Origin of the sequence: Kitasatospora sp. NPDC097691, from assembly GCF_040302665.1 — a bacterium.
GTDB lineage: Bacteria > Actinomycetota > Actinomycetes > Streptomycetales > Streptomycetaceae > Kitasatospora.
This window is the reverse complement of record NZ_JBEORY010000022.1, coordinates 57,672-113,128: the sequence shown is the minus strand read 5'-3', so window position 1 is coordinate 113,128 and position 55,457 is coordinate 57,672. Positions and strand designations below refer to the sequence as shown.

Sequence of the window (55,457 nt, the reverse complement as noted above, 5' to 3'; positions counted from 1 at the left end):
GAGGGAAGCTGTTCCAGGTAGTCGGTCGGACTGATGACCCCTGTCAGCCCGCCCATCGTCGCGTTGACGTCGACGTACCGCATCCATCGCTCCTTCATCCCCCCACTCACCTCGGTGGGCCGCGGTCATCGTCACACGGCATGACAGCGCACCGCCGCTCGATTTCGCCGGGAGGCAGCCGGGGTGATCGCAGGCCGCGCCGGCTGCCGCTGCCGGGCGGGGCCGTCTACGGCGGGCGGATCCTGCGGCGGGTCAGCCGATGGGGGTGCCGACCTGGTCGCGTTCGAGGACGGTCCGCAGGGTGGAGAAGGCCTGTGCGACGGCGGACAGCGCGGGGCCGTCCAGGGCGCCTCCGAGCAGTTCGGCCAGGCCGTCCGTGAAGGTCCGCTCCGCCTCCTCGACGAGCCGTGCGCCGTCGTCGGTCAGGGCCAGCAGTGAGGAGCGGCGGTCGGCCGGGTTGGGCCGGCGGGCCGCCCAACCCTGCTTCTCCAGGCGGTCGACGCCCTTGCTGGTCGCGCCGACGCCGATGGCGAACTCGGCGGCGAGGTCCGCCACCCGGCACCCGGGGTGGTCCCGCAGGTAGCTCAGGAACTCGTACTGCGAGGTGACGATCCCGTGCCGCGCGCGGAGGCGGTCGCTGAGGGCGTTGTAGAGGCGCGTCTCGCACCGGACCAGGTCGGCGAACAGCTCGGAGAAGTCCGCTGCCGCGGGCCCTCCACTCGATGTATATTCCACGGCATATAGTGTACAGGAAGCTACTTTCTGGCAGGAGTGTGCCCATGAGCAGGGAACAGCGCATCCGGGTCGACGAGATCCTGAGGCAGCCGGACCCCGACGGCCCCCGGTCGGTCGAGGAGATCCGGGCCGGATTCCGGGAGCTGATGGCCCGGATGATCGTGCCCCACGACCGCATCCGCACCTCGCCGACGACGCTCGGCGGTCGGCCCGCACTGCGCGTCGAGCCGACGGCGGGAACGGGCCCCCGACCGGACGGCGACTCGGGCTCGGGCTCCGGCTCCGGCTCCGGCTCCGGGACGATCCTGTACTTCCACGGGGGCGCCTGGGTCTTCGGCTCGCCCGAGACCGCGCTCACGCTGACCGGCAACCTCGTGGCCAGGACGGGCCTCGGCGCGTACTCGCTGGACTACCGGCTCGCCCCCGAACACCCCTTCCCCGCCGCGATCGAGGACACCCTGAGCGCCTACCGCGCCCTCCTCGAACGCGGTGAGGACCCCTCCGACATCGTCCTCGCGGGAGACTCCGCCGGCGGCGGCCTCGCCGTCACCACCTGCCTCGCCGCCCGGGACGCGGGACTCCCCCAACCCGCCGGCATCCTGGCCTTCTCCCCCGGCACGGACGCGACCCGGACCGGCGAGAGCATGGACACCAAGGAGGGCATCGACCCGATCTTCAGCCGCGCGGCCCTCGAACACACCGGGGCCCTGTACCTCGCCGGCGCCGACCCGCGCCATCCCCTGCTGAGTCCGGCCGTCCACGCCGACCTCACCGGCCTTCCCCCGATGCTGATCCAGGTCGGTGCCAACGAGATGCTGCTGGACGACTCCACCCGCCTGGCCGCGCGGGCGAGTGCGGCGGGCGTGGACGTCATCCTCGACGTCACCGCCGACGTGCCGCACGTGTTCCAGGCCTTCGCCGGCGTCCTCGACGAGGCGGACGAGGCACTGGACCGGGCCGCACTGTTCCTTCGTCAGCGGATCCGGGCCGGCAGTGCCACGCACCGGACCGCGCCCGCCACCGCCGGCTCGACGGGCTGACCCCGAGGGCCCGTTCCGGAGCCGCGCCGAACGCGGACCTCCTCGACTGTCCGTACCGTGTACGGGCGGGCTCTCGTGCGGCGATCCGGGCACCCCGGCGCGGGGCCGGCAGCGGCATCCGGAACCCGGCCCGTCGACGGGTGTCGAGAGCGGGCCGCCGGCTCCGTCCCCGGTATACCGGTGGCTCGGAGGGCCGCCCAACGCAGAGGAGAACCGTCATGACGCTTCAGCGGATGGACAACATCGGCATCGTCGTCGAAGACCTGGACGCCGCCGTCGCCTTCTTCACCGAACTGGGCATGGAGGTCGACGGCAAGGCGCGGATCGAGGGCCACTTCGCGGATCAGGCCATCGGACTCGACGGAGTCCGCAGCGACATCGCGATGATGCGGACCCCGGACGGCCACGGCAAGTTGGAGCTCGCGCAGTACCACCACCCCGCGGCGATCGGCGACGGACCGCACGACCCGCCGCCGAACACGCTGGGCCTGCACCGGGTCATGTTCGCCGTCGACGACATCGACGACACCATCGCCCGCCTGCGCCGCCACGGCGCCGAACTGATCGGCGAGGTGGCGCAGTACAAGGACGTCTACCGCCTCTGCTACCTCCGCGGCCCCTCGGGCATCATCCTCGCCCTGGCCGAACAGATCGGCTGACGGCCCTCCGCTGCCGGCCGGCGACCCCCGACGGTCGTTCGGCAGTTTCGCCAGGCGGCGTGCGGTCCGTAGGGTCGGGCGGGTGCGCACGCGTGAGCGACGGGTGGACCTTGGACTGCCGCCGGGCTGCGGTTCGGTGACGGTCTGGTGGGTGCTGGTCCGACGGCAGTCGCAGGAACCGGTGCGGGTGCAGGGAGTTCGCCGATCGGTGGAAGGGCGTGGGTGGCGTGGGACCTGACGGTCAGGCGCGTTGGACTCGGTCGGGGGTGCGGTTGCGCCGTGTCCCGGGAACCGAAGGGCGGTGGAACTGGCTGTTCGTCCCGGGTGGTCCCGGTCTGGGCTCGGAGTCCGTGCTGGGGCTGGCCCGCGCGGTCGAGGTGCCGGGCACCGTGTGGCTCGTCGACCTGCCGGGGGACGGTTCCAACCGCGGTGTGCCGCAGGTTCCTGAAAGCCCGTACGAGCTCTGGCCCCACGTGCTGGCCGAGGCGGCGGACGAACTGGACGACGTGGTCATGGTCGGCCATTCCACCGGCGGGATGTTCATGCTGGCCACGCCCGAACTGGAAGGCCGGCTGGCCGGCATGGCCCTCGTCAGCAGCGCGCCGCACGCGGGCTGGCGCGAGGCCTTCGCGCGGTGGGCGCAGGCCCACCCGCTGCCCGGGTTCGAGGAGGCGGCCGCGGCGTACGGGCAGGACCCGAACGACCGGACGCTGCGCGCACTCACCCTGACCGCCGCGGAATGGAACTTCACCACCGCGGCCCTGGCCGCCGGCCGCGCCGTTCTGGCGGACCTGCCCTACTGCAACGCCGCGGTGGCCTGGGCCGACGCCCACTTCGACGACGCCTACCGGGCGCGCTGGACACCGGCGGCCGGCGGGCTTCCGACCTTGATCGTCAGTGGCGGCGAGGACCACGTGGTGGACCAGGTCCTCTGGCAGCGGGAGGCGGCCTTCGACCGGCCCCACGTCCTGCGGCGCACCATCGGGGGCGCGGGTCACTTCCCCTGGCTGGAGGCCCCCCACGCCCTCCGCACGGCCTTCGCCGACCTGACCGCCCTGCTGGAGCACTCCGCCGGACAGCCCGGCCGCCGCTCCGGCACCGCGGAGCAGCCGGGACGGGAAGGGGCCGGACGAGAGAGCGGCCGCGCCGGGTAGGAGCACACACCCGACGACCACACCGGGACCAACCCCGGTACGCCGTGCCCCTGCCCTGACCGAACCGGCAACCCGGGGGTCAGTGGCCCGGGTCTCCCGCTTCGGCGCGGAGTCGCAGCAGGTGGCGGATGAGGTCGAGGTGTCCCGGTCGAGGCGGCGGCTCCGGCTTGTGGGGAGCCGACCGCTTGTGGGGGCTGACGGCCTGTGAGGGGCCGCCGATTCCGGCGGTCACCTCCGTGAGACCTCGTACGCCTCGCGGATGCTCGAAGGGATCCGCCCGCGATCATTCACGGACAAGCCGTTGGTGCGGGCCCAGCGGCGTATCGGCTCGTCCTCCGGGCGGGGCTCGTCGGGCTCACGGGGCCTCACAGGGGTGCCGGGGCCCCTCCAGTCCCCGGTGGAGACTCCTTCCAGCAGATCCGCCGCCGCCTGGAAGAAAGCGGACAACGAGGCGTACACGCCTTCCTCGGGAACGGACGCCTCGGCCCATCGTCCGACCGTCCCCTCGACCGTGTCCAGAAACGTCCCGTGGAGGCCGTCACGATCCGCGGCGATCGGCACCCACTCCGGGCGCCAGGACGGGCAGTCGGGGACTTCGGACGGTTCCATCCGCTCCACGTCCAGCCGGTGGAGGTAGACGCGCTGGATGTCCCCCAGGCCGAGCAGGAGACAGCCGCCGGGAACGGGCACGGCGCACCCCTGCTCCACCAGACAGTTCGGGGCATCGGGTCGCCCGGTGGCGTCCACGTCGTTCGCCAGAAGCCACTGCCGCACCTGCTCCGGCAGTTCCAGGCCCATGCACAGTTCGGCCCGGCCGATGGCCTCCTGGCTCCCGGGACCGCCGAGGGAGGCGAAGACCCGGGGGTCGTTCCGTTCGAGCCACGCGGTCACCCGGGCCCACGCCTGCCGTACGTCTCCTGTCTCGTTCATCGGACTTCCGTTCGTGTGTGACGACCGCTGATCACGTATGGGAGCACGGTAGGCGTCACCACTGACAAGGACTCACCCACCCGGCACGGGTTGCCCTCCGGTCCCTCGTCCCGTTGCTGCCGCCGCCGGGGTGGCATGGGCGCCTTCGGGCGGCGTGGGCCCTGCCGGGCAGCAGGGCCCACGCCGTGACCGGCGAAGCAGCGCCGGGCCGTGCTCTCGACGAGCAGCGTCCCGGCCGACACTGCTCACGGTCCCATGGCGGCCTGACGGCCCGGCCTCACGTCAGGTGCCGGACGAAGAACTGGGCCGCGGCGTCCCCCGCGAACTGCGGGACGCCGGTGTGCCCGCCGAGGTTGGCGTGCAGCGTCTTCTCCTTGGAGCCGAAGGCGTCGAACAGGTCCAGGGCCGCCTGCCGGTCGTTCCCCTCGTCGTCCCACTGCAGCAGGACGTGCAGCGGAATGGTGACCCGGCGGGCCTCCTCGAACATGACGGCGGGCACGAAGCTCCCGGCGAACAGGACGGCGGCCTTGATGCGCGGTTCGACCACCGCCAGCCGGGTCCCGATGGCGATCACTCCGCCCGAGTAGCCGACCGGGCCGCCGATCCCGGGCAGCGGGAGGAGGGCGTCCAAGGCGGCCTGCCATTCCGGGACGGCCTGGTCGACCAGCGGGAGGACGAGCCGGTCCACGATGTCGCCGCCGACCGGCTCGCCGGCCGCCAGTGCCCGGCGCAGGTCGGCGCGGGCCTGTTCGGCAACGGCGGAACGGGGCCGGTCACCGCTTCCGGGGAGCTCGATGGTGGCCGTGGCGAAGCCGTCCGCCGCGGCGTGCCGGGCCCGGGCCACCAGTCGGGGGTACATCTTCTGCAGTCCGCCGGGGTGGCCGAGCAGGATCAGCGGCGCCGGTGCGGATGCGGCCGCGGACGGGGACGGGGACGGGGGCGTCCACAGGATGCCGGGGATCTCGCCGAGGGTGAATTCGCGTTCGAGGACGCCGTCGTCGAGGCGCTGCTCGGAGGTGAAGTGCATGGTCATGCCTTTCGGGAGTGCTCGTGAACGGCGCTCCCGGGACGACCTATCGCCCGACCGTGACCCCGGAGGGGAGCACCCATGTCGATACTGCGTTCACGGGTACCACCTCCTCGTTCTCTCGCACGGCCACCGGAAACGTAGCAGGGGTCGCGGTGGCCCGCCAACAGGTTTTCACGGGGGATCCACGGCCGGGCGGCTCGGCTCGGCTCGGCTCGGCTCGGCTACGACAGCAACTGCGCGGGGACGTCGGTGGCCCGGGTGAACACCGAGACCGGGTACTGGGTGTCGCAGTACTTGTTGCCGGTGGAGACCACACCGATCAGGACACCGCCGGCCACCAGCGGCCCGCCCGAGTCCCCCTTGCAGACACTGTCCGTCGTACCGGTCCGCGGCAGACCACAGACCTTGAGCAGCGGCGAGTCGTCAGGCGAGGTGTACGGGTCGCACGAGGCCGGCGGAGCCAGCGTCAGCACCGCCTGCTTGAGGTGCGTACCGGGGCCGTCCGCGCCGGTGCGCCCGAAGCCCAGCAGCGTGGCCGGGCTTCCGTACCGGTACAGCGCCTCGTCGCCCTGGCGCGCCACCCGGACCGGCTTGTACGGCAGCGGACGGTCCAGGACGAGGACGGCGGAGTCGTGGTCCAGACCGGAGGTGTGGCGCGGGTCCACCCGGTAGCCCTTCACCCGGCGGACCTGGCCACCGGAGCGGGTCAGGTCGCTGCGTCCGGCGATCACCTGCAGCGAGCCAGGGTCGCCCGCCTCGGTGACGCAGTGGCCCGCGGTCAGCACCTTGTCCGGCGCGATCAGCGCGCCGGTGCACCACTGCTCGCCCGAGGCGGTCTCCAGCGCCACGACGAAGGGGTGGGAGGCGGTCGTGGTGGTCGATCCGCCGTGGACGGCGGCGGCCGGCGCGGCCGCAGCGGCCACCAGAGCGGCGGCGGCCAGCAGGACGGTGACCGGGCGTCGGTTCGAGGTGCGCATGGACAGGGCTTCCTTCCGAGAGCGAGTGGCGAGGGACGGGATCGTTCGGCGGGCCGGGCAGTGCCCCGCAGCGGACGGGGCACTGCCCGGCCGCCGTACCGATCGCCGTCGCACCACAGGCTGCTCCCCAGTCCGTCCCACCCGCCAGCCCTGCCCGGCGATCCGGGACGCCGGAACACCGGCACCCGCCCTGAACTGCGGATTCGCCGCCGCCTGGAACGCCGCAACGGAACGACGGGGAGCCTGGAACGGCTACTCGGCGCTGCCCTTGGTGCCGTTCCCGTCCGGTCCGGGGGTGTGCTGTCCCAGGCCCCGGCGGATCGCCAGCTCCACGGGCGAGTACGCGCCGTCGGCCCGCTCCAGTTCGTACGGCGCGGCCGGCATCAGCGGCGGCTGGGCCATGAAGCGGGGCCGCACCCCGTGATGCGGTTGTGCCGCGTGCACCAGGAACGGATGACAGAGGAAGACGTCGCCCGGGGACCCGGTGGCGAGGGCGAGCGGCCGGTGGGCGGAGGCCGCGACCAGGTCGGGCGCGATGGTGAGCCCGCTCGCCCCGTCCTCGCCGTACTCCTCCAGCACCTTCGGCACGTCGAGGTGTGAACCGACCCGGATCCGGGTCGGGGCGTCCTCCTCGCCGACCTCGCTGAACAGGAACAGCATCAACAGTGCCCGCCCCCGGGAGCGCAGATTCGTGAAGTACCAGCTCTCACCCTCCGGCAGGTAGCTCCCCTCGATGTGCCAGCCCGCGTCGTCCGGCTCCTCCTCGTGCGGGAAGCGCAGCGGGAACGTGCCCAGCGAGTAGCGCGGCTCCCACCGTCCCGCGCCGACGAGCAGGTCGTACGCGCGGTGCAGGGACGGGGAGTTGGGGGCGGCGGCGAACGGCCCCTGCGCCATGCCGGCAACCCGGTGCACGGGCTGCGTCCACGTCGACGGGTCGTCCGGGTCGCAGCCCGTCTCCCGCCACAGCAGCCGCGCGCAGTCCTCGGCCACCCGCGGCGCGACGGCGCCCTCCAACTTCACGAAGCCGTCACGGAGGAATCGGGATACCAACGTCGTGTCATCCATGCCCCCATCGTGCGGCACCACCGGTCCCGGCCACCCGACATTCCCCGCACCGCCTTCGTCGGGTGATCGCCCGACCCCGTGGGCGGTCGCCGACCACGGACGCTCCGGCGGCCTTGACCTCAACTGCACTTGAGCTTCTAGGGTCGGCCGCATGATCTTCACCGACAGGGAACGCGCGTACCTCGCCGCCCAGCCGCTGGCCCGCCTGGCGACCACCGGTCCCGACGGCGGTCCGCAGGTCCGCCCGGTGGGCTTCCGGCTCAACGACGACGGCACCGTCGACATCGGCGGGCCGGCCATGGCCCGCAGCCGGAAGTACCGCAACGCCCAGGCCCGTCCCGACGTGTCCGTACTGGTCGACGACCTGGCCCCGGCCGACGACCCGGTCGCCGGCGGCTGGGGGCGCGGCATCGAGATCAGGGGCCGGGCCCAGGTGCTGACCGTCGACGTGCCGCCCGTGTCACCCGACCACTTCAGCACGGACATCATCCGCATCCACCCCCGGCGGGTCATCACCTGGAACCTGGAGACCCGGGGGACCACCGCCCGCGACATCGGATGACAGGGCAGACGCCAGGCGGCCGCGACAGCCTCGGCGGCCGCACCGGAAACGACAACGAGAAGACGGTGGAAGGAGGCTCGCGCATGGTTCTCGCCGGCAAGGCCGTGGTGGTCACCGGGGCCGGGCGTGGGTTCGGAAGGGCGTTCGCGGTGCAGGCGGGCCGGATGGGGGCGCGCGTGTTCGTCTCCGCTCGCACGCCGGCCGCCGCCCGGACGGTGGCCGAGGAGGTGGCGGCCGACAGCGGTGCGCAAGTGGGCGCGTTCGCCTGCGATCTGGCCGACCCGGCCACGGTACGAGGCTTCGCCGAGGGGGTCGCGACGCACACCGCCCGGGTGGACGTGCTGGTCAACAACGGCGCCCGGTACCTGTCCGGCCCCGACCTGTGGGACGCCGACGACGAAGCGATCACCGACACCGTCGCTTCCGGAGCCACCGGCACCCTGCTGACGGTCAAGCACTTCCTGCCCCTGCTGCGCGCTTCCGAGGGCGCCGATGTGGTCAACCTGGTCTCCTCGGCCGCCGAGGCCCGGAACCACCGGTCCCGGGCACACCCCGCGTTCTACGCGGCCAAGGCCGCCCAGGCCGGCTTCGCCGACGTCCTCTCCCACCGGCTCCGCCCCGAAGGCATCCGGGTCATCTCGCTCTACCCGCCGGACTTCACGGACGGCGACCCGCTCCACGCCACCTGGGACCGCGCCTCCCGGACCGCGGACGACCCGCTGACCGCCCGGTCCGTCCTCGACTGCGTCCTCTTCGCGATCGGCCAGCCGCGGGACTGCTTCATCCGTTCCTTCCACTTCGAGCAGCTGTAGATCCCGACGCACCGTCAGTGGGAGACCCTCCGAGCACAATCGGCCGTGACCCGGCAGTTCCCGTCCACCCGGGGGGCGATGCCGCCCTGGGTATAGTGCGGGCTCGGGGGAACAGCGGCGGCCCGAACCAGGCCGACCTCGCCTTCGTCGTTCTCCGGTACCCCGGACCCTGGCGACCCCCCGATGACCACATCACCGAGGAGGCCGTCCCATGGAACCCGTCACCCTCATCACCGGCGGCTCGACCGGGATCGGCGCCGCCACCGCCCGCGCTCTGCTGAAGCACGGCCACCGCGTGGCCGTCACCGGACGGGACGCGGCGAAGCTGGCCGCCTTCGCCGCCTCCGCCGCGGCGGGCGAGCGGCTGCTGACGATCACCGGCGACACCAGCGACGAGCGGGACGTCGCCGCCGCCGTGCGCCGGGTGGTGGACACCTGGGGCCGGCTGGACAACGTCATCGCCAACGCCGGCTTCTCGCTGCCCGGCAACCTGGAGACCCACGCCCCCGCCGACATGCGCACCATGGTGCTCACCAACGTCCTGGGCCCGGCCCTGCTGGTGCGGGAGACCCTGGCGCACCTGCGGGAGTCCAAGGGACGGATCGTCATCATCGGTTCGGTCGCCGGGGTGCGCAACACTCCCGGCAACCTCTACTCGGTCACCAAGTGGGCCGTCCACGCGCTGGCCGAGAACACCCGCCTGCTGGTCGGTCAGGACGGCGTCGGCGTGACCGTCGTCGCCCCCGGCGTGGTGGACACCCCGTTCTGGGACCAGCGCGGCGGCACCCCCGACGCCCAGCCGGTGCTGACCCCCGAGCACATCGCGGACACCATCGCCTTCGCCCTCAACCAGCCCGCGGGCGTGGACATCAACCACATCACCCTGCGCCCGACCGGCCAGCTCGGCTGACGATCGACATCGCGGGCACGGACCCGGCCGCCACGGGATCCTGGAACCGGGTCCGCGCCGCACGATCCGGAGTCAGACGGTGTCGACTCACGGCTGCGTGAGCAGGTCCCTCGTCCACTCCCGCTGCTCGGCCGTGTCCGGGACGGCGAGCCCACGCGCTCGTTCGATCCGGCTCCAGGCGGTGTCGGGATCGGCGCCGTCGAGGATGAGGAGTGCGGCCGCGAGGAGGGACGAGCGTCCGATGCCGGCGCGGCAGTGGGTGACGACGTGGGCACCGTCGCGGAGCCTTTCGGCCAGTCCGCGCAGGGTGGGCAGGATCGCGGCGCGGTCGGGGACGGCGCGGTCGGGGATGGGTATCGCGACGAACTGCAGGCCGGCTGCTGCGGCTGTCCGGGGTTCGTCCGCGAGGCCGAGGTCGTCGAGTTCGGGTCCGGTGAGCGCGCAGACGAGGACGTCGACGCCGCAGTTCCTCAGTGCGGCCATCTCGTCTTCGAGCCAGTCATGGCCACGGGGTCTGGCCATGGTGCTCAGTCGTCCCGGGCCGGGGAGGTCGATGGTGAAGAGGGCGGGTCGCATGTCAGCTGCGCTTTCGGTCGGTGGAGTCAGATGGTGATCGGACGGTCAGGGGGCCGTGGGCCGACCGGGTCCGGCGAGGCGTGCGTCGAGCAGACGGGGGCACTCCCGGCCGTCGTCGACGGCGGCGCCGTTCCGCTTCGGTGAGCGGAACGCTCACGGCATGCGCGGCAATTCGGCTGCGGGTTGGGAGAGTTGGACTTTCGTCGATCCGCCTGGGGCGGGTGGAAACCGCAGCGGGCGCAGGCCCATCCGGTGCCGGCACCGTTCGACGAACGGGTAGGAGCACAGCCCGGTGGCCGCGATCGTAGTACTGCCGTGGCGCGACCGGTAGCCCGCGACCCCGGAAGTGACGGCGTCTCGGTCGACCAGGGCCTCGATCGCGCGGTCGGTGCGGGAGAAGTGGTGCGAACGCATGCGGTCGCAGCGCCGGCTGCCGAGCCGGCGGTGCCCGACGGCCCGGCCCCATGACCGACACACCGCACTGACGAGTCGTCCGCATCATGCAGTCAGATGACTGATGTGCGCCCGGGTGCGGGTCGACGAGAGTCGAGGACGCCGGGTTCCCCGGTGGCGGGCGCGGAAGCGTGCCCGCGTGCTTGCCGACACACGGGATCGAGGAGTACCAGGATGGTCATCAGTCAGCGGCTCGCCGGGAAGTGGAAGACGGCCCTGGTCGCCGGGGCCGCGGCCCTTGCCGTCACCGGCGGCGTCGCCGCGCCGGCCGACGCGGCGCCCCGGTCGGGTTCGGCGGTGGACGGCCTGAGCATCGAGAACGTGGCCCTGTCCGGCGACGTGCAGCTCGGAGAGCCGGCGCACCCCCGGGACCACCCGGGCGGCCGCCCGCTGATCAAGCACTACTGGATCGCCAAGCTGGGGTACAGCGCCGTGTCCGCGCTGAACCAGCGGACCAACTACGCCTGGCAGCGCAACTACAAGGACTGGACGGTTGCCATCGTCGGCAACAACATCCAGGGGAAGGAAGTCACCGTCTACACCAAGATCACCAACCTGATCTACGGTGAAGGCGGCGTCATAGGTGCCCAGACGGCTCCGACGGCACAGGTGGCGATCGCCCACAACACCATCGTGGCCCAGGGGAACGTCAACATCGTCACCGAGATCGTGAACGTCCACCTCATCAGCCCCAAGTGGGAGGACGTGTTCAACGCCGACTGCCGCGCCCAGGAGGATCTCCGCAACACGCTGAAGGCGCAGCTCGCCTGCACGATGGGCTGAGCCCCATCTGATCACCGGCCGGCTACGGCTTCCCGCGGTGAATGCCGACTGTGCTTGGGTGGTGGGGTGACATCTGCAGAACGCCTGACCTCCCGAGCACGGCATGGCGGACACCGTGAGGTGCTCCCCGAACTGCTGGCGCTGGCCACCGATCCCGCCGCACGGCCCGACCCGGCGTGGGAGGCCGGAGCCGCGGCCGTCCAGATCCTCTGCTGGGACGACCGCTTCGCGGAGGCGGCCGAGCTGGCCGAGCTGTTGATCGAGCGTCAGGGGCCGGCCGGCGGGGCCCTGTGCGACCAGGACATGCCGTTCGACGAGGCGTTCCTGGTCGCCCAGCTCTATGCGGGCGTGCCCGCCCAGCCCCGGCTGCGCGCCGCGGCCGACCACATCCCGGAGGGCCGGATACTGCGGGACCAGCTGCTCTGGCTGGCCGAGCAGCTCGACCTCCGGCCGGTGGAGTGGCTGCTGCCGTGCCACTACGACTGGGGCGGGCCGCTCGTACCTCGGGAGGATGTGATCGGCGAGTGGCTGCTGGACCGCGAGTTCGCGGCGCTGGAGCCACGCGAGAAGCGGGTCGCCTGGGAGGCGATCGCCAAGACCAACGACTTCGTCCGCGGACGTGAGCTGGTCGAGTCGCACGGTGAGCTCCCGGAGCAGTACTACCTCCGCCTGTGGCTCGCCGGCTGGTACGCCGTCGAGGGCGACATCGCGGGCGGCGAGCGAATGCTGCTGGCCGCGCACGAGCGGTGGTGGCCGTACATGAGGTGGGACGTGATCCCGACCTCCGAGGTGGTGCAGCCGACCTTGCGGCGGGTCGTCACCGACAAGGTGCGGCAGCACTTCCTCACCAGCCCGACCGGCCCCGAAGCGGCCGGCCGGCCTTCGTAGCGGGAGCCGGCACGTCCGACCCGGTCATCCCGGCGGGCGGCGTCGGAGTCGGCCGGGCGACGTAGGAACCGGGCGGCCGTCCGTTCCGCAACCCGGATGGAGTAGGCCGGGCCCCGGCGGCTCCCCCGCCGCGGCGCCGCTCACGTGCGGGAACCCCGAACCCCGGCAGAATCGATGTGTGGGGGCGGCCCCGGCTGCGCTGCAGGCGCCTACGTGAGAGGACCATGTCATGCCCGACTTCCACCCGAAGCACGACCACCTGATCGTCAAGCCGATCGGCGGGGCGGCCCCGCAGGACCCGGACCGGTGGAAGGGCGAGGTGGTGGCGGTGGGGCCCGGCCGAACCCTCGGGAGCGGCAAGCCGCACCCGGTGGACGTCAAGGTCGGCGAGCGGATCCTCTTCAGCCTGAGCGCCGGGTCGCAGTTCGAGGCGGACGGGGAGCAGTACGTCGAGCTCCCCGAGGACGACGTCCTCGCACTCTCCGCGGAGTAGGAGCACGAGCACACCCGCCGGACGAGCACCAGCGCCGAACGAGCGAGCGGCGGGCGTGGCGTCCCCGCCGTCCTCGGCCCCACCGTCCTCGACCCCGACGGCCCGGGCCCCGAGTACCACCCCGAGATCCGCCCCGAGATCCGCCCCGAGACCCCCTTGGAGATTCCCGCCATGACCGAACAGGCCACGACCGAACAGGCACCGGCCCGGATCGGCGTCACCGGCCTGGCCGTGATGGGCCGCAACCTGGCCAGGAACTTCGCCCGCCACGGGCACCGCGTGGCCGTGCACAACCGCACGTGGGCACGGACCGCGGCGCTGCTGGAGGAGTTCGGGCACGAGGGCGACTTCGTGGCCGCCGAGACCACGGAGGCGTTCGTCGCGGCCCTGGAACGCCCCCGGCTGATCGTGATCATGGTCAAGGCCGGGGCGCCGACCGACGCGGTCATCGACGAACTGGTGCCGCTGCTCGACGAGGGCGACGTGGTGGTGGACGGCGGAAACGCGCACTTCCCCGACACCAGGAGGCGCGAGGCAGCCCTGCGGGAACGCGGGCTGCACTTCGTGGGCAGCGGGATCTCCGGCGGCGAGCAGGGTGCGCTGGAGGGGCCGAGCATCATGCCCGGCGGCACGCCGGAGGCCTACCGGCTCCTGGGGCCGCTGCTGGAGGACATCGCCGCCAAGGTCGACGGCAAGCCCTGCTGCACCCACGTCGGGCCGGATGGCGCCGGCCACTTCGTCAAGATGGTCCACAACGGCATCGAGTACGCCGACATGCAGCTCATCGCCGAGGCGTACGACCTGCTGCGGCACGGAGCCGGGCTGCAGCCCGCCGCGATCGCCGAGGTCTTCCGGGCCTGGAACGGCGGGCGCCTGGAGTCCTACCTGATCGAGATCACCGCCGAGATCCTCGCCCACACCGACGCGGCGACCGGAAAGCCCTTCGTCGACGTGGTGCTGGACCGGGCCGAGCAGAAGGGCACCGGCCGCTGGACGGTCCAGAGCGCGCTGGACCTCGGCGTGCCCGTGAGCGGGATCGCCGAGGCGGTCTTCGCCCGCGCGCTGTCCGGCAGCGTGCCGCTGCGGCAGGCCGGCCGGGGCCTGCCCGGCCCCACCGAGACCTGGCTCGACAGCGCGGCGGCGGACCGGTTCGCGGAGGACGTCGAACAGGCCCTGTACGCCTCCAAGATGGTGGCCTACGCCCAGGGCTTCAACCAGATCCAGGCCGGCAGCGCGGAGTACTCCTGGGACATCGACCCCGGGGCGATGGCCACGATCTGGCGCGGCGGCTGCATCATCAGAGCCCGCTTCCTGGACCGGATCAGGGCCGCGTACGAGGCCGACCGGGAGCGCCCCACGCTGCTGACCGACGCGCACTTCCAGGAGGCACTCGGCTCCGCGCAGTCGGCCTGGCGGCGGGTCGTCTCGGCGGCGGTCCAACTGGGAGTGCCCGCCCCCGGTTTCGCCACCGCGCTCGCCTACTACGACGGCCTGCGGGCAGGACGCCTGCCGGCCGCGCTGGTGCAGGGCCAGCGGGACTTCTTCGGCGCGCACACCTACCAGCGCGTCGACCGGGACGGGACCTTCCACACCCGCTGGGAGGTCCCGGGCCGCCCGGAGGAACAGCGCTGACGTACCCTCGACCATCGGCACCGTCCGGACGTCCGGGAGTCCGGGGCCCGCCGGCCGTCCCGGCCGTGGACATCGGAGGGTGCGGTCGGGGAGGCGCCTGCTCCCCCGCGCGCCGATGCTCGCCGCTGCCCGACCAGCCGCCAAGCAAGGAGACTGAACACCGTGACCGATGTGCGAGAGACCCTGGACTACCAGACGTTCGGCCGGGCGGTGCGCGAACTCGCGCAGACGATCGCCGACAGCGGGTACGAGCCCGATCTCATCCTGAGCATCGCCCGCGGTGGCGTGTTCGTGGCGGGCGGTCTGGCGTACGCGCTGGACTGCAAGAACGTCCACCTGGTGAACGTCGAGTTCTACACGGGCGTGGGCACCACCCTCGACATGCCCGTCATGCTGGCACCCGTCCCCCAGGCGGTCGACTTCACCAGCAAGAAGGTCCTGATCGCCGACGACGTCGCCGACACGGGCAAGACACTGAAGCTGGTGCACGACTTCTGCCTCGACCACGTCGCCGAGGTGCGGTCCGCCGTCATCTACGAGAAGTCGCACTCCCTCGTGCAGTGCGAGTACGTGTGGAAGAGGACCGACGACTGGATCGAGTTCCCGTGGTCGACGGAAGGTCCGGTCGTCAGGCGCCCCGGCCAGGTGCTCGACGCCTGATCGCAGCAGGACTCGGCAGTACTCCCGGCTACGGTTCGCCCGGGAGCGGGTGATCGTGGTGCCGGTTCGGCCCGTCGGCCGCGGGCGGGCGCCGACGGGCGGCGCGCGGGATCAGGGCCGGATCCGCGTCCTCGTCATCCGCCCGCGACGTCCTCCGCCTCCGCCTCCCAGCGCAGCAGGTCGCCCGGCTGGCATTCGAGCACCTCGCAGAGCGCGGCGAGCGTCGCGAAGCGCACCGCCTTGGCGCGGCCGTTCTTGAGTACCGCCAGGTTGGCTGGAGTGATCCCCACGCGGTCCGCGAGCTCCCCCACGGACATCTTCCGCCGGGCCAGCATCACGTCGATGTCGACGGCGATCGGCATCAGATCACCCCGTCCAACTCCACCTTCATCCGCGCGGCTTCCACGTCGCGCGCGACGGCCTGGGTGAGCAGCATCCGCAGCACCAGCACGATGAGCGCGACCCCCAGGATGGCCACACCGACCCCGCCCATGATGATGGTGACGCCCGGGTCCTCCCGCTGGCCGGGCGCGTTGACGGCCGTGACCGCGAACCACACGAGGGCAGCCGCGGTGATCGCACCGATCACGCCGTCCACGTACCGGAAAGCGGCGTGGGAGAACACGGTCCCCCGCCGCACCATCGCCACCAGACGCCACACGCAGACCAGGGCGACCTGGGCCGACACCATGCCCAGGATCGTGATCACGCGCAGCGGGGTCAGCGGCCACGGCGCGTCCTTGGTGGCCATCGCCCACACCATCGATGCCTGCACGAACACGGTGCCGGCGAGCACCACCACGAGCACGGCGCGCAGCGCAGCCACTGTCAGCTTTCCCATGGCCATCCTTCCATCGAATTGCGATGGGAATCTATCGAATATCGATAGGCACGGCAAGGGCGGTCAGCGCCCGCCAGCGGGAGGGCGCCGTCACGGCGTCACGAGGAACCGGGCGGGGGCGGGATGCGGACCAGGAGTTCACCGGCGGCCCGGGTCAGGCGCGCGGTGATGTCGTCCGGGGCCGGCTGCGATCCGTCAGGGCTCGTGTACACCGCCACCGCCTCGACCATGGGCGCCAGCTCCTCGCCCTCCCCGTAAGCCTCGGCGACGTTCTCGATGATGAGTCCGGCCCCCTCGAAGGGGTCGAGCCATCCGCCGACGATCTCGGCGGCCCACCAGCGGGCGAGCGCCAACCGGCCCTGCCAGTAGTCCCCGTGGTCCCCGAGCGGGTGGAGGCCGAACCCGAGCTCGTCCATGACCCGGTCGAACAGCCCCGGAGCCTGGTCCTGCTCACCGCCGAGCAGCCAGGCGAGGTGCCACAGCGACGGGGTGTCCACGCCGGCGGCCAGGGCACGGAGTGCCGCCTGCATCAGGAACTCCGGCTCGGCGTGCCGGCCGTCGACCCACCAGTGGGCGATCTCCCGCAGCTCCCGCACCGCCTCGGCCGCCGTTCCGGGGGCTTCGTTCGTCGTCATGGCGGCATCCTGCCGGGCACCGCCGACCGCAGGCCAGCGGATGTCCCGCGGCCGGCCTCGACCGCGGCCACCGCTGTCGTGCCGGGCGCGGCTACGGTCGGCGAACCGGTGCGCAACGAGAGCCGCGACGGCCGCCCTGCCGGACCCGTGCGATCCGGCAGGGCGGCCGTCAGCGGGGACCGCAGCGCCGGGAGCTCAGCGGCACCGCTTCCAGGCCAGGTGGTACACGGTTCGGATACTGCCGTCCGTCGAATCCATCGACATGAAGCTGGTGGCGCTCGGGCTCGAAGTGCCTTGGTCGACCTGCAGTTCGGTGTTGATGTCGAGGTTGCGTTCGGCTCCGCAAGGGGCGAAGACGCGGGCGGCGACGTCCACGGTGTCGGTCACCTGCCAGTCGTTCTGGAACGCGCCCTCGAAACGATGGGTCGTGTTGCTGGTGCGGGGGCTGCCCTGGACGTGGTAGCCGGCCCGCAGCGTCCCGGACGCCCCCTGCGCCAGGGACGCGAAGCCTTGGTAGCCGGCGGACACGACCGCGTAGGTATAGCCACCCGGGACGTGCACGACCAGGTTGAGCTGGCAGTTCTTCCGGTAGTCCGTCGGCGCCGACCCGGGCCCCACCTTGGCCATGTAGTTGCTGTAGGTGACGGTGAAGGCGGTGTTGTCGGGGGCCACGCTCACGGCGGCCGTCCCGAGCGGGCAGCCGGAACCGTTGGCCGCCACGCTGTCGATGACGATCGGGGTCGACGGCGGGAGCGGGTTGCCGCCGAAGCCGGGCGAACCGAACAGCGATGCGGCGACACCAGTCGCGGCCAGCGCGCGGAGCAGCATGGGGGTTCCCTTCCCTCGTCCACGGCCCCGGGGCGGGCATCACATCCCGAGCCCGGCCCCCGGATCTCACGTGGGCATCGCACCACAGCTCGCGTCCCCCCGCTCAGCAGGTGACGCTCCGGTCACTCCAACAGCCTTCAGGACGTGGGCCGACCGAACGGCACGCCCCGCGCCGTCCGCTCCCGGGATCGTCGGCCCCGGGCGACGGCGGCTCCCGGGCCACGTCACCGGTCACCAGGTGACGGGCAGGGCATGGAGACCGTAGACCTCGTTGTTGACGCGGTAGGGCACGTCGTCGGCGGGGCACGCGAGCGCGAGAGCGGGCAGCCGCCGCAGGAGCGCGGGCAGCGCGATCCGCAGTTCGGCGCGGGCCAGGGGCGCGCCGAGGCAGTGGTGGGGGCCGTGCCCGAAGGCCACGTGCGAGACGGGTTTGCGGGCGATGTCGAGGCGGTCCATCCCGGCACCGAGCACCGGGTCGCGGTTGGCCACCGGCAGCTGGCAGACCACCTGGTCACCGGCCTTGATCGGCACGCCGCCGACCTCGGTGTCGCGGCGCGCGGTCCGGGCCAGCGCGGTGCTGGAGACGGACAGGTACCGGAGCAACTCCTCGACCGCGGTGTCGATCACGGGATCGGCCTCGACTGCGTCGCGCAACCGCTCGGCCTGTTCCGGGTGCGACAGCAGGGCGAGCACGCCCAGGCCGATCGTGTTGGACACCGTGACGTGGCCGGCGAGCAGCAACAGCTCGCAGACGCCGACCAGTTCGGAGTCCGACACCGTGGTGCCGTGCTCCCGGACGAGCATGCCGATCATCCCGTCGTCCGGGGTGCGCCGCTTCTCCGCCACCAGGGAGGCCATGTAGTCGTGCGACTCCCGGCCGGCCGCGAGCCGTTCCTCCATGGGGAGTCCGAGGTCCAGCGTGGCGCGGGACCAGCGGTGGAACTGCCCCTGATCGGGGTCGGGAACGCCGAGCAGCCCGCAGATCACCCCGAGCGGCAACGGCAGGGCGAAGTCGGCCATCAGGTCTGCCGTGGACCCCCGCGATTCCATGGCGTCGATCAGCTCGCCGACCAGGGTGCGGATCATCGGCTCCAGTGCGCGGATCCGCTTTCCGGTGAACTCCGGTGTCAGGACGTGGCGCAGCCGCGTGTGCTCCGGAGGGTCCATGTTGAGGAGTTCGTTCGGCAGGACGGGAGCGCGATGCGGGTCGTACATCGCGAACGTCTCCTGGTCGGCCAGTACGCGCCGCACGTCGGCGTGCCGGGTGACGAGCCAGTACTCGCCGACCCGGTGCAGCCAGAAGTCCTGGACGCGCCGGACCGGGTCCCTTCGCTGGGCCTCGCCCAGTGCCGGGCCCGGGTCGAGCCCGTCGCGACGGTAGAAGATCGAGATCGGCGACGTGTCCTGCCCGCTCATGGAACCTCCCGTGACCACCGGATACCGACCTTCCCGATACCCAGGTGCCCGTGCCGTTGCGCACCTCGGCCTCGGTCCGAGGCAGCGTGCGGGGGCGTGCATACCTCGAACGCACCCCCTCCCCCGAGCCGGAGCCGCCCCCTCCCGACCGCACTCCTTCGAGGGCGGCTCCGGGCCGTGGGACCGGGGGAACCGGCAGCCGCGGACGCGACCTTCGCCGGCAGGGCGCAGCGCAGGGCGCAGGACCCGTCGGCGGTGGGCCGCGGCCGGTGGGGCCGGAACGCCGGCGCTACCCGGCGAAGATGCCGAGGGCGTTGGGGACCGGTCGTTCCCGGCCCTGGTCGAGGCGGTTGCGCACCGTGAGGTCGCCGGTCACCCGGTCGCGGGCGACGAGTGTGGCGGAGGCGCCGCCGTCCAGGTAGACACCGTCCGGGCAGCCGAGATCGCCCACCGTGCGGGCGAGTTCCGTCAGGGTCAGGCCGTTGGAGGTGCCCTCGCGTCCGTCCGTGGACAACAGCGTCAGCACCCGTCCGCCCGCCGCGAGACCGACCGCGCTGCGCGGCTCCACGTCGGTCGCGTCCAGTCCCGCCGGCGCCTCCCCGCCCCGCAGGAGGGAATGGGCGCCGAGGGCGAAGGCGAAGGGCACCGGCGCGCTCGACACGAGGCGGTAGTCCAGGGCGACCGGCGTGCCGACGGGCAGGCCCGCCAGCGCGCGGGCGCCGGCCTCGCGGCCGAGCAGCACGGTGCTTCCCGCGGGGATCGGACCGGTGCCGGGGGCGTCGGAGACCCCCACCACTCGCCCGTGACGGATCGTCACCTCCCGGGTGTCCGCCGTGCAGGGAGCCTTCCGCGCCTCGTCGGTCCCGCACGCGGCGCGGGCCCGGGAGACCTCGCCCCAGTCGGAGGTGAACACGCCGATCGAACCGACCGGGAGCGCATACTGGTTCAGCCCGCCCAGCGGCCAGGCGCCGCCCGCGGCCCGCAGGCGGCCCCGCAGCACCAGGTGTCCGGTGCGCGCCACCCCGTCCACGCCGACCCCGAGCACGTCCTCGGCCGTGTCGCCCGGAGGCGGCCGCCAACCGAACCGCTGCGCCTCCGGGACCGCCGCCTTCAACGCCCGGCCGCGGTACACGGCCGGCCCGGAGGCCGCCCCGGTGGCCTCGACGCCAGGGTGCTGCTCCTCGCTGATGTCGAAGAAGTCCCCGTTCACCGCCGCCACCGCCCCGCGTGCGCCGGCCAGCCGGGTCAGCGGCGCCCGGGCGGCCACCGCGCCGGGGAAGAGCAGGTCCGCCCGCACGCCCGGCCTGCGCAGGTCGGCGCGGACGGCGTACACCCGCGCGCTGCCGTGCGGCGTCCGCACCGTAAGCTCCCGGTACGCCACGCCGGGCGCGAGCACCTCCCAACCCCCGGCGGCCTCGGCCCCCGCGGGCGCGACGACCGGACCGGCCGGCGCCACGGCCAGCACCAGGGCAACCACACAGCGCAGGGCACTCCTCACACCCGCCATGCTGACGGCCGGTCGGACCGTCCCGCCGCACCGCCGTCGGCGCGTCGTACATCGGCCGTCTCGTGCACCGGCCGCCTCGTCCGCGGCGCACGTCCGCCCTGATGGTGGAGTCGGTGTCGGGGCTGTCCGGATGCCCGTCTGATCACGCGTTGCGTTCCGCAGGTACCCCGAAGCGTGCCAGACAGTGCCACACCTTCTTGAGCGCCTGCTGGTCATGGAGTCCTGTGCGTGCGGCGTCACCGATGATCCGGGGATCGAGGCAGCCGTCAACGGCGATCTCGGTTCCCAGGTCGACGTACTCCTGCCCGCGGTAGTCCGCGTGGCGCTCGAGCTCTTCGACGGTGAGCCGGAGTCCCGGGTGCCATTCGAGCGGGCACGGCAGGTCGCGGGCTGCTGCCTCCACCGCCGTTCCTCGATGGCTCGGGTCCAGGACCAGTGCTTCGACATCGCGGGCCAGGACGAGGGGCCCGTGCACCTGTGCCTCGATGTAGTCGTCGAGCGCGTCCTGGCTGTCGGCCTCGGCCAGCTCGATGAGGGACATGGCGGCCGCGACGCCGAAGGCCGACGGCTCGAAGACGCTGTCCGGGTAGCAGAACGTGGCTCGCGGGAGGGTCTCGGCAGTCAGCCGGAAGTGCGCGGAGCCGAACCGGGGCGCCCCGCCGAACGGTTTGCGCCGGAAGTCCAGCGCGCCGTAGACGGGCCGCTCGTGGGCGGGCGCGTGGTCGTACGCGGCCCCGAAGATCCGGCTCTCCCAGCGCCACCGGTCACCGCCGGGGTGGGCCGTCAAGCCGCCGTTGCTCGCGCCCGTGACGAACTGGGAGTGATAGACGCCGTCTTCGGCCAGCGCGAGCAGGATCGGCCGACCGCGCACGGTGCGATCCGGGTGGAAGTTCAGCGTCACGCGCAGTGCGGGGTCGAGCGGGGCCCCGGATGACAGCGACGCCACATGGCGGATTGCCTGTTCCTGAGGAGACTTGGCTGCATCAACGTTCATCGGCGCAGTGTGCCCGAACCCGATCGGCTGGTGCACCCGGATTGGCTGTGCGGCCCCGCGACCGGTGAGGCGCCGAACTCGACGGCGGCGGCGCCCCTGCCGACGGGCAGACGGTGTCACACTCCTGAGTACGCGTACTCAGGCGCGGGGATCGTCGGTTCGGTGAGCATGGGCGGATGAGCGAGGGGCGCCGCGGGCCGGCGAAGGTGAAGCAGTTCCTGGGCGGCACCGCCGTCATCGCGATCGTCCTCCTGCAGGCGGCGTTCGGCTCCGGTGTGCCCGCCGGGTGGCGGCTGCGGCGGCTGGCCCGCTCGAAACCCGTCCGGCAGGCCTGCGAGGACGCCGAGGCGCAGCTGCGGGCGCGGCTGACGGCGATCGCGCGGACGTACGAGCTGCGGCCGGTGTTCAGCCGGACGATCGACACCTGCCGGCGGGGCTCACGGATCGACCTCTTCCCCAACTCCTCCGCCGGGAACGGGTACGCGATGACGGGGCACCTGCGGATCACCGCCTACTTCGCGCCGTCGGCACCCCTGGAGCAGGCGCTTCCCGAGCTGATCGAACGCCTGCCGCCCCGGCTGCTGTACCGGGACCACTTCGCTCCCAAACCGGAGCCCTACAGCCCAGGCCCGCACACCGCCCTCGACGGAAGCGACCACGTCACGGTGGACTGGGACATCCCGGGCAGGCACCTGATGACCGCCTGGCCGCTGTCCGGGAGGGACCGGCACCGGCTGCGCCGGCACGTCTCGACCGACCCGGCCGGCCTGACCCTGGACCAGGCACGGGAGGCCCACGGCCCGCTCATCGCCTGGACCCTCACCGCCACGTACTACACGCAGGCGAAGGCCCGGTAGCGCCTGCACCACTGCCCCGCCCGGGGGCTGCGCGGTGGTGGGTCCGTGACCGGGCACGGCCTGCGGGGGTTGCACCGGCATGACGAACCCTCCGCTGTCCTGGCTGCCGATCCCCGCCCCGCTCGACACCGGCTCCGCGCCCACGCCCGCGGCGCACCGGGAGCCGGTCGCGGCACGTGGGCAAGTGCCCTCGCCATCGTCGAGGACGCGAGCCGTCCGGCTTGTCGCGGCGGTCGCGTCCGCCGTGTTGCTGGGTGCCGGGCTTGCCCCGACCGCCTCCGCGGCAGCGCCGTCCGCGGGCAACCCGGACGCCGCGCAGCTCGGCACGTACTGGACCCCGGCCCGCATGGCGGCCGCGCGGCCCGTCGGCACCGGATCCACCGGATCCACCGGACCGGCCGCAGCCACCGCCGACGGGCCCCGGCCCGGCGAGTTCATCCCCGCGAGCAGGAGCTTCGACGGCATGCCGCAGGCCGGTACGTTCTTCTGGACCGACGCCGCCGGGACGCACCGCACGTGCAGCGGCTCCGTGGTCCGCAGCCCCGGCCGCGACCTCGTGCTGAGCGCGGGGCACTGCCTCACCGGAGCCTCCGGCACCTCCCCCAAGCGGCACCTGGGGTTCGTTCCGCAGTACCACGACGGACTCACGCCGTTCGGCGTCTTCCCGGTCAGGACCAACGGCGTCTACGTCCCGCAGGAGTACTACGACCGGGGCCCGCACGCCGGGGCCGCGTACGACTTCGCCTTCGCGGTGACCGAGCCCGGCCAGGACGGCCGGCGGATCCAGGACGCGGTCGGCGCGCTCGATCTGCTCACCGGCTCCGGCCACTCCCACGCTCCGGTACGGATGATCGGGTACCCGGCCGGCGCGCAGAAGCCGCTGGAGTGCCTGAGCCGCACCACGCGGTGGGTCAGCGACGATCCCGCGGACCCGGGCACCTTCGAACGCATCGCGTGCGACGGATTCGTGGGCGGGACGTCGGGCGGGCCGATGCTGGTGCCCCGGTCCGGCGGGTGGGCGGTGACCGGGATCATCGGCGGCTACCACACCGGCGGCAAGACCCCCAAGATCTCGTACAGCGCCCACTTCGGCCCCGCCACCCGCGCCCTGTACCAGGCCGCGACCACCGGCGCTCCGCCGGCGGGCCCGGCCTCCTGAGCCCGGGCCCGGGAATCCCACGGCCGTGTCGGTGGTGGGCCTGCCGGCCGGGGTCTCGCGGACGATGGGGGTGATCCGCGGGGCCCCGGCCGTGTGGGAGGCCAGCCGCGTTGACGGGGAGACGCGGCTGCTCGGCGGCCCGACTGCGGTGGGGTCGCCGTGCCGGGAATGCTAGACCTGCGAACCGGCAGTGAACAAGGCTTTGACCTGGGATTTTCCGGCCGCGGACATGCCATCCGGAAGGCGGTGCTCCGCTCCCTGCTCCTGTCCCGCCGCCCGCCCCGTCGACGGCAGGACGCGGTTGCGGACGGTCCTCCGAGCCTCGCCGGCCGACCCGCCGTCAACTCTCGGGCCCGCCGGGCGGCCCACGCGATGTCGGCCGGCTGTCAGCGGGGACAGCGACCTGTCGGCGGGATGTGAGCGGCCCCCGGGACGGTAGGAGCAGGGCGTGGCCAGCCGTACGTGTACGGGCCCGCCCCCTCCAGACCACTCCGAGCCTCCGGGAGCCCGCCATGCCCGCCGTACCCACCATGCCCTCCACGCCCCGGGACCCACGGTGGAACGTCCACCGGCTGCCTCGCGCCGGAGGAAAGAACGTCCTGGTCACCGGCGGCAACGCGGGCATCGGGTACTTCGTCGCCGAGCAGCTCGCCGGCACCGGGGCCACGGTCGTCCTCGGAAGCCGCAACCGGGCGAAGGCCGAAGACGCGATCGCTTCCATCGGCGCGCGCGTCCCCGGCGCCAAGGTGCGGCACGTGCCCCTGGACCTGGCCGACCACGCTTCGCTCAAGGCCTCCGTGGACGCGCTCGGACTGGACCGCCTCGACGCGGTCGTCCACAACGCCGGTGTGGCGCTCGACCACCCGCCGCGCCGCGAAACCACGGACGGCCACGAGCTGATGTTCGCCACCAACCACCTCGGCCACTTCGCGCTGACCCACCACCTGGCCCCGCTGCTCACGGCAACCCCGGGCAGCCGGATCGTCACCACCGGCAGCTTCGCCGCCAAGACCGAACGCCTGGACCTCGACGATCTCCAGAGCATGCGCGACTACCAGCCCAAACGCGCCTACGCGCGGTCCAAGCTGGCCCAGATGCTCTTCGCCCTCGAACTCGACCGCCGCCTGCGCGCCGCCGGCAGCGCGACGCTGAGCGTGCTCGTCCATCCCGGCGGCGCACTCGACTCCCTCACCCCTTCGCGCCCGCCCGTCCACGTCCGGACCACCGGCGAGCGGCTGCGCGGCCTACCGCTCGGCCTCGTCGTCCAGGGCAAGGACGCTGCCGCGTGGTCCGCTGTCCGGGCCGTCCTGGACCCGGGCGTCCGCGGCGGCCAGATGTGGAGCCCCCGGGCGTTCGGGCTGCGTGGTGCGCCCAGGATCGAACCGCTCTGGAACCACCTCGCCGACACCACGACCGCGGCACGTCTCTGGGCCGCCGGCTGCGAACTGACCGGCATCGAGCTGTCGTTCACCGACCGCACCGACACGGTCCGGTGAGACGACGACCACGTCATCGCGGACCACGTCATCGCGGACCACGTCATCGCGGACCACGCCGGGCGGAGCAGGTACGGGCGGCGGTCCCGCGCGTCGTCAACTGTCGCTCTGCGGGCCGGTGAGGTTCTTGACGTCGGCCTTGCCGGTGGCGATCAGCCTGTCGGGGCCGTTGGCGGCCTGCTCGGTTTCGTGGCCCTTCCAGAGGAGGGAGTCCGCCTTGAAGTCGCCGTCGTCCATGACGATGCTTCAGCCCTCGCGCGTTGCCTGGCCTCGCCGGACTCCTCGGGAAGCTGCCCGTCCGGCTCGGCCGCGGCGAGACGGTGCCGCCGCCGGAGCCGATGGCGGTGGGTGCCTCACGCCTGCGCGGTTGCCGTCAGGGGGCCGAGCGCGGCCGCGCGACGGGCCGGGAGCGCGGCTGCGAGGGCGCCGATCACGAGCGAGGCGGCGCACACGAGAAGCAGCGTCCCCCAGGGCAGTACCAGGGTGTAGTGCTCGACCGCGCCGGTGGCCAGCGGGCCGACGGCCCAGGCGCCGGCCAGTCCGGCGGCCAGACCGAGCAGGGTGCCGAACGCGGCGATGGTCACCGCTTCCAGGCAGATCATCCGCCGCACGCCCCCGCGGTCCAGGCCGACGGCTCGCAGGAGGCCGATCTCGCGGGTGCGCTCCGCGACCGACACGGCCAGGGTGTTGACGATGCCGAGCGCGCCGATCACGGCGCCGACCGCGAGCATCACGTACAGGACGGCCAGCAGGTCACCCATGGTGCCGGCGGCCTCGCGGACGAGCCCGGCGCGGTCCTGCACCTTCAGCAGCGGGCTGTTGCCGACGGCGGTGCGCAGGCGTTCCTCCATCGCGTGCGAGCTGCCGTCGGTGCGCACGAGGATCCGCTGGACGGAGCCGGGCAGGTGGCTGTCGGGCGCCACCTCGGCGCGGGCGGCGAGCACGTCGAGCGCGGTCGGGTTGTCCCGGTAGACGCCGACGACGGTGTACGGGCGGACGTCCTGGGCACGGCCGATGCGGGCGTCGAGGCGGTCCCCGGGGCTCAGGCGGTGCTGCCGGGCGACGGTGGCGGAGACGGCGATCCGGCCCGGACCGAGGTCCTGGACGGAGCCGCCGGTCACGTCGAGCCGCACGACGGTGCCCACCGCGTCGGGGTCGACGCCCGCGACCTGCAGGACCGTACCGCCGGCCACCATGGTGGAGTCCGTGATGCCACTCGCCGCCCGCACCCCGGCGGTCCCGGCCACCCGCCGGACGGCGGCCTGGTCGACGCCGTCGGTGGTGGAGCGGGATCCGATCACGTAGTCGGCGACGAGCCCGGCCGCCGCCCGGTGGTCGAGGGCCCGCGCGGCGGAGTTCCCGACGGTGGCGAGCCCGGCGACCAGCGCGGTGCTGATCATCAGCGTGGCGGCGGTCGCGGCGGTGCGCCGCGGGTCGCGCAGCACGTTCTCGCGGGCGAGGCGCCCGGCGACGCCGAAGCGACGGGTGAGCCGTCCGAACGACCGGATCACCGGGGTGGCCAGCACCGGAGCGAGCGCGATCAGGCCACCGCCCAGGAGGGCGCACCCGAGCATCGCGCTCCGCAGGTTCCCCTCCGAGGCGTCCTTCGCACCCCGCAGCGACACCAGCAGCGCGGCGCCGAGGACGGCGAGGGCGAGGCCCGCCGCAGTGCGCAGGCGCTGCCGACCCGCGGGCGGCTGCTCGGCCGTGCGCAGCGCCTCGATCGGTGCGACCCGCGCCGCCCGCCGGGCGGGCAGCCACGCGGCGGGCACGGTGACGCCCACACCCACGGCGAGCGCCGCGACGACGGAGGCCGGGCCGATCACCAGGGGGCCGCGGGGCAGCCCGCCGCCGAGGAGGCCGGGCAGCACCGATGCGATGCCGAGGCCGAGCAGGAACCCGGCCGCCGACGCGAGGAGCCCCACCAGGAGGGCCTCCAGGAGGACGGAGCGCGCCACCTGGCGGCGTTGCGCGCCGATCGCCCGCAGCAGCGCGACCTCCCGGGTGCGCCGTGCGACCAGCATGGTGAAGGTGTTGACGATGAGGAACGAGGCGATGAACAGCGAGACCCCGGCGAAGACCAGCGGCAGCTTCTCGTAGCCGCGGGTCAAGGTGCCGACGAGGACGGCCTGTTGGGCGGCCTGGGCGGCGCCGGTGGTGACCTCGGCGCGGTCGGCGGGGAGCACGGCGGCGACTCGGCGTGCGAGTTCGGACGGGTCGGTGCCGGGTGCGGCGGCGAGGTCGATTCCGGTGTAGTGGCCCGGGGTGGCGAACAGCTGCTGGGCGGTTGCCCGGTCGAACAGGACGAGGGTGCCGCCGGCGGTCACCCGGGTGTCGTCGGTGGTGACGATGCCGACGAGTCGCTTGGTCATCGCCGGCCCGTCGGTGGCGAGCGTGACCGGGTCGCCGACCTTCAGTCGGCCGGCGGCGGCCGTGCCGCGGTCCACGGCGATCTCGCCGCCGTCCTTCGGGCCCCGGCCCACCACCAGCGGGTAGCGGCCGTCGGTGCCGTCCGCGGCGCCCGTGCCGCCGGTACCGTCCGTACCGCCGATGCCGCCGGTGCGCGGGACGTAGGCGGCGGCCTGGTTCGCCCACCGCGCACCGACCCGCAGCGGGGTGCCGTCCGCTGCGTTCAGGACGGCCGAGCCGTCGGCGGACGGCCGGACGGCCGCGACGCCGGGGACGTCGGCCAGCGTCCGCGCGAGGCGGTCGTCGAGCACGCCGGGCTGCTGACCGGCGGTGTCCCCGGGCCGGGCTTCCTTGGCCGTCACGGTGACCGCGATGTCGGCGAAGTCCCTTGAGGCGGCGGCGCGGTGGGCCGCCGCGGTGGAGTCCGCGAACACCAGGGTGCCGGACACGAACGCGACGCCGAGGCAGACCGCGAACACGGTCATGGCCAGCCGGGCCTTGTGCGCCAGGGCGTTGCGCAGAGCCATTCTCAACATGGTCGTCTTCCTGGGGAGTCGGCGGGGTCAGCGGGCGGCGGCGCGGGCGTCGGAGCTCTGCATGACGGCCAGCACCCGGTCGGGGGTGGGGCGCAGCAGCTCGTCGACCAGGCGGCCGTCGGAGAGGAAGACCGCCCGGTCGGCGAACGCGGCGGCGACGGGGTCGTGGGTGACCATGACCACGGTCTGGCCCAGTTCGCGGACGGAGTCGCGCAGGAAGCCGAGGACCTCCGTCCCCGTGCGGGAGTCGAGGTTCCCGGTGGGCTCGTCGGCGAAGACGACCGCGGGCCGCCCGGCCAGGGCCCGGGCGACGGCGACGCGCTGCTGCTGCCCGCCGGACAGCTGCGCGGGCCGGTGGCTCAGCCGCTCGGCGAGACCGACCATGGCGACCACGCGGTCCAGCCAGCGCTGGTCGGGGCCGCGCCCGGCGAGGGCGAGCGGCAGGGTGATGTTCTCCAGCGCGGTGAGGGTCGGCAGGAGGTTGAACGCCTGGAAGACGAAGCCGATCCGGTCCCGGCGCAGCCGGGTGAGCTGCCGGTCGTCTAGCGTGCCGAGCTCGGTGGTTCCGATGCGCACCGAGCCGGAGGTGGGAGTGTCGAGACCGGCGGCGCAGTGCAGCAGGGTGGACTTGCCGCAGCCGGACGGGCCCATGATCGCGGTGAACTCGGCCTCCCGGAAGCCGATGCTCACCCCGTCCAGGGCGGTGACGCGGGTGTCGGCGGCGCCGTGGACCTTCGTCAGGTCGGTGGTGGCGGCCGCGATCCCGGGGGCGGGGCTCGGGGCAAGGGGGTCGACGGTCACGGGGGCTTCCTCCTCGGTGCGGGGACCTGCACGTCGAAGGGTGTCCGGGGAACGTATCGGGGCCCCCGGCGGTCGTGTATCGGCTGCCGCTCCGGTGCGTATCGGTTCGGCAGCGGCGGAGTCGCGACCGCCGTCGGACCATCGGCAGACCGCCGTCGGTCGGGTGGCTGCCCGCCGTCAGTCCGGCGGCAGGGACAGGGTGGCGACGGCGCCGCCGTCCGGGGCGTTGTCCAGGCGCAGTCCGGCGCCGAGGAGCCGGGCCTGGCCGAACGCGATGGTCAGGCCGAGGCCGTGGCCCGAGCCGCGCTCCCGGGTACCCGTGTGGAAGCGGCGCGGGCCGTGGAGCAGCAGGTCCGCCGGGAAGCCGGGGCCGTGGTCGCGTACGACGACCGTCCGTCCGGCGACGGTGATCGTGACCGGGCCGGCGCCGTGGCGGTGGGCGTTGACGACGAGGTTGCCGACGATGCGTTCCAGTCGGCGCGGGTCGGTCTCCACGAACCCGGTGCCCTCTCCGTCGACCGTGTCGTCCCGATCGACCCTGCCGTCCCCGCAGACCGTGCCGTCCCGATCGACCCTGCCGTCCCCGTCGAGCGCGCCGTAGCCGTCGGCCGTGCCCTCCCCGTCCACGGTGACCTCGGCGTCGAAGCCCGTGCGCGCGACCGCCTCCGCGACGACGGCGCCGAGCGGCACCCGGGCGCGGACCGGCTGTTCGGCGCCGGCGTCGAGGCGGGAGATCTCCAGCAGGTCCTCGACCAGGCCGCGCAGGTCCCGTACCCGGTCGCGCAGCAGGTCCTCCGTCTCGCCTGGCGGCAGCAGGTCGACGGCGGCGATCAGGCCGCCGACGGGGGTGCGCAGCTCGTGGGCCACGTCCGCGGTGAACCGCCGTTCGGTGCCCAGGCGTCGGCCGAGACTGTCGGCCATGAGGTCGACGGCGGCGGCGATGTCGGCCACCTCGTCGCGGCCCCCGGTCGGCCCGGTGCGGGCGTCGAGGTCCCCGGCGGAGATCCGGCCCGCGGTCTCCGAAACGCGCCGGAGCCGCCGCCCGAGCAGCCCGGCCCCGTACACCGCGAGGGGCACGGCTGCCCCGAGCGCGGCCAGCGAGGCCACCGTCACGGTCACGTCGAGGCGGTCGAGGGTGTGGAGCTCGGGGCTCATGTTGATCCGGACGGCGAGTACCGGGCTGCCCGGCCCCGTGGTGCGCTGGGCGCCCCAGACGCTCGGCCCGAGGTTCCCGTCGACGCTCCCGTCGTAGGCCGTGTGCCGGTCGTCGTCGCGCGGGGCGCGCAGTGCGGCGGGCAGGTCGGGCGGGTCGAGCGCGGCGCCGTCCGCGAGCGTGCCGGTGCGGCGGTAGACGTCCATGGCCGAGTAGACCGTGTTGAAGGCCTGGGCGTCGGCGCGGCTGCGGATGTCCTGCGCGGTCCACACGTGCACCAGCACGCCGACCGCCGCCGCGACCACGCAGGCGGTGAGGGCGGCCAGCGCGGCGATCTTCCACCGGAGGGACGTACGGCCCGTACGCGCCCGGCGAAGCGGTCGCACCGGGCTCAGCGCCTGAGCTTGTAGCCGAAGCCGCGGACCGTCTCGATCCGGTCCCGGCCCAGCTTCCGGCGCAGCCGCTGCACGCACAGGTCGACGACCCGGCTGTCGCCGTCCCAGCCGTAGTCCCAGACGTCGCGCAGCAGGGTGTGCCGTTCCAGTACGACGCCCGGGCGGGCGGCGAATTCGAGGAGCACCTTCAGCTCCGTCGGGGTCAGCGCCACGGGCTCGCCGGCGACGGACACCTCCATGCCGGCGGTGTCGATGACGAGGTCCCCGAAGGCCAGGACCTCCGCGGCGTGCGTGGCCGGTTCCGGGCACGGAAGCGGCGGGTACGTCGCCCGGCGCAGCAGCGAGCGGATGCGTGCGACGAGCACGAAGGTGTCGACGGGCTTGACCACGTAGTCGTCCGCCCCGGCCTCCAGCCCGGCGACGACGTCGAGTCCGTCACCGCGCGCGGACATCATCAGCACGGGCACCAGGCTGGTCTCCCGCACCCTGCGGCACAGCCCGATCCCGTCGAGCCCGGGCAGCATCACGTCCAGGACCAGCAGGTCGAAGCCGCCGTCGCGGAACAGCTCGAGCCCCGTGAGCCCGTCGGCCGCGGCCGTCATCTCGTACCCGTAGCGTTCGAGCGCGACGGTGAACGCCCGCCGCATCAGCTCGTCGTCCTCCACCAGCAGCACGCGGATCGGACGGACGTCGGACACGGGCGGATGGCTCCTCTTCGGACGGTCGCCGGGGCGGGGGCAGAACGTGAAGGGACGATACAGGAGACATCGGACACCCCCGTCGTCTCACCGGCACTGATGCCCGATCAAGCGCTCCCTGATACGCCACGGATACAAAGCCCCGCGAGAGGCACGGGGCTTTGTGTCCGTGGTGCGTCCGGTGATCCCGGTCGCGCGGCCGTCAGGCGGGCCCGGTCTCGCGGCCGTCAGGCGGGCCCGGCCGCCGCGAGCAGGCGCGGCGGGAGGTAGGGCGACCGGACGTGGACGGACCAGCCGCGGCTGCGGCGGGCGTGGCAGGCGAGGGCGAGGATGCCGAGGTTGAGCGCGGCGCCGGGGTCGGTGGCGCGGTCGGCGACAGAGTGGTGGTCGCGGTGGGCTTCCAGGGCGTCCAGCAGGGCGAGGTTGAAGCTGGTCTCGTCGCCCCGGACGAGCTGGGAGAAGAGGACGACCGGGGGCGGGAGGAAGCCCTGGTCCCGGCTGCGCTCCACCTCCTTCAGGGCCCGCTCGGTGGCCGGGAGCGGGTCGGCGCCGCGGAGGTGGTCGTGCAGGGCGGTGCGGTACGAGGCGAACGGTGAGCGGTCCTCGGCGGCGATCGTGGGGCCGGCCAGGACGAGCGGGTCGAGGTCCTCGGAGCTGCCGGTGATCAGGGCGTAGGAGAGGGCCGTCTCCCAGAAGACCGGGCCGAAGTCCCGGTCCCGGCAGGCGGGGAAGCGGAGCGTCCGGCCGTCGATCGTCACCTCGGCCTCGGTGCCCGGCTCGGCGAGGGCGGCCCGGAACACGGCGGCCCCCAGCCGGGAGCCGAGCCGCAGGTCGGCGAGCTGGGCATCGGTGGCGTCGGAGGACTCCGAGGCGCGCGCCGCGAGGAGGTAGGTCTGGTAGCGCAGGGCGCCGGTGAGCTCCCACGCGTCCAGCGGCTCGCCCTCCTTCGGCGTGATGGCCTCCAGCGTGCGCCGCACGAACAGGGCCTCGCTGTCCGGGCTGAGGGGCCGGGCCGGGCTCGGCCGGTCGATGTCGACGGGGCCTGCGGCGAGCCGGGCCACGGCGTCGGGGCGCGGGTCGCGGCCGAGGCCGTGGACGCGCGGGCCGGGCGTCTCGAAGCCGGTGACGAGGGCGTGCGGGAGGTAGTCGGTGTCGACCGCCGGGGTCCAGCCGTGGGTGCGGTACGCGAGGGCGGCGAGGGCGATCGGGACGAGCGGCAGGAGGCCGGCGGGCCCGGTGCCGTGCGGGCCGTCCTGGAGGAGCGCGAGCAGCGCGGCGTCGAAGGCCTCGCGGTCCCCGTCGGTGAGGGCCCGCAGGGCGCGCAGGCCGGGCTGGCGCTCGATGGCGGCGGAGGGGAAGTCGACCTCCTCGAAGAAGTGGGCCGAGAAGCCGTCGACGAGTTCGAGGGTGGGGGTGACCGGCTCGTCGGGCATCAGCTGCCGGGCCCAGCAGAAGGCCTCGCCGTGGGGGGAGACCTTGTCGGAGACGATCGCGAGGCAGAAGGCGTCGAGCCACTCCCCGGCGGTGACCAGGTGGTGGGGGTCGCGGTCCTGCCCGTACTCGGGGTCGTAGCTCATCCCGAAGTTCGGGTAGTCGAGGAAGACGTGGAAGCTGTCGTGCGGGTAGTAGGCGCCGAAGGAGACGGCGCCTACGGCGGCCTCGGTGGCGTCCTTGACGACCGCCTTGGCCTCGGCGGAGTCCAGGTCGGGCCGGGTGGTGGAGAGGGCACCGAGGTAGTCGAGGAAGGAGTCCGCGATCAGCTGCCACTCGGTGGTCGTCATCAGGCCCGCGCGGGAGTAGGAGTGGACCCGCCTCCCGATTCGGTTCACGAAGTCCTCGCGGGCCTCCGCCACCCGCGCCGCGTCCACCTGGTGACGTTCGATCCGCACAGTCCTGCCCCCTTGATCACTTGACTTGGCCCCAGCCTAGGCAGTGGGTCGGACATCGTGGTCCGCCGGGGGCGCACAGCACACTGCCCGTACGGCGACCGCGCCGCCGTTCCGGGCGCGGCGACGCCTCGGACGCGATCCGCCCCACCGCGCGGTGACACACCCCTCGGTCGGTCGAGCGGAGGAGGCGCGGTTCCCCCGCGGGGGGAGCCGGTTCCCTCCCTGCGGCGGAGGCCACGACCGGGGGTGGACTGGGAGGTTGGAGGTCGTCGGGAACAGCCCGACTCCCTTCTCCCCAGCGAGGACTGACCATGCGAAAGCTCACCTCCGCCATCGCGCTCACCACTGCGGCCGTGGCCCTCGCGGCCGGAACGGCCGGCACCGCCTCGGCGGCGACCGCGCCGGCCGCCCCCGTACCGTCCCGGCACCTCGCGCTGGACGGCTGGACCCTGCTCAACGAGCACGGCCCGGGCCCCAACCCGGGCGAGCGGCTCACCGCGTGGGTCAGCGCCCGTACGGTCGACGGCAACGCCCGGGGGCACGTCGTGGTGCAGCACGTGTTCGAGACGAGCGGCACCGTCCGGGCCGAGTTCGACGTCGACTGCCTGACCGTCGACGGGAACGGCGCCGTCACCGTGACGGGGCCCGTCTCACGGACCGTGATCACCCCGCTCGGGGGCGAGCCGTACCTCTTCCACGAGGGCGAGCACCCCGAGGCCGGCCTCACCTTCTACCCGACCGACGAGCAGCACCAGCGCCGGGTCGGCTGGGCCAGGACGGACCCCGCGATGCACTCCGAAGTCGTCACGTGCGGCGCGGTTCCGGCCGGCTTCTGGGTCATCGACGGCGGGACCTTCCTGCGCCGCTAGCATCCGACGCCGTCTCGCCCGGAGCGCGGCGCGTCGGTCGGGCGCCGCGCTCCCCTTCCGGTGGCCACGGGTACCGGGTGCGGTCGCCGCACGGGACTCCAGCTGCGCCCATGCGGGTTCGCGAGTGGTGCTCCGGGCCGCCGCCGTGGCCCGCGTGGACCGGCTCGGGTGATACCGGGCTCCCTGACGGCCCTACTGTGCCATCATCAACCCATGGGTGAGACAGTTGAGTTGAAGCTCGCTGACGGCACCGGCGTGGTGGTGGAGCTCTCCCCCGCCCCGGCCGCGTACCCCGTGGAGCTGCCGCCGGGTGCGGCCGACCTTCCGCCCGGCAGCGCCCCGGTCGTCCCGGTCGGGCGGGCCCGGCGGGCTGCGGAGGCCGCCGGCCGCACCCTCGCCGACGTGCTGAGTCCGCTGGGCGGGGTGCTGGACTCGGTGCACTCCGCCGTTCGCGGCGCGGTCCGGCCGCCCGACGAGGTCGAGGTGGAGCTCGGTGTGAAGCTCACCCACGACCTCAAGTTGGGCATCGCCGGGGCCGGCGGCGAGGCCACCATCACCGTCCGGGCCACCTGGACGCCCCGGTCCGCGACCACCCCGGCCGTCCCTGCCGCTGCGCCCGCCGCCGAGCGGACCGCCCAGGAGGCTCCCGCCACCCAGGAGCCGGCTTCCCCGGCCACCGTCCCCGGGCCCGCCGACCCGCCGTGCGGGTAGGCGGGATGGGGCCGGACGATCCCGACCGTCCCGTCAAGTTCGCGCACGCCGCCCTGCACCGTGAGGGGGAACCGCCGGCCTTCGGCGGCGGCGTGCTGCTGGCCCCGGGTACGGTCCTGACCTGTGCGCACGTGGTCAACCAGGTGTTGGACCGGCCGGACTTCGCCCAGGAGCGCCCCCAGGCGCTGGATGGCCTCGCGGTCTCCTTCCCCGCGACGGGCCGCCGCCGGCTTCGGGCCGCCCTGGCGGCCTGGCTGCCCGCCCGCCGGGCCGACGGGTCGCCCGCGGCGGAGGGCGACGTCGAGTGGTCCGGGGACCTGGCGCTGTTACAGCTGCTGGACGACCCCGGGCCCGCCGCGCTGCCGGTGGGGACGGGGCGCTGCCACGCCGGCCGCCCCGCCTACGCCTGGTTCGGCAGCGGGGCGCCGAGCAGTATCGCGGCCGTCATGGTGCAGGGCGTCACCGAGCGCTGGATCGTGCTCGACTCCACCGGCTCCGCCCAGCCCGTCGTCGGCGGCTACAGCGGCTCGCCGCTGTGGGACCGGGCGCAGCGGCGGGTGGTGGGGCTGGTGGTGAGTCGCAGCGGGCTGCGGGCCTTCGCGGTGCCCGCCGCCGGCCTGCGCGAGCTGTTCCGGGAGGCGGGCGAGGAGCTTCCCGGCCCGCTGGGCGACGAGGACGGTGCTCACGGCCCGGTCGGCCCGGTGGCCCGTCAACTGCTCGGCCCCTTGCGGGCCGTGCTCACCACTCCGGAGGCGCTGGCCGATCTGGCCGGGCGCTTCCTGGCGGAGCTGGAACCGGAGTCGGGACCGGATTTGGGACGGGAGTCGGCTGTTGAACCAGGCGGCGTCGACGCCGACCACGACCACGCCATCGCCGACGCCGGTCTCGACGACGGCTCCCCCGCGAGCGCGGAGCGATTGGTCCGGTTGGCCGCCGCCCTTCCGCACGGCGCGCCGACGCTGCTGGCACTGCTGGCGGGCGCCGCCCGTACGCAGGAGCAGCGGAGCTGGGTCGCCACCACCGCGTTGCGCGCCTGCCCCGAGCAGTTCCTCACCGCCGGCGAGCACCGCGAGCTGCTCGCCCTGCTCGCGGACGGCACCGTCCCCGACCCGCGGCGCTGCGCGGCCGAGGCGCTGCCGCTGGGGCCGGACCTGGACCGGGCCCACTGGCCGGAGGCGGTGGCCGAGTTGGAGCGCTACCGACCGCGGTACGGAAGGTTCCCGCAGCTGCTGCGCACGGTGGAGTTCGCGGCGGCGGCGGCCGGTGCCGGCGCCGCGCGGGGGCTGGGCGCGTGGAGCGAGGCGGTGGCGCAGCGGCTCGGGCTGGCCGAGATCCTGCTCGAACACCGGGCCCAGGCGCGGGAGTCGGCGGAGCGCGCGCGGGAGCGGGGGCCGCAGCACGGTGCCTCGGCCCCGGTGGTACAGGTGCAGCTGTGGCGGGCGACCGGTACGGAGTGCTTCAGCTACGCCCTGCACGCCGCGGACGCCCGGGGGCGCCCGCTGCACCGCTCGGTGCGGGACGTCCCGGTGCCGCGCTCGCGGCTGCTGGCCGAGCTCGGGGGGCTGTTGGAGGAGGTGACCGGGCAGGTGGAGCCCGGCGCGGTGCCGGTGGTGGAGTGGTTCGTCACCGGGGAGGAGCTCGATCTGGCGGTCGACCAGTGGGTGTACCGGCCGGACGAGCTGTTTCCGGGCGTGCTGGGGCAGGACTTCCTGTGCGTGATGCGCAGTCCTGAGTTACGCCGGGCCGCGTTCCGGCCCGAACACCGGTACCGGTGGCAGGTCTTGCGTTCGGGGCGGTTGTCGCTCGTGGAGCGGCACGACCCGGTGGTGCAGCAGCGGGGTGCGCCGGTGCCGGTCTGCGGTGTGGCGCTGTGCTGCCCGGCCGAGGAGGTGCCGCGGTTGCGGGCGATCGCGCTGGCCGTGGGGGTGCCCGGGGTGCTGTGGCTGCGCCCGGCCGAGCACGGCACCCCGCCGGGCCGGGTGCGGGACCTGGTGCTGGGCGCGGCGCCGCACCAGCTCCCGCGGCTGGTGTACGAGGCGCGCCTGACGGAATCCGCGGACGGCCTGCACCGCAATCTGGCGCTGGTCTGGGATTCTCCTGACGGGCATCCGGAGACCCTCGGGCTGGGCGACCCGCGGGACTGACCCCACGGGCGCGAGCGACCCCGCAGCGCACGAGCGACCCCACGGGCGCGAGCGCCCCCGCGGCGCCGACGGACCGGCCCGGGCTGGGCGAGGACGAGGCACGGACGAGGCACGGACGAGGCACGGACGAGGAGAGGGCAGCGATGAGCGAAGCAACGGGACCGGATCCGGCCACCACTGCGCCGCACGACGGCGGGGACGACTGGCGGATCTACCGGGGCGACGACGCGGTGGTGCGCGACACGCCCCTGCCCGCCGCCCCGCCGTGGCGCCGTTTCGGCGCCCTGCCCGGCCCCCGGCCCGCCCCGGCGTACCGGATCGGCCCGCAGGAGGCCGACGTGGTCAACGCCGCGCTGCACCTGCGCCGCCCGCTGCTGGTCACCGGGCGTCCCGGCACCGGCAAGTCCTCGCTGGCGGCTTCGGTGGCGCGCGAGCTCGGGCTCGGCCCGGTGCTGCGCTGGCCGGTGAACAGCCGCACCACCCTGCAGGACGGCCTCTACCGCTATGACGCCGTCGGGCGGCTGCGCGACACCGGCCGCTCCCGCGAACCGGCCGCCCCGGAGCCGGACATCGGGAGCTACCTGCGGCTCGGCCCGCTCGGCACCGCGCTCGCCACCGGGCGCCCCGGCCGGCCGCGGGTGCTGCTGGTCGACGAGCTGGACAAGGGCGACCTGGACCTGCCCAACGACCTGCTGGTGGTCTTCGAGGAGGGCGAGTTCGAGATCCCCGAGCTGAGCCGGCTGCCCGACGACCACCCGGACGTGCGGGTGATGCTGACCGGCACCCGGGAGCGGCATCTGGTGCACCACGGCCTGATCGGCTGCCAGGAGTTCCCGGTCACCGTCCTGACCAGCAACGGCGAGCGGGACTTCCCGCCGGCGTTCCTGCGCCGGTGCGTACGCCTCGACCTGCCCGAGCCGGACGAGGCGCGGCTGCGCGAGATCGTCCGGGCCCACCTGGGCGAGGACGGGCTGCGGGCCGGGGAGGACCTGATCGAGGCCTTCCTCCACCGGCGCGACCACGACCGCGGCGCGCTGGCCACCGACCAGCTGCTCAACGCCGTCCACCTGCGGCTCGGCGGCGTGGAGTTGGGCCGCGAGGGCCTGCTCGGCGCCGTGCTGCGCCCTCTGGAGGAGCCGGAGCCCGGACTCGGATGATCGACCGACTGCGGACGGTGCTGCAGCCCGCCGCCACCCACCTCACCCCGACCGAGCTGGCCGAGATCCTCTGGCTGGCCCGGCGCATCCCGCCCGACGGCCTGGCCGGCGCGCCCGGTGCCCCGGCCGCGGCACGGCCCGCCGGCCAGGGCCGGGACCAGCCGGGCGGCGCCGCCGGTGCGACGCTTCCTGACGCGACCGAACCCCCCACCCCCGCCGGGCTGTACGCCCACACCGGGACGGCCTCGCCCGGCACCGCGGCCCGGCCGGTCCTGGTGCCCGCCGGACGCGCGCTGCCGGGCGCGCTGCCGATCAGCCGGGCCCTGCGCCCGCTGCGCCGCACCACCGCCTCGGCGCACCGGCAGCGGCTGGACGAGGCGGCCACCGCCGAACTGATCGCCGAGACCGGGGTGCTGGACGTGGTCCTGCGCCCCGGCGGGGAGCGCTGGCTCAGCGCCGCACTGGTCGTCGACGACGGCCTGTCGATGGAGCTGTGGCAGGAGACCGCCGCGGGCGTCCGGGAGGTGCTGGAGAGCGTCGGCCACTTCCGCACCGTGCGGTGCTACGGGCTGGACAGCCGTGCCGAGGGGCCTCCGGTCCTGCGTGCCCGGCCGTTCAGCGGCAGTGCGCCGGTGGTCGCACCGGCATCCCTGTGCCCGGCCGACGGGCGCGGCACCGTACTGGTGCTCTCCGACGCGATCGGCTCGGGCTGGCACCGGGGCCGGGTCGCGCCGCTGCTCGCGTACTGGGCCCGGCGCTGTCCGACCGCCGTCGTCCAGCCGTTGCCGCAGCGGCTGTGGGCGGGCAGCGCGCTGACGGTGGAGCGGCTGCTGCTGCGCGGCCACCGGCCCGGCGCGGCCAACTCCGAGCTCACCGCCACCGACCCGGTGCTGCCCGAACTCCCGGTCCAGGGCACACCGGTGCCCGTGCTGGACCTGCAGCCGGGAGCGTTCGCCGGCTGGGCCGCCCTGCTGGCCGCCGGCCGGCCGACGGTCCTGCCCGCCGTGGCCCTGGCCCCGCACGGGGCCGCCGACGCCCTCCTCCCGGACGGCCCCGGGCCCGACGGCGCGCCCGCCCATCTGACCGGCCGTCTGGCGCACTTCCGCCGCGCAGCGTCCCCGGAGGCGTACCGGCTGGCCGGCCACCTGGCCGCGGTGCGGCCGCTGACCCTGGCGCTGATGCGCCTGGTGCAGCGCGCGGTGCACGGCCGGGTCGATCCGGCCCCGCTCGCCGAGGTCCTCCTCGGCGGGCTGCTGCGGCGCCAGCCGGGCCCGGGCGGGCGGGGCCCCGCGGTGTACGACTTCCGCCCGGGGCTGCGCGACCTGCTGCTGGAGACGGTGCCCGTCGGCGACCTCCTCGCCACCACCGACCTGGTCGGCGACGTGCTGCGCTCCTCGGCCCCGGGCTCCGGCCGGGCGCCCGCGCTGCGGGCCGACCTCACCGGGCGCAGCGCGCTGGCCCCGGGGGCGAGCGCCTTCGCCCTCTCCACCGAGCCGCTGCTGCGCCACTTCACCGCCCCGGCGGCCCGGCCCGCCCCCGGCCCGGGTACCCCGGACGCCTTCGACCCGCTGGCCGGGCAGGACCGGCAGCTGGCCGCGCTGGTCGCGGCCGGGCACTGGCGGGCCGCGGTGGAGCGCGGCGAGGAGGTGCTGGACCAGCTGGTCCGGCACCACGGCCCGGACAGCCTGCGGGTGCTGGCCGGCCGCCGGGACCTGGCCGAGTGGATCGGCCGGGCCGGCGCCCCGCAGACCGCGCACCGGCTGGCCCGGGAACTGCACGTGGACTCGGCACGGCTGCTCGGCCCCGGGGACGACCGCACCCTGGCGGCCGGGGCCACCGCCGCCGAATGGGCCGGACGCTCGGGCCACCCGGCCGAGGCCGTCGACCGCTACCGCTCGGTGCTCGACCACCAGGAGCCCCGGCTCGGCCCGGACCACGCCGACACGGTGGCCGCCTTCGGCCGGTTCGCCTACTGGACCGGGGAACTGGGCGACCCGGAGCGCGCGGTCCTGTGCTACGACGAACTCCTCGCCCGGCAACGGCGGCTGCTCGGCGGGGACGCCGTCGCGGTACTCAACACCCGGGCCAACGTGGGCTCCTGGCACGGCCAGGCGGGCCGGACCGGGCTGGCCCTGGAACTGTCCGAGGAACTGCTGCGCGACGTACGGCGGCACGCCCCGGAGGACCACCCGCTGCGCCCGATCACCGAGGCCGAGCACGCCCATTGGAAGGGCGCCGCCGGGGCCCCGGCCGAGGCCGCGGCAGCCCTGCTCCGGGTCCTGCCGAGGGTGACCGCCGCGCTCGGCCCCGCGCACTCCTACCCCTTCGCGGTACGGTCGCGCATCGCCCACTGGACCGGCGCGGCGGGCCACCCGTCCCGGGCACTGGAGCTGATGCGCAGCCTGCTGACGGACGTCAGCTCGGTGCTGATCCCCGAACACGCGGTCTTCCTGACGTGCCGGGTCGAGTACGCCCACTGGACGCTGGCGACGGGCGACGTGGAGCAGGCCCGCGCCCTGCTGGCCGAGCTGGCCCCCGAGGTGGAGGCGGTGCTTGGGCCCGGACACCCGGAGGCCGTACGGGCCCGGGAGCTGCTGGCCGCCCTGCCCGGCCCCGCCGAGGGACGCGAGCGGTGAGCGGCCACGCCCCGGCGCGGGCCCCGGGGTCGGCCGGGGCGCTCGGCACCCGCGGGCTGCCTCCGGCGTTCTGGTGGCTGTGGGCCGGCACCCTGGTGAACCGTCTGGGCACCTTCGCCGTCCCGTTCCTGACGTTGTACCTGACCGTGGAGCGCGGCCGCTCGGCGGCCTTCGCCGGGCTGGTCGCGGCCGCCTTCGCCGTCGGCGGCACGGTCGGCGCGCTGGCCGGCGGCGCGGCGGCGGACCGGTTCGGCTGCCACCGAGCCCTGGTCGGCGCCCATCTGAGCACCGCCGCGGCGACGGCCGTGCTCGGCCTGAGCACCGGTCCGACGGCGCTGTTCGGGGCGGCGTTCGCCCTCGGCTGCACCACCGGCGCGGCCCGGCCGGCCACCGCCGCCCTGGTGTGCGCACTGCTCGGCCCCGAGGACCGGGTGCGGGCCTTCTCCCTCGACTACTGGGCGATGAACCTGGGCTTCTCGATCTCGGTGCTGCTCGCCGGCCTGGCCGCCCGGACCGGCTACCCGGTGCTCTTCCTGGCCGACGCCACGGCGACGCTGCTCTGCGCGCTGGTGGTGCTCCTGCGCGTCCCGGCCCCGCCCGGCACCGACGCGACGGACGGCGCCATGGACGACACCGACCGCGGGCCCCTTCCCGGGGACGCATCGGCGCGTGGCAGCCGTACGCTGCTCGCCGACCGGCCGTTCCTGTGCTGCGTGCTGCTCTTCGCCCTGGTCGCCGCCGTGCTCCAGCAGATGACCACCATGCTGCCGGTCGCGATGGCCGCCGACGGTCTGAGCCCGGCGGCCTGCGGCGCCGTCATCGCCCTGAACGGCGTCGTCGTCTGCCTGACCCAGCTCCCGGCCGGGCGCCTGCTCGACGGCCGCTCCCCGTTCCGTCTGCTGGCCCTGGCCGCGGCGCTGTGCGGCACCGGCTTCGGCCTCACCGCGTTCGCCGGTTCGGCGCCCGCGTACGCGCTGACGGTGGTGGTCTGGACGGCCGGCGAGGTGATCAGCGGCCCGGTCAGCCTGGCTCTGACCGCCCGCTTCGCCGAGGCCCGCGCCGCCGGCCGCTACCAGGGGGCGAGCGCCTTCGCCTGGTCGGCCGGTGGTGTCCTGGCCGCCGCCGCGGGCGGCTGGACGTACGACCGGCTCGGCTCGGCCGCCCTCTGGTGCGCCTGCGCCCTGACGGGCCTGGCCGCCGCAGCCGGCTTCCTCGCCCTCGCCCGGCACGCCCCGGACTGACGCGCGTCCTCACCCCCGCCGGTGCCTGCCGACTCGACCGCAAGGAGCCGGTACGTCGGGCGGGTTCCCGGCACGGGTGTGCCCGGGACCCGCCCGGCGCTGCCGTCAGTGGTGGAAGCCGACGCGGTCCTGGTCGTGGGTGTGGCCCTGGTCGAGGCTCTTGATGGCCCGGCGCATGTCGTCGGCGAGCAGCTCGATCTCGTCGCGGTCGACGCCGTGGCGGACCAGGACGCGCTGGATGACGGTCTCCTGGCGGTCCGGCGGCAGCGGGTAGGAGGGTACCTGCCAGCCGCGCATGCGGAGCTGGTCGGAGAGGTCGTAGAGGCTCCAGGAGACCGAGTCGGGGTCGGTGAGGGTGTACGAGACGGCGGGCAGGGCGCCGACCCCGTCGTAGAGCAGGGTGAAGGGGCCCATGTCGGCGATCTGCCGGGCGAGGTGCTGCGCGGTTTCGGCGCAGACCTGGTAGACCCGGCGGTACCCCTCGCGGCCCAGGCGCAGGAACATGAAGTACTGGGTGACGACCTGACCGCCGGGGCGGGAGAAGTTCAGGGCGAGGGTCGGCATGTCGCCGCCGAGGTAGTCGACGTGGAAGACCAGCCCGTCCGGCAGCGCGGCCTGGTCCCGCCACAGCGCCCAGCCCACGCCCAGCGGGGCCATCCCGTACTTGTGGCCGGAGGCGTTGATCGAGGCGACCCGCGGCAGGCGGAAGTCCCAGACCAGGTCGCGGTGGAGGAACGGCGCGATGAACCCGCCCGACGCCGCGTCCACGTGCAGCGGCACGTCGAGCCCGGTCTCCACCTGAAGCCGGTCCAGTTCGGCCGCGATCTCCGCCACCGGCTCGTAGGTGCAGGTGTACGTCACCCCGAGGATCGCGACCACGCCGATGGTGTTCTCGTCGATGTACTCGCGCAGCTGGTGCGGTTGCAGCCCGGTCGCCCCGGGTTCCACCGGCACCTGGCGCAGCTCGACGTCGAAGTACCGGGCGAACTTCTCCCAGCACACCTGGACCGGGCCGCACACCAGGTTCGGCCGCTCCGTGGACTGGCCCGCCGCCTTCCGGCGGTCCCGCCAGCGCCACTTCAGGGCGAGGCCGCACAGCATCGCCGCCTCGCTGGAACCGGTGGTCGAGCAGCCGACCGCGTTGGCCTCGCCGGAGCCGGCCGGGGCGTGCCAGAGGTCCGCGAGGATGTTCACGCAGCGCGACTCGATCTCCGCGGTCTGCGGGTACTCGTCCTTGTCGACGATGTTCTTGTCCAGGCAGAGGTCCATCAGCCGGCGGACCTCGTCGTCCGTCCAGGTCGTGCAGAAGGTGGCGAGATTCTGCGCGGCGTTGCCGTCCAGCAGCAGCTCGTTGCGCAGCAGCTGGAAGACCACCGGCGGCGGCGCCGGGAAGTCCGGCATGGCCCGCTTGGGCAGGGGGTGTTCGCTCAATGGTGAGGCGAAGATGTCGACGGCCGCATCGGACGCCGGCTCCTGTGCGTTGTGGAGAGCCACCGGTCACCTCTCGTATCGTCCTCGGATCCTCCGAATCGGACACTACGGGCACAACCGAGGCCTCGGCCTGCGGGCGTACGCCGTCCGCCGCATCCCCGGGGCAGCACCGGCCCCGGCGCCGACCACACGCGATCTCGGCTCGGGCCGATTCGCGGGGCGATCGCGGTCAGGCAGCGGTCAGCCGGCGGGCGCGGTCGGCTGCGGCTGCGCGTCCGACGACGGCCCGGCGGGGAGCCGGGCGAGCCGGAGCGTGCCGACGTACGCGACCACCACCGCGACGATCACCAGCGGCATCACGGTCAGGCCGCTCTCGCCGAGCAGCAGCGTGGCCAGCAGGACGGACGTCATGGGCAGTTTCAGCATGGCCACCGTCATCGCGCCGATCCCGACGGCGAATCCGGCGGTGGTGCCCAGGCCGGGCAGGTGGGTGAGGGCGAGGCCGCCGACCGCGCCCGCGAAGACGGCAGGGAAGACCGGGCCGCCGCGGAAGGCACTCATGGAGGCGCAGTAGGCCAGCGACTTGCACACCAGCAGGACGACGAGGGTGCCGGCCGTGTAGCCGGCGGCGCCGTCCAGCAGCGGCCCGAGCGCGTCCTGCCCGGAGAACAGGACGCCGGTGACCGGCCGGTCGGTGATCTCCGCGTACACGAGCGCGATCACGCCGACGGCGACGCCCATCAGGACGGTGAGCGGCAGTCGGCGGCGGTCCACCAGGCCCTGCAGGGTGAGCGAGCAGCGCCGGATCGCCTCGCCGAGCAGCGCGGCGGCCACCCCCGCGACGATCGCCCAGCCGAACTCACCGAGGGTCGGCCGGCCGGCGGCCGGCACCTGGTTCAGCGCCAGCGAGTACGTGCCCAGGCCCGTCCAACTGCCCAGACCGGTGAAGATCAGCGACCCGACGCCCGCGGAGAGCAGGCCAGGCACCAGCACCACGCCCAGCATCGGCCCGCCCAGCCCGGACGCCTCCATCAGCAGGAAGGCGCCGATGAGGGGGGAGCCCAGCAGTTCGCTGATGGCCGCGAAGCTGCCGGCCGCGCCGATCACGGAGACGGCGCTGGGCGGGGCGTCCCGCTTCAGCACGCGGATGACACCGACCGCGAGCCCGCCGCCGAGCACGATCAGCGGGGCCTCCGGGCCGAGGACGACCCCCAGGCCGAGTGAGGCGACGGCGGCGATCAGCACGCCGGGCACCGAGGCGAACGAGGGCGTGCCGCCGGTCTTGAGGCCTTCGGCCGGCCGGTGGCCGCCGCCGCCCGGCAGGTACCGGATCGTCAGGGCGACCAGCACGCCCGCCACCGCGAGCGGCGGGATCGGCCACCAGTGGGGGGTGCCGGCGAAGCCGAGGCCCTTGGGCAGGTCGGTGTAGACCAGGGACTGGAGTTCGGAGACCAACGCGAGGAAGCCGAACGCGCCGGCCGAGATCGGGACACCGAGCAGTGCGGAGATCACCAGCACCGACACGTAGCCGCGGGTGCGGACGATCTCGAACGGGTTCTGCGGCGCTGCCGCGTCCTCGGTGGGCGGTCCGGACGGCATGGGCATCCCCTCGGGGTCCGGCCCGCCCGGTAAGACCGGGTCGTACGGGCCTGGGTCTGGTGGCGGCGCGAGGATCGGGCGGCTCGGCCGACGCGGTGCGGCCGGGCGGAGCGACGGCCCGGTGGCCGCCGCACACCCGTCCCCCGATCATCGCGGGCGCGAGCGGATCCGTCCGGCTGCGGCACGCTCGGACTGCACATCGGGTGTGACCCCGGTCCGTCCTGTCCCATCGCCCCGCCCCGCCACCCCGTCCGTCCCGTCCCGCCTACGGCGTTTCGCCCGGCGGACGGTCCGTCGGGCGGTCTAGTCTCGGCTCGTGGGACGACAGCCCGAGCAACGCGCCGAAGGCGCGGGACCGTTCACCACCCGGCTCACCTGGCATGTGCCCGGCGGCGGCACGGCCGTGTGGGAGTCACGGCTGGCGCGGCGCCGCGGCATCCTGGCCGTCCACCCGACCGGCGCGGCCGCCCCCCGGCACACCAGCGCGGACGACACCGCCCTCGCCCGGCTGCGCCGGCTCAACGTCATCGCCGCCACCGCCTTCGTCATCGGCGGGGCCCTCTTCGCCGCCGGCGCCGCCGTCGCCCAGTTCGGTTCCGGCGACGCGACCACCTGCGCCTCGATCTACTTCGCCGGCGGGCTCTTCTTCAACACCGGCGGCTACGTCTCCTTCCTCCAGGTCGTCAACGCCCCCCGCCACGTTCCGGGTGGCGAGGGCCGACTGGTCACCCGCCCGTGGCGCTGGTGGAGTTACGAGCCGACGCGGCTCGACTGGCTGAGCGCATTCGTGCTGTTCGCGGGCACCCTCGTGTTCGGCGTCAACCTGGTCTTCTCCTTCCTGCAAGGGCTGAGCGTCCGACAGGTCAACCGGCTGATCTGGACACCCGACGTCATCGGCTGCCTGCTGTTCCTGCTCGCCGGCCACCTCGCCTTCGCCGAGATCTGCCACGGCCGGCCCTGCATCCGCCGCCGCAGCCTCGGCTGGTGGATCACCGCCGTGAACCAGCTCGGCTCCGTGCTCTTCATGGTCTCGGCACTCGCCGCCTACACCCGCCCCGCCACCGGCAGCCTGATCAACTCCGACATCGCCAACTGGGGCACCCTCACCGGCGCCCTCTGCTTCTCCCTCGGCGGTATCCTCCAGTACTACGAACGCCCCTGACGCGCCCAACGCGCCCTCCGCCGGCGACACCGCGCCGCCGGCACCGTCGGCTACCAGTGCGGACCGTGCCACTCGGCCTCGGGAACGGAGCCTTCCCAGACGTTGCCGCAGAGCTCCGCCCAGGTCGGGCCGACGAACACCGGTCGGCTCAGTACGACGTCTCCGGCGCGCTGGGCACGAAGGATCACTCCGAGCGTGTCCGAGGCCGGATCCGCGTACTGGCCGTAGCCCAGGTCGTGGCCGCGGGTGGCCGTGTACTCGACGAAGTCCCTTTCGAGCTCGGACGGCACCCGGCCGACCAGCGGCAGTCCGTCCAAGGTGACCTGCGGACCGCGCAGCGCGTTGACGGCGACACAGACCAGGCGTTCGGCGTCGTAGTAGGCCGTGAGCGCCGGGGAATGCGATGAGGTCGCAGGATGGAACTCGTGGCTCAGCACGTTGCCGTGGTGGCTCGTGCGACTCGAAGAGGGTTCCAGGAAGCCGTCGAGTGCCTCCTGCACGTCCTCGGACGACATCCCGAATCGCAGCGGGCCGACGGCCGCGAGCGGATCCAGCGTCCACTGTGCCCGGTCGTCCTCCCCGACAACCGCCCACACACTCCACATGCTCCCACTCCCCGTCCTCGGACCGCCGCTCACGGTACCGGTCCCTCGACCGTTCCCACGCGGCCCGGGCCCAAGGGGCGCGGCGCTCGACGCCGCCGGCGACCCGGCCGGCGCCATGCGGGTCGCTCCGGCGCGGCCGGATCGCGCCCTGCTGCTCGCCGAGCAGGAGTTCGGCGTCAGCCCAGGTAGTCGACGCGCACCAGAGTGGTGTCCGGGATGACGATCACGTGTCGCCTCCGCTCCGTCCAGCCGTGCGGCAGCAGGAAGAGCCGACCGCCGGAAGCGGAGAAGAGGTGCAGCCCCTGGTACCGGAACCGATAGATGCCCGGCTCGGTGAACCCGGTCATCCGCACCCCGGGCGCGTCGATCCGCAGATCCTCCTGGCTGAAGAGGACGATGCCCGGCTTCGCGGCGAACTGTCCGACGAAGCGCGCCGCCTCCGCCTCTCCCCTGACCTGGGCGTACTCATAGACGACCCAGAACAGGAGGAGCAGCACGAGACCGCCGACCAGCAGGGTCGTCGGAGACGATGACCTGGCCGTCTGACGGGTCGGGACCGCGGACGCGTAGGCGGCCAGCAGCACACCGGCCGCCAGCGACGCCGGCACGATCAGCTGCCAGGGGACCCACCGGCCCGCGAGCCCGGTGATCAGCAGGGCCGCGAGAGGAAGGATCAACCACGCGAAGAGCAGCAGCCTGCGGCACCACCGTCCCGCCGGCGTCGACCGCTCCAGCCACGGCGTGAGCGCCGGATCCACCAGCCGCCAGGCGAGCAGGGCGACGAACGCCGCCAGGGCGGGGAGGAACAGCGCAGGTACGCTGCCGAGTTCGTACGTCAGGTTCGTCGTGGACCGCGTGCTCTCGGGAAATCCGAGGTAGTCGGTCATCGCCGAGTCCCGGGCCCAACCGAAGTAGAGACTCAGCGCGACGACGATCGTCAGTGCGGGCGCGACCTTGCCCACGACGTCGCCCACGGTTCGCCACGACGGCCGGTCACCGGTCGGCTCGGACATCCACGGCTCCCGCTACGAGGACAGACACGCCGCCCCGATGCCCGCATCGGTGATCCGGGGGTCCTGGTCGGGACTTCGGCGGTGAACCTCGACCAGCTGCTTGAGCAGCTCGAACCCGGACTGAACCGGGCAGTCCTGCCCCGGCGGGCCGCCGAGAGCATCCAACTCCCGCACCGCGGTGGCCCAGTCCGCCTTCTCGCCGTTGACGAGAGGGCACACCGCGCGCAGCCCCCGGAGCACCAGGGCTACCAGGCGTCCGCCGGGCTCCTCCACGGACGCCGATGGACGCTGCCTCTGCCGGGGTGAGATCCGCAGGAACTGGCTGACGCTTCGTCATGTCTCGTTCAGGGTTGTGTCGTTGCGGGAACTCCGCGCGGGACAAGGCGCATCGGGGTGGTTCGTGCAGGCGCTTGACCGTGGCTTCCCGGCGCTCGTAGGTTCGGCCGGCAGGTGGCGCTCCGACCCTCGCCACGGGAGTAGAGATGTCCGATGGACTCCGTCGCTTGGTCGACTGCAACGGCGAGCTACAGCGAGCGGTGGGGGTGCTCGCGGCCCATCGGCTCGCGCTGACGGCCGGGGTGGTTCCGCCAGGGATGGAAGCCGTGGTGCGACGGGACGCCGAGCGGGTGTCCGCCGAGATCGCGAAGACCCTGCAGGCGGCCCGGGCCGAGGCCCCGAAGGCCCGTCCGGATCGCGTGACGGCCTATCAGGACCTGATCGACCGCGGATTGCACGGGGTGCCCGAGAACACCTCGGAGATCATCGCTTTCGTCGCCGACACCATCGACAACGGCAAGGCGACGCGGGCTCAGGCCCTCGGCGAGCTGAACGAGCTGGTGGGCCGGCCGGCGGAGGCGGTGGAGTGCTACCGGGAGGCCACGACGGCGTGGCGGGTCCTCGGGGAGGTCAGCGCGATCCTCGACAGCTCGCGGACCGCCCGTCGGCTCCAGCTGGAGCTGGACCGGGACCTGGACGCGGCAACGCTCCGGCTCGACACCGCCCTGGAGGAGCTCGCGGTGGCCGTCGCGTACGACGGTGCTCCGATCGCGCACGTGGAGTGGGCGGCCGCGGCCGTCGAGCTCGCCGAGCTCTACCTCAAGGGCGGCGACCCGCTGGAGTGCAGCCTGCTGCTCGACCGCGTCCGGGCCGGACTCCCGGTCGACGACGCGGATCCCTCGTTGGCGCCGCTCCTGCAGGCGATGATCGACCACGACCGGGCCCACGACGCCTTCCCGCGCACACTGGCACGCCAACTCGGCACCGTCCGGGCGGTACGGCTGCTGCGCTGCGAGATCACCCACCTGGAATTGATGCTGCGGCCAACGAGCGGCGAGGCCGTGAGGGCCTTCGACAGCGCGGCCCGGGGCGTCGAGCGGATGACCGACGACCTGCCCTGGGACAACCTGACCGGCCTGCTGGGGCCGCTGGCGATGCAGGTACAGGCGCAGCACCGGAGGGCCTTGGCGCGGTTCTCGGTGACGGCCGATGCCGCACGGGAGCTCGCCGTACTGGACGGTCGGCGGGCCGGGGCGGCCGCGCCCCCGGTGGATTCGGCGCGCGCACTGCAGCGGTGCCGGAAGCTGGCCGCCACCCTGGCCGGGCTCGACCGGCAGGACCGGGCGGACGCGGGCGACCTGCCGGCCATCGCCGAGCGGGTCGCGGCCGACCTGCTGCTGGAGCTCGGCGAGCCCGGGCGGGCCCTCGACGCCTGCGAGCGGGCGACGGGCCTGCTCGGTACCCGTCGGGTCGACGTCCGGGCGTCGATCCTGCTGACCTCGGCCCGCGCCCACCTCGCGCTCGGCCGCGCCGCCTCCGGCCCGGAAGCCGCACAGCACAGCGCCCGTGCCCGGGACACGGCGGCCCGGGGCATGGAGCTGGTGGAGGGGTTCCGCTACCTCGCCAGCGGGATCTACGTCCGGGACGCCCAGCTCAAACCGTGGATCGGCCTGTACCGGTTGGCGGCCGACGTGGCCCTGGAGCTCGGCGACCTCGACCGCTTCCTGCGGCTGGTGCTGGCGTCGAAGGGCCGGCGGCTGTCCTGGGGCGTCCGAGGGCTCGACGCCGAAGCAGCGGCCGGGCTGGCCGAGTTGGGCGGTCTCGTCGACGAGGCTTACGGCGACGAGGCCGCGCTCGACGCGGCGCGGCAGCTGCGGCGACTGGGCTGGGACCGACAGCTGGCCCACCTGCGTGTGGAACCACCGCCGCTCCCCCACGGCGACGACCTGCGCCGGCGGCTCGAACCCGGCGAGGCGGCCCTTTTCCACTACTGGCTGGACGAGCGCCGCCTGGCCGTCGGCCTGCTTGCCCCGGAGGGCCTGGAGGTCGCGGTCCGGGTGCTCACTCCCGAGGACCGCGCCCGGCTGGACGCCGACGTGGCGCTGCTGCTGGCCGAGGACACCGAAGTGGGGAAGGCGGACCGCGCGGCGCGCCCGGTCCTCGACCGACTCGATGCGGCCGTCCCGCTACTGCTCCCGGACCGTCCCGAGCGGCTGCTCGGCCTGAGCAGGCTGTTCATCAGCCCGCACGGGGTGCTGCACGGCTTCCCGCTGCACCTCCTGCGCCCGGACGGCGCAGTGGAGTTGGGCGCCGCCGTTGCGGTGAGCTACCTGCCGAACCTGGCCGGCCTGTGCGACCCGGTGCCGGCGCCCGGCCCGCACACGCTGGTGTCGCTCACACGCCGGGCCCGCGGGCCTGCGGGACGGCCGCAGAGAGCCCTGGACGAGTTCGCGGACCACCTGCGGACGCTCTCCGAGTTGCACACCGCCCGTGGCCGAGCGTTCGAGGAACTCACCGCGGAGCCCGACCGCCTGGCCTTCAACGCCGTGCTCGGCGTCCCCGGCGCCGAACGGTTCGGGGTGGTCCAGATCGTCACCCACGGGCAGAACGTGCCGGCCGCGGCCGACTCGCCACTGGAGGCACGGCTGTGGCTCGCGGCCTCGGAACTCGACGGCCTCGACCTCGCGTCCTGGCACCTGGACGGCGCGATCGTGGTACTCACCGCGTGTTCCTCCGGCCAGCGTGCGCTGACCGGGAGGGCGGAGGTCGACGGCCGCCCGGCGACGTTGGCGGGGGACGAGGTCTTCGGACTGCAGGCGGGGTGCTTCGCCGCAGGAGCCTCCGCCATCCTGGGCTGCCTGTGGCCGGTGGCTTTCCCCGTCGCCCAGGCCGTGACCGTCGAGTTCCACCGCGAACTGCTCGCCGGTCACCCGCCGGACCGGGCCCTGCAACTGGCCGTCGCCACCTACCGTGCGCGGCACCCCGGGGTCCTCGACCGCCCCAGCTACCGGTGGGGCCCGTTCTTCCTCAGCACGCGGGGCCGCCCGCACGCGCTCCCCGCACGCCGCATCCCGACCAAGGAGCAGACCGCATGACCGCGACCACCGAAGTCTGGACCCGCTGGACCTTCGAGGACCCCGAGTCCGCGAAGGCCGCCGAGCCCCTGCTGCGCGAGGAACTCGCGCGGGTACCCGGAGCATCCGAGGTGTCGGTGGGCACCGAGCCGCCCAACCTCGGCGTGGTCGAGGTGTTCACCCTCGTCATCGGCGTCATCTCCCTGCCGTACACCATCAACGAGGCGATCAAGAGCACCGGTGAACTCGCGACCCGGCTCGGCCGGCTCGGGGCGCGCCTGCGTGGCCTGCGCAGGGTGGCCATCGAGGACGGGGAGGGCGGCGAGGTGCCGATCCCGCCGCGCCCCGACGAGGAGTAGGCGCTCCCGGCCATCGGAGGGACCGGTGCCCGGCTCCGCTCCGGCGGGGCCGGCCGATCGCGGTGGTGCTGCGCGCAGGCCCGGGCGCGGGCGCGCCACGGCGTGGGCCGCGGCCGGTAAGCGTCCTGCGTCGTCCTGGGGCGCGCGCTGTCAGCGCCGGGCCAGCAGGCCGCGGACGTAGGCGGCCTGGCCGACGTGCTGGAGGTCGTCGGCGATCACGCTGATCAGGCGCACCCCGAGGGTGACCGGGGGCTGCCACGACTCGTCGACGATCCGGGCGAGGGACCGGTTGTCGAGGCCGCGCACGTAGTCGACGGTCCGTGCGTGGACGGCCTCGTGGTAGCCCTGGAGGAGGTCCGCGGTGGTGATGACCTCGGCGACCTGCGCGGGTCGGTGCCCGTAGCCGGTGGACGACGTGGCGAACGGCAGCTCGAACCGGCCCGCCCAGCCGTCGGCGGTCCACACCTGTTCGCGGTCGGCCGCGTCGGCGAGGTGGTCGTCCTGCACCCGGGTGAGGTGCCAGACCAGCCAGGCGATCGAGTTGGCCGGGTCCTGCACCCGGAACGCCAGTTGCTCGGGGGTCAGGCCGTCGACCACCTCGGCGACCGTGTCGCGGATCCTGTCGAACGCGTCCACGAGAAGATCGGTGCTGGTCACACCGGCCACTGTCGCCTCCCGGTCGAGTACGCCGTCCCGCCGGCGGCGTGGCGGGTCGCGCGCCGCCCCGACGATTGTGTCCCGCCCGTGGGGCTCCGGCCACCCGGGCCCGGCGCCGCGGGCGCGCTGCCGGCCCGGCGGTGTCGGTGCTGGCGCGGCTGCCCCGGCGAGCCGATCATGGCCCTGGCGTGGTCGGGGCCGCCCCCGGGTGGGTGCGGCCCCGACCACCGCACCACCCGATGCATGCGGTGGATCTCCCGGCTCCGCCCGCTGCGGGTCGTCCCGCCGCTTCGCCCGTGCCGTCCACACCAGAAGGGCCCCGCCATGGCCGTCTCCCGGACACTCCCCGCCGACCGCCGCCGACCGGCACGCCGTTGTGTGAGCGTGGCCCTCGCGCTCGGTGTCGCCGTCACCGTGGCCGGTGCGGGCCCCGCACGGCGGGCGTGGGCCGACGACGGCCCGTTCCCCGTTCCGGTGGCGGTCGGCCGGGCCGACCAGGTGATCACGGTCAAGGCGGACGGCACCCGCGCCACCGTGACCCTGTGGGCTCGCCAGGACGGCCTGTGGCGGTCCCTCGACTCCACCACCGACGCGCGCATCGGGTCCGGCGGTCTGCACGACGGCCCGACCCGCGTCCAGGGGACCGGGACCACACCGGCCGGCACGTACACCCTCACCCAGGCCTTCGGCATCTCCCCCGACCCGGGCACGAGGATGCCCTACCACCACGTCACCACGCACGACTGGTGGGTCCAGGATCCCTCCTCCGCCTACTACAACCGCATGCGCACCGACACGGAGGGCGGCTTCCACCTCACCGAACAGGGCCCCCTCGGCAGCGAACACCTCGTCGACTACCCCGTCCAGTACGACAACGTCCTGGTCATCGACTTCAACACCGCCCCCGTGGTGAAGGGCCGCGGCGCCGGGATCTTCCTGCACGACCTCGGCCCCCAGGCCGGCGCCACCGCCGGTTGCGTCGCCGTCCCCGCCGCCTTCATGGCCCGGACGATGCAGTGGATCGATCCGGCCGACCACCCCGTCATCGCGATCGGCTAGACACCCCCGAGCTTGTCCATGCGCCGCGGGCCAGGGGCGCTCCACTGACTCTCCTGTCAGTGGAGTTCGACGGGTTCCCGCGCACGGCGGCGACACCGTCGCCCCCACCTGCCGCGTCGGGTGGCGATGGACCGCGGACGTGGGGTCTCCTCAGCTCTCCCGCAGGTCGCGGGCCAGGCGGCTGACGGACTGGTGCAAGGCGAGGCCACTGTCGCAGAAGTCCGGGATGTAGTACTCGCGGATGGTGCGGGCCACGTCGTAGCCGGCGTCGGCGTCGAACAGTTCCCAGCGCAGCAGCCGCTCGTGGGGGACGATGCGGATCGGGAAGAGCTTGCGGGTTCCGCTCTCGCGTTCGGCCCGTACCGCGCGGCCGATCTCGGTGGCCACCCAGTTGCTGGCCATGCTGGCCTCGGACAGCACGAGGACCATCCGGCCGCGCCGCTGGATCTCCTCGGTGACCTGTTCCAGGATCGTCCGGCCGCCGCGGATGTCGTGCGGGGCGAACCAGGTGTCCACGCCGTTGGCTTCCAGCTGGTTGCGCAGGTCGGTGGCGAAGGACTCGTCGGCGGAGCTGTAGCTGATGAAGACGCTGGGGCGGGCCGGCTCGCGGGCGCCGCGGGCGGTGTCGCGGTAGGCGCGTACGGTGTCCGGATCGGCCCCGGCCCGGACGAAGAACCGTTCCAGGCCTGCGAGGTCGCTCCTCAGTTCCCGGACCGCCTCGCGGTTCCGCAGGCGGTCGCGGGCGGCGTCCAGGGCCCGGCTGTTGATGATGAAGGAGCTGGCGATGGTGCGCTCGTCGATCCTGCAGAGCCCGTCGACGACCACCCGGTCCAGGCTGGTGGCGAGGAGTTTGGCGTCGGCGAAGACGTTGAATCCGAAGTGGGCACCGTCGAAGCCGGCGTCGCGGAAGGTGACCTCGTCGAAGACGGCCTGGACGAAGAACGCCTCGCGGTAGTTGCCTCCGAAGGTCCCGCCGCGGAAGGTGGCCTTGAAGAAGTCGGCGGCGCGGAAGGCCGCCTGGTCGAGGTCGCAGTGCAGGAACCGGGCCTCGATGAAACTTGCCTGGATGGCGTTGATGCGGCGCAGCCGGCAGCCCCGGAACTCGCAGCGGTCGAAGGTTCCCACGGCGAGGACGCAGTCGTCGAACTCGCAGTCGACGAAGACGGCGTCGCTGAGGTCCTCCTGGGCGAGCCGCAGCCCGGTGAACGTCCGGCCGACGAACTCGCGGGCTCCGGCGGCGTATTCGGCGAGCAGGGCACGGGTGGCCTGCTCGCCTTCGCGGTCGGCGTCGGTGTCGCGGTCGGCGTCGGTCATGAGTGGCCCCCGAGGTTCCTGCGGACACGAGGCGAACACCTTGAACATAGCACCGGGGAACGGCAGTTCGGCACGGATCGGGCGGACCCGGAGCGGACGGCGACCGGGCCCGCAGTGGACTCGCCGACGGCGACCGCGATGATCGCCGCGCGAGGCCCGGCGGCCCATGACTACGCGTCCGACTCGGGCGCCCCCTCGCCACTCCCCTGCGGATCGGCTGCCAGGGCCTCCCAGAACGCGACGTAGCTCTGCTCGTGTGCGATGCCGAGCGTGAGCAGCCGGGTGCGAGCCGGAGTGTCCGGGCCGTCGGGGTCGAGGCGGGCGCGGAGGTCCCGGTATTCGTCGCGCCAGCGCCGGTGCTGCGCCGCCTGGGCCTCGGCCAGCTCGGCGAGTTGTCCGGGTGCGCCGAGGTCGGCGAACGTCAGCTTGAGCAGGGCCGGATTCCGGGTTTCCGGCTCGGGTGTCGTCGGATCGGCGAGCCAGCCGAGCAGGGCCTCGTGTCCGGCTTCGGTCAGGTGGAAGACGCGGCGCCGGCGACCGTGCTCCTCGGCGTCCTCACACAGCAGGCCGAGTTCTGCCAGGCGCGGCGGGTCACGGTAGAGCTGTGCGTGCGGGATCGGCCAGTAGCGGCCGACGGACGACTCGACCCTGGCCTTGAGGTCGTACGGCGTCATCGGACCGTGCCGGGCGATGAGGCCGAGGACGACCAGCTGGGACGGCGTCAGATCCTTCGTCATGGCTCTCCCAGCCCTTCTCCGGATTGTTCCATTGACACCGTATCACTGAGACCGTTAGCGTCTCCACGCTTCAACGGTATCAATGAGACGATGCGGAGTTGCCGATGCGCCTGCACCCCGAACTGGCCCACGTCCTGGACCACGTCCCGCCCTTCGACCCGCTGGCCGACCCGGCGGTGACCCGGGCGTACGTGCGCGCCCTGCTGGCGGGCGGGCGCTTGGCGGAGGACCCGCGAATCGCCGTCGAACCGAGAAAGATCCCCGGACCGGACGGCGATCTCGACGTCCGGATCTACCGGCCCACCGCCCGGCACCCGGCTTTACGCCCCGGCGTGCTCTACCTCCACGGCGGCGCCTTCATCTCCGGCGACCTCGACACCGGGGACCTCAACTGCCGCGACATCTGCCTGGCCTCCGGAGCGGTGGTCGTCGCCGTCGAC

General features: G+C 73.9%; 52 protein-coding genes and 2 pseudogenes (2 of these 54 cut by a window edge). 25 read left to right on the top strand and 29 right to left on the bottom strand.

What is annotated here, in order from left to right:
• Positions 1-83, bottom strand: partial view of a hypothetical protein gene (locus tag ABTY56_RS18165; RefSeq protein WP_350629815.1) — the beginning only. 403 nt of this gene lie to the left of the window's left edge; only the first 83 of its 486 coding nucleotides appear in the window; it begins with the start codon at positions 81-83; its stop codon lies beyond the left edge, outside the window.
• A gap of 169 nt (positions 84-252) precedes the next feature.
• Positions 253-735, bottom strand: coding sequence for a MarR family winged helix-turn-helix transcriptional regulator (locus ABTY56_RS18160; protein ID WP_350629814.1), 483 nt, complete (start codon positions 733-735; stop codon positions 253-255).
• A gap of 44 nt (positions 736-779) precedes the next feature.
• Here ABTY56_RS18160 and ABTY56_RS18155 point away from each other — a divergent pair, with 44 nt between their 5' ends.
• The 3 genes from ABTY56_RS18155 to ABTY56_RS18145 all read left to right on the top strand — a co-directional run bounded on the left by ABTY56_RS18155 (position 780) and on the right by ABTY56_RS18145 (position 3,588).
• Positions 780-1,775, top strand: a complete 996-nt coding sequence (locus ABTY56_RS18155; protein ID WP_350629813.1) for an alpha/beta hydrolase — start codon at positions 780-782, stop codon at positions 1,773-1,775.
• A gap of 218 nt (positions 1,776-1,993) precedes the next feature.
• Positions 1,994-2,434: a VOC family protein gene (locus ABTY56_RS18150; protein WP_350629812.1), complete on the top strand. Its 441-nt coding sequence runs from the start codon at positions 1,994-1,996 to the stop codon at positions 2,432-2,434.
• 218 nt (positions 2,435-2,652) lie between these two features.
• Positions 2,653-3,588 carry an alpha/beta fold hydrolase gene (locus ABTY56_RS18145; RefSeq protein WP_350629811.1) on the top strand — a complete coding sequence of 312 codons (936 nt, stop codon included), beginning with the start codon at positions 2,653-2,655 and terminating at the stop codon, positions 3,586-3,588.
• Positions 3,589-3,816: 228 nt separating this feature from the next.
• Here ABTY56_RS18145 and ABTY56_RS38850 read toward each other — a convergent pair.
• The 5 genes and pseudogenes from ABTY56_RS38850 to ABTY56_RS18125 form a co-directional block, all read right to left on the bottom strand.
• A pseudogene (locus ABTY56_RS38850) lies at positions 3,817-3,927 on the bottom strand (Lsr2 family DNA-binding protein); the annotation flags it as partial.
• Between the two features lie 102 nt (positions 3,928-4,029).
• A pseudogene (locus tag ABTY56_RS18140) lies at positions 4,030-4,518 on the bottom strand (SMI1/KNR4 family protein); the annotation flags it as partial.
• A gap of 277 nt (positions 4,519-4,795) precedes the next feature.
• A complete protein-coding gene (locus ABTY56_RS18135; RefSeq protein WP_350629830.1) occupies positions 4,796-5,545 on the bottom strand; it encodes a dienelactone hydrolase family protein in 750 nt (249 codons plus the stop codon).
• Positions 5,546-5,769: 224 nt separating this feature from the next.
• Positions 5,770-6,525, bottom strand: a complete 756-nt coding sequence (locus ABTY56_RS18130) for a S1 family peptidase (RefSeq protein ID WP_350629809.1) — start codon at positions 6,523-6,525, stop codon at positions 5,770-5,772.
• 252 nt (positions 6,526-6,777) lie between these two features.
• Positions 6,778-7,590 (bottom strand): phytanoyl-CoA dioxygenase family protein, encoded by an 813-nt coding sequence (locus ABTY56_RS18125; protein WP_350629808.1) that lies wholly within the window; start codon positions 7,588-7,590, stop codon positions 6,778-6,780.
• A 151-nt stretch (positions 7,591-7,741) separates the two neighbouring features.
• Between ABTY56_RS18125 and ABTY56_RS18120 the strand changes: the two genes are divergently transcribed.
• The 3 genes from ABTY56_RS18120 to ABTY56_RS18110 all read left to right on the top strand — a co-directional run bounded on the left by ABTY56_RS18120 (position 7,742) and on the right by ABTY56_RS18110 (position 9,874).
• Positions 7,742-8,152, top strand: a complete 411-nt coding sequence (locus ABTY56_RS18120) for a PPOX class F420-dependent oxidoreductase (RefSeq protein WP_350629807.1) — start codon at positions 7,742-7,744, stop codon at positions 8,150-8,152.
• Positions 8,153-8,235: 83 nt separating this feature from the next.
• On the top strand, positions 8,236-8,964 hold the full coding sequence (locus ABTY56_RS18115; protein WP_350629806.1) for an SDR family oxidoreductase: 729 nt from the start codon (positions 8,236-8,238) through the stop codon (positions 8,962-8,964).
• A gap of 211 nt (positions 8,965-9,175) precedes the next feature.
• Positions 9,176-9,874 carry an SDR family oxidoreductase gene (locus tag ABTY56_RS18110; RefSeq protein WP_350629805.1) on the top strand — a complete coding sequence of 233 codons (699 nt, stop codon included), beginning with the start codon at positions 9,176-9,178 and terminating at the stop codon, positions 9,872-9,874.
• Between the two features lie 87 nt (positions 9,875-9,961).
• Here the strand turns inward: ABTY56_RS18110 and ABTY56_RS18105 are convergent, their stop codons facing one another.
• Positions 9,962-10,450 carry a phosphatase domain-containing putative toxin gene (locus ABTY56_RS18105; protein ID WP_502893145.1) on the bottom strand — a complete coding sequence of 163 codons (489 nt, stop codon included), beginning with the start codon at positions 10,448-10,450 and terminating at the stop codon, positions 9,962-9,964.
• A gap of 627 nt (positions 10,451-11,077) precedes the next feature.
• On the opposite strand from ABTY56_RS18105, the gene ABTY56_RS18100 reads away from it, so the two are divergent.
• The 5 genes from ABTY56_RS18100 to ABTY56_RS18080 all read left to right on the top strand — a co-directional run bounded on the left by ABTY56_RS18100 (position 11,078) and on the right by ABTY56_RS18080 (position 15,359).
• Complete coding sequence (locus ABTY56_RS18100) at positions 11,078-11,686, top strand: hypothetical protein (RefSeq protein WP_350629803.1); 609 nt, start codon at positions 11,078-11,080, stop codon at positions 11,684-11,686.
• A gap of 120 nt (positions 11,687-11,806) precedes the next feature.
• Entirely contained in the window at positions 11,807-12,574 is a 768-nt protein-coding gene (locus tag ABTY56_RS18095; RefSeq protein WP_350629802.1) for a hypothetical protein, read from the top strand.
• 229 nt (positions 12,575-12,803) lie between these two features.
• Complete coding sequence (locus tag ABTY56_RS18090) at positions 12,804-13,067, top strand: co-chaperone GroES (protein ID WP_350629801.1); 264 nt, start codon at positions 12,804-12,806, stop codon at positions 13,065-13,067.
• Between the two features lie 171 nt (positions 13,068-13,238).
• Positions 13,239-14,699, top strand: a complete 1,461-nt coding sequence (gene gnd / locus ABTY56_RS18085) for an NADP-dependent phosphogluconate dehydrogenase (RefSeq protein ID WP_350629800.1) — start codon at positions 13,239-13,241, stop codon at positions 14,697-14,699.
• Between the two features lie 162 nt (positions 14,700-14,861).
• The gene (locus tag ABTY56_RS18080; protein WP_350629799.1) at positions 14,862-15,359 is read left to right on the top strand and encodes a phosphoribosyltransferase; all 498 of its coding nucleotides are present in this window, start codon (positions 14,862-14,864) and stop codon (positions 15,357-15,359) included.
• A gap of 134 nt (positions 15,360-15,493) precedes the next feature.
• On the opposite strand, the gene ABTY56_RS18075 is transcribed toward ABTY56_RS18080, so the two are convergent.
• The 7 genes from ABTY56_RS18075 to ABTY56_RS18045 form a co-directional block, all read right to left on the bottom strand.
• Positions 15,494-15,721 (bottom strand): helix-turn-helix domain-containing protein, encoded by a 228-nt coding sequence (locus ABTY56_RS18075; protein WP_350629798.1) that lies wholly within the window; start codon positions 15,719-15,721, stop codon positions 15,494-15,496.
• The gene (locus ABTY56_RS18070; RefSeq protein WP_350629828.1) at positions 15,721-16,200 is read right to left on the bottom strand and encodes a DUF2975 domain-containing protein; all 480 of its coding nucleotides are present in this window, start codon (positions 16,198-16,200) and stop codon (positions 15,721-15,723) included. The genes ABTY56_RS18075 and ABTY56_RS18070 overlap by 1 nt, the downstream gene beginning before the upstream one ends.
• Before the next feature lie 98 nt (positions 16,201-16,298).
• A complete protein-coding gene (locus ABTY56_RS18065) occupies positions 16,299-16,835 on the bottom strand; it encodes a hypothetical protein (RefSeq protein WP_350629797.1) in 537 nt (178 codons plus the stop codon).
• 195 nt (positions 16,836-17,030) lie between these two features.
• Positions 17,031-17,660 carry a DUF4360 domain-containing protein gene (locus ABTY56_RS18060; protein ID WP_502893148.1) on the bottom strand — a complete coding sequence of 210 codons (630 nt, stop codon included), beginning with the start codon at positions 17,658-17,660 and terminating at the stop codon, positions 17,031-17,033.
• A gap of 234 nt (positions 17,661-17,894) precedes the next feature.
• Complete coding sequence (locus ABTY56_RS18055; protein ID WP_350629795.1) at positions 17,895-19,079, bottom strand: cytochrome P450; 1,185 nt, start codon at positions 19,077-19,079, stop codon at positions 17,895-17,897.
• A 289-nt stretch (positions 19,080-19,368) separates the two neighbouring features.
• The gene (locus ABTY56_RS18050; RefSeq protein WP_502893144.1) at positions 19,369-20,586 is read right to left on the bottom strand and encodes a phosphodiester glycosidase family protein; all 1,218 of its coding nucleotides are present in this window, start codon (positions 20,584-20,586) and stop codon (positions 19,369-19,371) included.
• 142 nt (positions 20,587-20,728) lie between these two features.
• Positions 20,729-21,580: a DUF3626 domain-containing protein gene (locus ABTY56_RS18045; protein ID WP_350629793.1), complete on the bottom strand. Its 852-nt coding sequence runs from the start codon at positions 21,578-21,580 to the stop codon at positions 20,729-20,731.
• A 176-nt stretch (positions 21,581-21,756) separates the two neighbouring features.
• Between ABTY56_RS18045 and ABTY56_RS18040 the strand changes: the two genes are divergently transcribed.
• From ABTY56_RS18040 to ABTY56_RS18030, 3 genes are all read left to right on the top strand, one after another.
• A complete protein-coding gene (locus tag ABTY56_RS18040) occupies positions 21,757-22,437 on the top strand; it encodes a hypothetical protein (RefSeq protein WP_350629792.1) in 681 nt (226 codons plus the stop codon).
• A 79-nt stretch (positions 22,438-22,516) separates the two neighbouring features.
• Positions 22,517-23,596, top strand: coding sequence for a trypsin-like serine peptidase (locus ABTY56_RS18035; RefSeq protein ID WP_350629791.1), 1,080 nt, complete (start codon positions 22,517-22,519; stop codon positions 23,594-23,596).
• Positions 23,597-24,108: 512 nt separating this feature from the next.
• Positions 24,109-25,092, top strand: coding sequence for an SDR family NAD(P)-dependent oxidoreductase (locus ABTY56_RS18030; protein WP_502893143.1), 984 nt, complete (start codon positions 24,109-24,111; stop codon positions 25,090-25,092).
• 96 nt (positions 25,093-25,188) lie between these two features.
• On the opposite strand, the gene ABTY56_RS18025 is transcribed toward ABTY56_RS18030, so the two are convergent.
• The 6 genes from ABTY56_RS18025 to ABTY56_RS18000 all read right to left on the bottom strand — a co-directional run bounded on the left by ABTY56_RS18025 (position 25,189) and on the right by ABTY56_RS18000 (position 32,973).
• The gene (locus ABTY56_RS18025; RefSeq protein WP_350629790.1) at positions 25,189-25,329 is read right to left on the bottom strand and encodes a hypothetical protein; all 141 of its coding nucleotides are present in this window, start codon (positions 25,327-25,329) and stop codon (positions 25,189-25,191) included.
• Positions 25,330-25,445: 116 nt separating this feature from the next.
• Entirely contained in the window at positions 25,446-28,037 is a 2,592-nt protein-coding gene (locus ABTY56_RS18020; RefSeq protein ID WP_350629789.1) for an FtsX-like permease family protein, read from the bottom strand.
• 27 nt (positions 28,038-28,064) lie between these two features.
• Positions 28,065-28,838, bottom strand: coding sequence for an ABC transporter ATP-binding protein (locus ABTY56_RS18015; RefSeq protein WP_350629787.1), 774 nt, complete (start codon positions 28,836-28,838; stop codon positions 28,065-28,067).
• A gap of 177 nt (positions 28,839-29,015) precedes the next feature.
• On the bottom strand, positions 29,016-30,377 hold the full coding sequence (locus tag ABTY56_RS18010) for an ATP-binding protein (protein WP_350629786.1): 1,362 nt from the start codon (positions 30,375-30,377) through the stop codon (positions 29,016-29,018).
• Positions 30,378-30,382: 5 nt separating this feature from the next.
• On the bottom strand, positions 30,383-31,033 hold the full coding sequence (gene cseB, locus ABTY56_RS18005; protein ID WP_502893147.1) for a two-component system response regulator CseB: 651 nt from the start codon (positions 31,031-31,033) through the stop codon (positions 30,383-30,385).
• Positions 31,034-31,311: 278 nt separating this feature from the next.
• Entirely contained in the window at positions 31,312-32,973 is a 1,662-nt protein-coding gene (locus ABTY56_RS18000; protein WP_350629784.1) for an immunity 49 family protein, read from the bottom strand.
• Positions 32,974-33,284: 311 nt separating this feature from the next.
• Here ABTY56_RS18000 and ABTY56_RS17995 point away from each other — a divergent pair, with 311 nt between their 5' ends.
• The 6 genes from ABTY56_RS17995 to ABTY56_RS17970 all read left to right on the top strand — a co-directional run bounded on the left by ABTY56_RS17995 (position 33,285) and on the right by ABTY56_RS17970 (position 41,731).
• The gene (locus tag ABTY56_RS17995) at positions 33,285-33,842 is read left to right on the top strand and encodes a hypothetical protein (protein ID WP_350629783.1); all 558 of its coding nucleotides are present in this window, start codon (positions 33,285-33,287) and stop codon (positions 33,840-33,842) included.
• Between the two features lie 213 nt (positions 33,843-34,055).
• Positions 34,056-34,553, top strand: a complete 498-nt coding sequence (locus ABTY56_RS17990) for a CU044_2847 family protein (RefSeq protein WP_350629782.1) — start codon at positions 34,056-34,058, stop codon at positions 34,551-34,553.
• Positions 34,554-34,558: 5 nt separating this feature from the next.
• Entirely contained in the window at positions 34,559-36,697 is a 2,139-nt protein-coding gene (locus tag ABTY56_RS17985) for a VMAP-C domain-containing protein (RefSeq protein WP_350629781.1), read from the top strand.
• A 143-nt stretch (positions 36,698-36,840) separates the two neighbouring features.
• Positions 36,841-37,854, top strand: coding sequence for an AAA family ATPase (locus tag ABTY56_RS17980; RefSeq protein ID WP_350629780.1), 1,014 nt, complete (start codon positions 36,841-36,843; stop codon positions 37,852-37,854).
• Complete coding sequence (locus tag ABTY56_RS17975) at positions 37,851-40,490, top strand: SAV_2336 N-terminal domain-related protein (RefSeq protein ID WP_350629779.1); 2,640 nt, start codon at positions 37,851-37,853, stop codon at positions 40,488-40,490. The genes ABTY56_RS17980 and ABTY56_RS17975 overlap by 4 nt, the downstream gene beginning before the upstream one ends.
• Complete coding sequence (locus tag ABTY56_RS17970; RefSeq protein ID WP_350629778.1) at positions 40,487-41,731, top strand: MFS transporter; 1,245 nt, start codon at positions 40,487-40,489, stop codon at positions 41,729-41,731. The genes ABTY56_RS17975 and ABTY56_RS17970 overlap by 4 nt, the downstream gene beginning before the upstream one ends.
• Positions 41,732-41,836: 105 nt before the next feature.
• Here ABTY56_RS17970 and gad read toward each other — a convergent pair whose 3' ends face one another.
• Both gad and ABTY56_RS17960 read right to left on the bottom strand, forming a co-directional pair.
• Positions 41,837-43,225, bottom strand: coding sequence for a glutamate decarboxylase (gene gad / locus ABTY56_RS17965; RefSeq protein WP_350629777.1), 1,389 nt, complete (start codon positions 43,223-43,225; stop codon positions 41,837-41,839).
• Positions 43,226-43,402: 177 nt separating this feature from the next.
• Positions 43,403-44,761, bottom strand: a complete 1,359-nt coding sequence (locus tag ABTY56_RS17960) for a chloride channel protein (RefSeq protein ID WP_350629776.1) — start codon at positions 44,759-44,761, stop codon at positions 43,403-43,405.
• 316 nt (positions 44,762-45,077) lie between these two features.
• Between ABTY56_RS17960 and ABTY56_RS17955 the strand changes: the two genes are divergently transcribed.
• Complete coding sequence (locus ABTY56_RS17955) at positions 45,078-45,923, top strand: hypothetical protein (protein WP_350629775.1); 846 nt, start codon at positions 45,078-45,080, stop codon at positions 45,921-45,923.
• A 50-nt stretch (positions 45,924-45,973) separates the two neighbouring features.
• Here ABTY56_RS17955 and ABTY56_RS17950 read toward each other — a convergent pair whose 3' ends face one another.
• The 3 genes from ABTY56_RS17950 to ABTY56_RS17940 all read right to left on the bottom strand — a co-directional run bounded on the left by ABTY56_RS17950 (position 45,974) and on the right by ABTY56_RS17940 (position 47,814).
• Positions 45,974-46,528, bottom strand: a complete 555-nt coding sequence (locus ABTY56_RS17950) for a hypothetical protein (RefSeq protein ID WP_350629774.1) — start codon at positions 46,526-46,528, stop codon at positions 45,974-45,976.
• A 176-nt stretch (positions 46,529-46,704) separates the two neighbouring features.
• A complete protein-coding gene (locus tag ABTY56_RS17945) occupies positions 46,705-47,541 on the bottom strand; it encodes a hypothetical protein (RefSeq protein ID WP_350629773.1) in 837 nt (278 codons plus the stop codon).
• A gap of 12 nt (positions 47,542-47,553) precedes the next feature.
• Positions 47,554-47,814, bottom strand: a complete 261-nt coding sequence (locus ABTY56_RS17940) for a hypothetical protein (protein WP_350629771.1) — start codon at positions 47,812-47,814, stop codon at positions 47,554-47,556.
• A 329-nt stretch (positions 47,815-48,143) separates the two neighbouring features.
• Here ABTY56_RS17940 and ABTY56_RS17935 point away from each other — a divergent pair, with 329 nt between their 5' ends.
• Positions 48,144-50,912 (top strand): CHAT domain-containing protein, encoded by a 2,769-nt coding sequence (locus ABTY56_RS17935; RefSeq protein ID WP_350629769.1) that lies wholly within the window; start codon positions 48,144-48,146, stop codon positions 50,910-50,912.
• Positions 50,909-51,250 carry a hypothetical protein gene (locus ABTY56_RS17930; RefSeq protein ID WP_350629768.1) on the top strand — a complete coding sequence of 114 codons (342 nt, stop codon included), beginning with the start codon at positions 50,909-50,911 and terminating at the stop codon, positions 51,248-51,250. Before ABTY56_RS17935 ends, ABTY56_RS17930 begins: the two co-directional genes overlap by 4 nt.
• Positions 51,251-51,400: 150 nt before the next feature.
• Here ABTY56_RS17930 and ABTY56_RS17925 read toward each other — a convergent pair whose 3' ends face one another.
• Positions 51,401-51,907, bottom strand: coding sequence for a mycothiol transferase (locus ABTY56_RS17925; RefSeq protein ID WP_350629767.1), 507 nt, complete (start codon positions 51,905-51,907; stop codon positions 51,401-51,403).
• A 384-nt stretch (positions 51,908-52,291) separates the two neighbouring features.
• On the opposite strand from ABTY56_RS17925, the gene ABTY56_RS17920 reads away from it, so the two are divergent.
• Positions 52,292-52,966: a L,D-transpeptidase family protein gene (locus ABTY56_RS17920; protein ID WP_350629766.1), complete on the top strand. Its 675-nt coding sequence runs from the start codon at positions 52,292-52,294 to the stop codon at positions 52,964-52,966.
• Positions 52,967-53,116: 150 nt separating this feature from the next.
• On the opposite strand, the gene ABTY56_RS17915 is transcribed toward ABTY56_RS17920, so the two are convergent.
• Both ABTY56_RS17915 and ABTY56_RS17910 read right to left on the bottom strand, forming a co-directional pair.
• Positions 53,117-54,280 (bottom strand): toll/interleukin-1 receptor domain-containing protein, encoded by a 1,164-nt coding sequence (locus ABTY56_RS17915; RefSeq protein WP_350629765.1) that lies wholly within the window; start codon positions 54,278-54,280, stop codon positions 53,117-53,119.
• Positions 54,281-54,450: 170 nt separating this feature from the next.
• Complete coding sequence (locus ABTY56_RS17910; RefSeq protein WP_350629764.1) at positions 54,451-55,017, bottom strand: PadR family transcriptional regulator; 567 nt, start codon at positions 55,015-55,017, stop codon at positions 54,451-54,453.
• Positions 55,018-55,121: 104 nt separating this feature from the next.
• Between ABTY56_RS17910 and ABTY56_RS17905 the strand changes: the two genes are divergently transcribed.
• Positions 55,122-55,457 carry the start of an alpha/beta hydrolase gene (locus ABTY56_RS17905; protein WP_350629763.1) on the top strand. 585 nt of this gene lie beyond the right edge of the window, so the window shows 336 of its 921 coding nt (coding positions 1-336); the start codon lies at positions 55,122-55,124; its stop codon lies off the right edge, out of view.

What these genes read in the sequence shown, in the direction of transcription:
- ABTY56_RS18155 (WP_350629813.1), top strand. Translation starts at nt 780, where the DNA reads ATGAGCAGGGAACAGCGCATCCGGGTCGACGAGATCCTGAGGCAGCCG.
- ABTY56_RS18150 (WP_350629812.1), top strand. Translation starts at nt 1,994, where the DNA reads ATGACGCTTCAGCGGATGGACAACATCGGCATCGTCGTCGAAGACCTG.
- ABTY56_RS18135 (WP_350629830.1), bottom strand. Translation starts at nt 5,545, where the DNA reads ATGCACTTCACCTCCGAGCAGCGCCTCGACGACGGCGTCCTCGAACGC.
- ABTY56_RS18130 (WP_350629809.1), bottom strand. Translation starts at nt 6,525, where the DNA reads ATGCGCACCTCGAACCGACGCCCGGTCACCGTCCTGCTGGCCGCCGCC.
- ABTY56_RS18125 (WP_350629808.1), bottom strand. Translation starts at nt 7,590, where the DNA reads ATGGATGACACGACGTTGGTATCCCGATTCCTCCGTGACGGCTTCGTG.
- ABTY56_RS18120 (WP_350629807.1), top strand. Translation starts at nt 7,742, where the DNA reads ATGATCTTCACCGACAGGGAACGCGCGTACCTCGCCGCCCAGCCGCTG.
- ABTY56_RS18115 (WP_350629806.1), top strand. Translation starts at nt 8,236, where the DNA reads ATGGTTCTCGCCGGCAAGGCCGTGGTGGTCACCGGGGCCGGGCGTGGG.
- ABTY56_RS18110 (WP_350629805.1), top strand. Translation starts at nt 9,176, where the DNA reads ATGGAACCCGTCACCCTCATCACCGGCGGCTCGACCGGGATCGGCGCC.
- ABTY56_RS18105 (WP_502893145.1), bottom strand. Translation starts at nt 10,450, where the DNA reads ATGCGACCCGCCCTCTTCACCATCGACCTCCCCGGCCCGGGACGACTG.
- ABTY56_RS18100 (WP_350629803.1), top strand. Translation starts at nt 11,078, where the DNA reads ATGGTCATCAGTCAGCGGCTCGCCGGGAAGTGGAAGACGGCCCTGGTC.
- ABTY56_RS18090 (WP_350629801.1), top strand. Translation starts at nt 12,804, where the DNA reads ATGCCCGACTTCCACCCGAAGCACGACCACCTGATCGTCAAGCCGATC.
- gnd (WP_350629800.1), top strand. Translation starts at nt 13,239, where the DNA reads ATGACCGAACAGGCCACGACCGAACAGGCACCGGCCCGGATCGGCGTC.
- ABTY56_RS18075 (WP_350629798.1), bottom strand. Translation starts at nt 15,721, where the DNA reads ATGCCGATCGCCGTCGACATCGACGTGATGCTGGCCCGGCGGAAGATG.
- ABTY56_RS18070 (WP_350629828.1), bottom strand. Translation starts at nt 16,200, where the DNA reads ATGGGAAAGCTGACAGTGGCTGCGCTGCGCGCCGTGCTCGTGGTGGTG.
- ABTY56_RS18065 (WP_350629797.1), bottom strand. Translation starts at nt 16,835, where the DNA reads ATGACGACGAACGAAGCCCCCGGAACGGCGGCCGAGGCGGTGCGGGAG.
- ABTY56_RS18055 (WP_350629795.1), bottom strand. Translation starts at nt 19,079, where the DNA reads ATGAGCGGGCAGGACACGTCGCCGATCTCGATCTTCTACCGTCGCGAC.
- ABTY56_RS18050 (WP_502893144.1), bottom strand. Translation starts at nt 20,586, where the DNA reads ATGGCGGGTGTGAGGAGTGCCCTGCGCTGTGTGGTTGCCCTGGTGCTG.
- ABTY56_RS18045 (WP_350629793.1), bottom strand. Translation starts at nt 21,580, where the DNA reads ATGAACGTTGATGCAGCCAAGTCTCCTCAGGAACAGGCAATCCGCCAT.
- ABTY56_RS18040 (WP_350629792.1), top strand. Translation starts at nt 21,757, where the DNA reads ATGAGCGAGGGGCGCCGCGGGCCGGCGAAGGTGAAGCAGTTCCTGGGC.
- ABTY56_RS18035 (WP_350629791.1), top strand. Translation starts at nt 22,517, where the DNA reads ATGACGAACCCTCCGCTGTCCTGGCTGCCGATCCCCGCCCCGCTCGAC.
- ABTY56_RS18030 (WP_502893143.1), top strand. Translation starts at nt 24,109, where the DNA reads ATGCCCGCCGTACCCACCATGCCCTCCACGCCCCGGGACCCACGGTGG.
- ABTY56_RS18025 (WP_350629790.1), bottom strand. Translation starts at nt 25,329, where the DNA reads ATGGACGACGGCGACTTCAAGGCGGACTCCCTCCTCTGGAAGGGCCAC.
- ABTY56_RS18020 (WP_350629789.1), bottom strand. Translation starts at nt 28,037, where the DNA reads ATGTTGAGAATGGCTCTGCGCAACGCCCTGGCGCACAAGGCCCGGCTG.
- cseB (WP_502893147.1), bottom strand. Translation starts at nt 31,033, where the DNA reads ATGCGGCGGGCGTTCACCGTCGCGCTCGAACGCTACGGGTACGAGATG.
- ABTY56_RS17995 (WP_350629783.1), top strand. Translation starts at nt 33,285, where the DNA reads ATGCGAAAGCTCACCTCCGCCATCGCGCTCACCACTGCGGCCGTGGCC.
- ABTY56_RS17990 (WP_350629782.1), top strand. Translation starts at nt 34,056, where the DNA reads ATGGGTGAGACAGTTGAGTTGAAGCTCGCTGACGGCACCGGCGTGGTG.
- ABTY56_RS17985 (WP_350629781.1), top strand. Translation starts at nt 34,559, where the DNA reads ATGGGGCCGGACGATCCCGACCGTCCCGTCAAGTTCGCGCACGCCGCC.
- ABTY56_RS17980 (WP_350629780.1), top strand. Translation starts at nt 36,841, where the DNA reads ATGAGCGAAGCAACGGGACCGGATCCGGCCACCACTGCGCCGCACGAC.
- ABTY56_RS17975 (WP_350629779.1), top strand. Translation starts at nt 37,851, where the DNA reads ATGATCGACCGACTGCGGACGGTGCTGCAGCCCGCCGCCACCCACCTC.
- ABTY56_RS17960 (WP_350629776.1), bottom strand. Translation starts at nt 44,761, where the DNA reads ATGCCGTCCGGACCGCCCACCGAGGACGCGGCAGCGCCGCAGAACCCG.
- ABTY56_RS17950 (WP_350629774.1), bottom strand. Translation starts at nt 46,528, where the DNA reads ATGTGGAGTGTGTGGGCGGTTGTCGGGGAGGACGACCGGGCACAGTGG.
- ABTY56_RS17945 (WP_350629773.1), bottom strand. Translation starts at nt 47,541, where the DNA reads ATGTCCGAGCCGACCGGTGACCGGCCGTCGTGGCGAACCGTGGGCGAC.
- ABTY56_RS17930 (WP_350629768.1), top strand. Translation starts at nt 50,909, where the DNA reads ATGACCGCGACCACCGAAGTCTGGACCCGCTGGACCTTCGAGGACCCC.
- ABTY56_RS17915 (WP_350629765.1), bottom strand. Translation starts at nt 54,280, where the DNA reads ATGACCGACGCCGACCGCGACACCGACGCCGACCGCGAAGGCGAGCAG.
- ABTY56_RS17910 (WP_350629764.1), bottom strand. Translation starts at nt 55,017, where the DNA reads ATGACGAAGGATCTGACGCCGTCCCAGCTGGTCGTCCTCGGCCTCATC.